The sequence below is a fragment of the Streptomyces sp. NPDC048057 genome (assembly GCF_040653095.1).
Taxonomy (GTDB): Bacteria; Actinomycetota; Actinomycetes; order Streptomycetales; family Streptomycetaceae; genus Streptomyces.
In genome coordinates, this window is the sequence record NZ_JBEZNF010000027.1 from 57,672 (window position 1) to 115,342 (window position 57,671).

General features: G+C 73.1%; 34 protein-coding genes (2 of these 34 cut by a window edge). 28 read left to right on the forward strand and 6 right to left on the reverse strand.

Features of this window, described 5'->3' with window-relative positions; genetic code table 11:
• The 14 genes from AB0E05_RS28075 to AB0E05_RS28140 all read left to right on the forward strand — a co-directional run.
• Positions 1–2,018 carry the 3' portion of an amino acid adenylation domain-containing protein gene (locus tag AB0E05_RS28075; protein ID WP_361968416.1) on the forward strand. Its footprint begins 3,988 nt before the window's first position, so 2,018 of the gene's 6,006 nt are visible here — the last part of the coding sequence; its start codon lies off the left edge, out of view; the stop codon is at positions 2,016–2,018.
• A complete protein-coding gene (locus tag AB0E05_RS28080; RefSeq protein ID WP_361968418.1) occupies positions 2,005–2,814 on the forward strand; it encodes an SDR family NAD(P)-dependent oxidoreductase in 810 nt (269 codons plus the stop codon). Before AB0E05_RS28075 ends, AB0E05_RS28080 begins: the two co-directional genes overlap by 14 nt.
• A gap of 79 nt (positions 2,815–2,893) precedes the next feature.
• On the forward strand, positions 2,894–3,883 hold the full coding sequence (locus tag AB0E05_RS28085; protein ID WP_361968420.1) for an ABC transporter substrate-binding protein: 990 nt from the start codon (positions 2,894–2,896) through the stop codon (positions 3,881–3,883).
• 103 nt (positions 3,884–3,986) lie between these two features.
• On the forward strand, positions 3,987–5,222 hold the full coding sequence (locus AB0E05_RS28090) for an MFS transporter (protein WP_361968422.1): 1,236 nt from the start codon (positions 3,987–3,989) through the stop codon (positions 5,220–5,222).
• On the forward strand, positions 5,219–7,030 hold the full coding sequence (locus AB0E05_RS28095) for an ABC transporter ATP-binding protein (RefSeq protein WP_361968424.1): 1,812 nt from the start codon (positions 5,219–5,221) through the stop codon (positions 7,028–7,030). Before AB0E05_RS28090 ends, AB0E05_RS28095 begins: the two co-directional genes overlap by 4 nt.
• Positions 7,027–8,748: an ABC transporter ATP-binding protein gene (locus AB0E05_RS28100; RefSeq protein ID WP_361968426.1), complete on the forward strand. Its 1,722-nt coding sequence runs from the start codon at positions 7,027–7,029 to the stop codon at positions 8,746–8,748. The genes AB0E05_RS28095 and AB0E05_RS28100 overlap by 4 nt, the downstream gene beginning before the upstream one ends.
• An 85-nt stretch (positions 8,749–8,833) precedes the next feature.
• Positions 8,834–9,067 (forward strand): MbtH family protein, encoded by a 234-nt coding sequence (locus AB0E05_RS28105; protein ID WP_361968428.1) that lies wholly within the window; start codon positions 8,834–8,836, stop codon positions 9,065–9,067.
• 85 nt (positions 9,068–9,152) lie between these two features.
• On the forward strand, positions 9,153–13,829 hold the full coding sequence (locus AB0E05_RS28110; RefSeq protein WP_361968430.1) for an amino acid adenylation domain-containing protein: 4,677 nt from the start codon (positions 9,153–9,155) through the stop codon (positions 13,827–13,829).
• On the forward strand, positions 13,826–14,695 hold the full coding sequence (locus AB0E05_RS28115; protein ID WP_361968432.1) for an alpha/beta hydrolase: 870 nt from the start codon (positions 13,826–13,828) through the stop codon (positions 14,693–14,695). Before AB0E05_RS28110 ends, AB0E05_RS28115 begins: the two co-directional genes overlap by 4 nt.
• A gap of 213 nt (positions 14,696–14,908) precedes the next feature.
• Positions 14,909–15,889, forward strand: a complete 981-nt coding sequence (locus AB0E05_RS28120; protein ID WP_361968434.1) for an endonuclease/exonuclease/phosphatase family protein — start codon at positions 14,909–14,911, stop codon at positions 15,887–15,889.
• Between the two features lie 55 nt (positions 15,890–15,944).
• Positions 15,945–16,706 (forward strand): two-component system response regulator CseB, encoded by a 762-nt coding sequence (gene cseB, locus AB0E05_RS28125; protein ID WP_361968436.1) that lies wholly within the window; start codon positions 15,945–15,947, stop codon positions 16,704–16,706.
• Positions 16,707–16,711: 5 nt separating this feature from the next.
• Positions 16,712–17,956 carry a HAMP domain-containing sensor histidine kinase gene (locus tag AB0E05_RS28130; protein WP_361968438.1) on the forward strand — a complete coding sequence of 415 codons (1,245 nt, stop codon included), beginning with the start codon at positions 16,712–16,714 and terminating at the stop codon, positions 17,954–17,956.
• 294 nt (positions 17,957–18,250) lie between these two features.
• Positions 18,251–19,162, forward strand: coding sequence for a D-alanyl-D-alanine carboxypeptidase (locus tag AB0E05_RS28135; protein ID WP_361968495.1), 912 nt, complete (start codon positions 18,251–18,253; stop codon positions 19,160–19,162).
• Between the two features lie 471 nt (positions 19,163–19,633).
• Positions 19,634–20,491, forward strand: coding sequence for an RICIN domain-containing protein (locus AB0E05_RS28140; protein ID WP_361968440.1), 858 nt, complete (start codon positions 19,634–19,636; stop codon positions 20,489–20,491).
• Between the two features lie 66 nt (positions 20,492–20,557).
• Here the strand turns inward: AB0E05_RS28140 and AB0E05_RS28145 are convergent, their stop codons facing one another.
• Both AB0E05_RS28145 and AB0E05_RS28150 read right to left on the reverse strand, forming a co-directional pair.
• Positions 20,558–23,305, reverse strand: coding sequence for a right-handed parallel beta-helix repeat-containing protein (locus AB0E05_RS28145; protein ID WP_361968442.1), 2,748 nt, complete (start codon positions 23,303–23,305; stop codon positions 20,558–20,560).
• An 85-nt stretch (positions 23,306–23,390) separates the two neighbouring features.
• Positions 23,391–32,378, reverse strand: a complete 8,988-nt coding sequence (locus AB0E05_RS28150; protein WP_361968444.1) for a putative T7SS-secreted protein — start codon at positions 32,376–32,378, stop codon at positions 23,391–23,393.
• Between the two features lie 199 nt (positions 32,379–32,577).
• Between AB0E05_RS28150 and AB0E05_RS28155 the strand changes: the two genes are divergently transcribed.
• Together AB0E05_RS28155 and AB0E05_RS28160 are read left to right on the forward strand one after the other, a co-directional pair.
• Positions 32,578–33,573, forward strand: a complete 996-nt coding sequence (locus AB0E05_RS28155; RefSeq protein WP_361968497.1) for a hypothetical protein — start codon at positions 32,578–32,580, stop codon at positions 33,571–33,573.
• Between the two features lie 98 nt (positions 33,574–33,671).
• Complete coding sequence (locus AB0E05_RS28160) at positions 33,672–33,974, forward strand: hypothetical protein (RefSeq protein ID WP_361968446.1); 303 nt, start codon at positions 33,672–33,674, stop codon at positions 33,972–33,974.
• Between the two features lie 76 nt (positions 33,975–34,050).
• Here AB0E05_RS28160 and AB0E05_RS28165 read toward each other — a convergent pair whose 3' ends face one another.
• Positions 34,051–38,733 carry an FtsK/SpoIIIE domain-containing protein gene (locus AB0E05_RS28165; RefSeq protein WP_361968449.1) on the reverse strand — a complete coding sequence of 1,561 codons (4,683 nt, stop codon included), beginning with the start codon at positions 38,731–38,733 and terminating at the stop codon, positions 34,051–34,053.
• Positions 38,730–40,271: a hypothetical protein gene (locus tag AB0E05_RS28170; RefSeq protein WP_361968451.1), complete on the reverse strand. Its 1,542-nt coding sequence runs from the start codon at positions 40,269–40,271 to the stop codon at positions 38,730–38,732. Before AB0E05_RS28170 ends, AB0E05_RS28165 begins: the two co-directional genes overlap by 4 nt.
• Positions 40,272–40,677: 406 nt before the next feature.
• On the opposite strand from AB0E05_RS28170, the gene AB0E05_RS28175 reads away from it, so the two are divergent.
• The 12 genes from AB0E05_RS28175 (at position 40,678) to AB0E05_RS28230 (ending at position 56,134) form a co-directional block, all read left to right on the forward strand.
• The gene (locus AB0E05_RS28175; RefSeq protein WP_361968453.1) at positions 40,678–41,940 is read left to right on the forward strand and encodes a DegT/DnrJ/EryC1/StrS family aminotransferase; all 1,263 of its coding nucleotides are present in this window, start codon (positions 40,678–40,680) and stop codon (positions 41,938–41,940) included.
• 130 nt (positions 41,941–42,070) lie between these two features.
• Positions 42,071–43,060 (forward strand): ParB/RepB/Spo0J family partition protein, encoded by a 990-nt coding sequence (locus AB0E05_RS28180; RefSeq protein ID WP_361968455.1) that lies wholly within the window; start codon positions 42,071–42,073, stop codon positions 43,058–43,060.
• Positions 43,061–43,142: 82 nt separating this feature from the next.
• A complete protein-coding gene (locus AB0E05_RS28185; protein ID WP_361968457.1) occupies positions 43,143–43,403 on the forward strand; it encodes a phosphopantetheine-binding protein in 261 nt (86 codons plus the stop codon).
• 176 nt (positions 43,404–43,579) lie between these two features.
• Positions 43,580–45,085, forward strand: a complete 1,506-nt coding sequence (locus tag AB0E05_RS28190; RefSeq protein WP_361968499.1) for an AMP-binding protein — start codon at positions 43,580–43,582, stop codon at positions 45,083–45,085.
• A 45-nt stretch (positions 45,086–45,130) separates the two neighbouring features.
• The gene (locus AB0E05_RS28195; RefSeq protein ID WP_361968459.1) at positions 45,131–45,889 is read left to right on the forward strand and encodes an alpha/beta fold hydrolase; all 759 of its coding nucleotides are present in this window, start codon (positions 45,131–45,133) and stop codon (positions 45,887–45,889) included.
• A gap of 98 nt (positions 45,890–45,987) precedes the next feature.
• On the forward strand, positions 45,988–47,187 hold the full coding sequence (locus AB0E05_RS28200) for an FAD-dependent oxidoreductase (protein WP_361968461.1): 1,200 nt from the start codon (positions 45,988–45,990) through the stop codon (positions 47,185–47,187).
• Between the two features lie 2 nt (positions 47,188–47,189).
• Positions 47,190–50,198 carry a beta-ketoacyl synthase N-terminal-like domain-containing protein gene (locus AB0E05_RS28205; RefSeq protein ID WP_361968463.1) on the forward strand — a complete coding sequence of 1,003 codons (3,009 nt, stop codon included), beginning with the start codon at positions 47,190–47,192 and terminating at the stop codon, positions 50,196–50,198.
• A gap of 134 nt (positions 50,199–50,332) precedes the next feature.
• A complete protein-coding gene (locus tag AB0E05_RS28210; RefSeq protein ID WP_361968465.1) occupies positions 50,333–51,358 on the forward strand; it encodes a pyridoxal-phosphate dependent enzyme in 1,026 nt (341 codons plus the stop codon).
• Between the two features lie 90 nt (positions 51,359–51,448).
• Entirely contained in the window at positions 51,449–52,000 is a 552-nt protein-coding gene (epsC, locus tag AB0E05_RS28215) for a serine O-acetyltransferase EpsC (RefSeq protein WP_361968501.1), read from the forward strand.
• A 51-nt stretch (positions 52,001–52,051) separates the two neighbouring features.
• Positions 52,052–53,332 carry an MFS transporter gene (locus tag AB0E05_RS28220; RefSeq protein ID WP_361968467.1) on the forward strand — a complete coding sequence of 427 codons (1,281 nt, stop codon included), beginning with the start codon at positions 52,052–52,054 and terminating at the stop codon, positions 53,330–53,332.
• Positions 53,333–53,519: 187 nt separating this feature from the next.
• Positions 53,520–54,866 (forward strand): hypothetical protein, encoded by a 1,347-nt coding sequence (locus AB0E05_RS28225; protein WP_361968469.1) that lies wholly within the window; start codon positions 53,520–53,522, stop codon positions 54,864–54,866.
• A 233-nt stretch (positions 54,867–55,099) separates the two neighbouring features.
• Positions 55,100–56,134, forward strand: a complete 1,035-nt coding sequence (locus tag AB0E05_RS28230; protein ID WP_361968471.1) for a UDP-N-acetylmuramate dehydrogenase — start codon at positions 55,100–55,102, stop codon at positions 56,132–56,134.
• Here the strand turns inward: AB0E05_RS28230 and AB0E05_RS28235 are convergent.
• Positions 56,121–57,008 carry an ABC transporter ATP-binding protein gene (locus tag AB0E05_RS28235; RefSeq protein WP_361968473.1) on the reverse strand — a complete coding sequence of 296 codons (888 nt, stop codon included), beginning with the start codon at positions 57,006–57,008 and terminating at the stop codon, positions 56,121–56,123. The two genes, AB0E05_RS28230 and AB0E05_RS28235, sit on opposite strands and share 14 nt — an antisense overlap.
• 43 nt (positions 57,009–57,051) lie before the next feature.
• On the reverse strand, positions 57,052–57,671 hold the 3' portion of the coding sequence (locus AB0E05_RS28240; protein WP_361968475.1) for an iron chelate uptake ABC transporter family permease subunit. 478 nt of this gene lie beyond the right edge of the window; 620 of the gene's 1,098 nt are visible here — the last part of the coding sequence; the start codon falls outside the window, past its right edge; the stop codon is at positions 57,052–57,054.

The window sequence follows — 57,671 nt, forward strand, 5'->3', positions numbered from 1 at the left end:
GCGCCGCCTGGTCGGCCCGTCCGCTCGCCGCCCTCACCGCGGAGCAGGTCGAGGAGCGCGACCGGGGACCGCACCGCGAGCCCGTCGGCATCTGGCCGCACACCGCGATCGCTGAGCTGGCCGCCGCCGACCCCGGCGCACCCGCCCTCGTCGACGGCGAGCTCACCGTCACCCGGGGCGGACTCGCCGCCGCCGGCCGGGCAGTGGCCGAGGCCGTCAGCGCGGCGCGCGGCGGTCCCGCCTCCCCGGCCCAGCCGGTCGCGGTGCTGCTGGAGCGCGGCTGGCGCCAGTACGCCGCCTGCCTCGGCGTACTGGAGGCCGGCCACCCCTATCTGCCCCTCGGCGACGACCTGCCGCCCGACCGTATCGCCGCCGTCCTGCGCCGTGCCGGCGTCCGCCTGGTCGTCACCGACGCCTCGACCGCCCGGACCGCCGGGCTCGCCGCCCCGGAAGGCGTGGGGACCGTGGACGTCTCCGCGGTGCGGCCGGACGCCGCGCCGCCGAAGAGCCCCCCTCCGGCCGACGAGCGCGGGCCGGAGGACCTGGCCTACGTGCTCTTCACCTCGGGATCCACCGGCGAGCCCAAGGGAGTTCCGATCACCCTCGGCGGGCTGGCCAACTGCGTGGAGCACACCGTCGATTCCTTCGGGCTGACCGCCACCGACACCTCGCTGGCTCTCGCCTCGCTCCACCACGACCTGTCGCTGTTCGACCTGTTCGCGATCCTGGGCGCCGGCGGCACGGCCGTACTGGCCGGGCGAGGTTGCGCCACCGACCCGCAGGAGTGGGCCCGGGCGGTCGCCCACCACCGGGTGACGGCGCTGTGCGCGGCACCCGCCGTGGTGGAAATGCTGCTCGACGGTGCGGGAACCGGCGACGCCCTGGAGTCCCTGCGACTGGTCCTCACCGGCGGCGACTGGGTGCCCCGGCCGGTGCTGCGCCGGCTGCGTCAGGCCGCCCCCGAGGTGCTGCCGGTGAGCATAGGCGGCCCCACCGAAACCACCGGCTGGAACATCTGGCACCCCGTGCCCGATCCGGACGCCGACACCGGCGAGTGGGCCACCGTCCCGTACGGCCGCCCCATCTCCCGCACCCGCTACCGGGTCGTCGACGACGATCTGACGGACCGCCCGGACTGGGCGACGGGCGAACTGCTGGTCTCCGGAATCGGAGTGACGCCCGGATACCTGGCCGACCCCCAGGACGCCCGCCGTCGTCACTACACGGACCCCGCCACCGGCGAGACCTACTTCCGCACCGGCGACCTGGGCCGGTGGCGCGACGGCGTCATCGAGTTCATCGGCCGCAGGGACGACCAGGTCCAGATCCGCGGTCACCGGGTCGAGCCCGGGGAGCTCGCCGCCTTCCTCAACGGCTGCCCCGGGGTGCGGCGGTCCGCCGTGCTGACCCTGCCCCCGGGCGAGCGGCACGCCGTCCGGGGACTGGCGGCCTTCGTGGTGGTCGACGGCGACGCCGACCGCCACGAAGCAGCCGAAGCCGTCCGGGCCGAGACCCGGCGGGGACTGCCCGCGCACCTGCGCCCGCAGCGGGTCGTCGTCGTGGACACGCTGCCCACCACCCGCAACGGGAAGGTGGACCGCGAGGCGCTGGCACGCCGGTACGAGGAGGAGCAGGGCAGGGCCGGTTCCGCCGTCCCGGAGGGAACCCCGGCGGAACCGGAGGACGCCCTGCGGTGGCTGGTCCGTGAGATCTGGTCGCGCCATCTGGACGGCGTACCGGTCGGTCCCGAGGACAACTTCTTCGCGCTGGGCGGCGACTCCCTGAGCGTCTCCCGCGTGGTGGTGGAACTCCGGGAGGTGCTGGCCGGTGCGCGGATCCGCCCCGGCGGCATCTTCGCCACCCGCAGTGCCGACGAGTTCGCCGCCCATCTGCGCCGGACGGAGGAAGCCCCCGGCAGGCTGGCGGAGATCGCCGAGCTGTACCGCGAGGTCTCCACGATGACCGACGACGACCTGGACGCCTATCTGGAGGAGGAGGGCTCCCATGCCGGCGACTGACTCGGCACCCCCGGCACAAAGGATTCGGCCACGCGCCCTGATCACCGGGGCCAGCTCGGGTCTCGGGGCGGCCTTCGCCGATCGGCTGGCACGGGACGGATACGACCTGGTCCTGGTCGCCCGCGACGCCGGGCGGCTGGCGGAGGTCGCCCGGCGGGCCGAGGAGCGCCACGGGGCGAACTGCGCAGTGCTCCTCGCCGACCTCACGGCCGCTGCCGACCGGCGGAAGGTCGCCGAGCGCATCGAGGAAGGGGTCGACTTCGTCGTCAACGGCGCGGGCTTCGGCGTTTCCGGGAGCTTTTGGCAGCTGGACCGGAAGGTCCTGGAGGACCAGCTCGCCGTCAATGTGACGGCACCTCAGGAATTCACCCACGCCGCCGTACGGACCATGCTCAACGGCAGCGGCGGCACCGTGGTCAACCTGTCCTCCATCACCGGCCTGATTCCGGGCAGGGGATCCACCTACGCCGCCTCCAAGGCGTGGACCCGGTACTTCTCCCAGGGGCTGAGCGCGGCCCTGCGGGGGACCGGGACACAGGTGATGGTGCTGTGCCCGGGCTTCGTCCGCACCGAGTTCCACGCCCGTGCCGGAATCGACGTCCGTCAGGTCTCCGAAGGCTGGTGGATGGATCCGGGCGACGTCGTCGACCGGTGTCTCACGGACGCGGCGCGCGGTCGAACGTTCTCGCTGCCGGGACTGCGCAACAAGATCTTCATCGCGGTGGTGTCCCGGCTGCCCAGACCACTCGCCCAACGTGTCAACCGGATGCTCGGCAACGCCAGCGCCCGGGCCTGACCGCACGACCGCACGACCGACGAAAACCTCTTGCCGCGCTCTGCGGCAACGCACCACTACGAAAGCGAAGAACCCCAGAATGAGAACTCGCCGAGCCCTCGCCGCAGTTGCGCTGGCCCTTCCGATCCTGCTGACCGCCTGCGGCGGCGACCCCGCGCCCGCCAAGGCCGCGAAGGACCAGACAGCCCCGGCCCTTCGCGAGATCTCCCACGACCTCGGCACCGTGAAGGTGCCCACCAAGCCGGAGGCCGTCATCGCCCTCGACGAGGTCGCCGGACTGACCCTGCTCTCCTTCGGCATCAAGCCCGACGCGGTCTACCTGGCCAGCGCGCAACCGCGCGCCCAGGAGATCCTCACCGCCAACGGCGTGGAACTGCGCAAGATCGAGGTCGGCAAGACACCCGAGCTGGAACAGCTCACGGAGGACTCGCCCGACCTGCTGGTCGGTACCGGCGCGGCCGGGGCCACCGGGCAGAACTACAAGAGCCTCAGCCGACTGGCCCCCACCGTCGTTCTGCCCATCGAGGGAGAGTGGCGCGAGATCGTGCGACGGACCGCCGGCTTCTTCGGGAAGGAGGAGCTCGGCAAGCGCCAGATCACCGCGGCCGAGACCGTGCTGGGCACCGCCGCAAAGGCGGTGAAGGGCAAGCCCACCCTCTCCCTGCTGGGTAACTCCTTCGGTGCCAACAACTTCACCATGCCGCCGCACGTGCCCATCTCCACCTTGATCGCGGAGGCCGGCTTCACCCGCCCCGCCTTCCAGCAGAAGAAGGCGAAGGGTTACTCGGTTCCGCTGTCGGAGGAGTACTTGCCGGAGCAGGACGCCGAGCTCATCGTCGTCCCGCGCGGCGACTTCTACACCCCGGACGCACTGACCAAGAACCCGGCCTTCACCGCCACCGGAAAGGTCGTCACCCCGGACGCCGACGTGTGGTTCGGCATGTCCGGCTTCGCCTTCTACGCGTCCGCCCACGACCTGCACGCGCTTGCCTCCGGCAAGGGCAAGCTCAGCTCGGCCGAGAACATCCAGGACATCTGGGCCGCGTACCTGAAGGCCACCAAGGTCTGAATCCGAGAGCCGCTGCGCCGCAGCGGACACGCGGTGCCCCCGTGGCCGCGGGGGCACCGCGCCACCAGCCGAGACGACAGGCCGAGGAGACGATCAGCCGGCGATGGCTATCGACACGACGAAGAGGAGGAGCGCGGCGATACCGCTGTGGCTCCCCGTGCTCTTCCTGACCATATTCACCTTCTACACGGACGACCATGTGATCGCGGGCATCCTGCCCGAGGTCGCCGCCGGCCTCTCCGTCTCCGAGGCGATGGCCGGCCAACTGGTGACGATCTTCTCCCTCACCATCGCGGTCGTCACTCCTGTGGCCGGTCTGCTGCTGGCAGCCACCGCCCGCAGGACCGTGGTGCTCGCGGCCCTCGCCGTGTTCACCCTCGCCAACCTCGCCGCGACGGCCGTCGACCACTACGCCGCGATGGCCGCGCTGCGGGTCGCCGCCGCCCTGGCAGCAGCAGCCGCCACTCCGTTGATCTTCGCCGTCACCGTCGAACTCGCCCCTGAGGCCCGGCGCGGGCGCTACCTGTCCGCGCTCGCCGTCGGGGTCACCGGCTCCATCGCCTTCGGCGTCCCGCTCGGAAGCTGGATCGGCACCTCCTGGGGCTGGCAGGCCACCTTCGGGGCGATGGCGGCCTGCGGCGCGGTGTGCCTGGTGCTGGTGGCCGTATCGCTGCCCGCCACCGCGCCCAAGCCGCCCCTGCCCATCCGCCGGCAGTTGCGGACACTCGCTGCCCGCCCCATCCTCCTGGCCCTGACCGGCGGCGGGCTGGCCATCATGGGCTCCGTCATGCTGCTCACCTACCTGGTTCCCTTCCTGGAAGGAGTACTGACCGAGCCGGACGGCGTACGCGCCTTTGCCTTCACCGTGCTGGGGGTGGCGGGCACCGTCGGTGTCTTCGCGGGTGGCTACGCCACCGACCGGCTCGGCCCCGACCGCACCATCCGCTGGGGCCTGGGCGTCTTCACCGTGCTGATGCTCGCTCTCGGGACGCTCTGGCTGCTGCGCCCCGTGCCACCGGCCGTGGTGCTCGCGCTGATCGCCCTGTGGGGCGTCACCGCCTACCTCAGCGCGCCCGCCGTGCAGACCCGGTTGCACGAGGTGGCAGGGGACCTCACCGCGCAGGCCCTCGCCCTGAACACCAGCTTCGGTTACCTCGGCATAGCCGCCGGCGGTGCCCTGGGCGGCTTGATCGTCGCCCACGTCGACGCCGGCTGGCTGCCCGCCGCCACCGCGGTCACCTCGGCGCTGGCCTTGGTCCTGATCATCATGGCCTTCCGCCAGCCGCACGACACCGGCGCCCGTCCGGGCCCGGTCCAGCGAGACGGAGCCACCGCATGAGCGTGCCGCCCCCCGACCCGACGCCCGCACCCACCACGCTGGGTGCCCTGCTGCGCCCCGTCCTGGGCCGGCTCGTCCTCACCGCGCTGTGCTCGGCGGTGGCCGCCGTGGCCTCTGTGGTACCGCTGGTCTGCCTGGTGGAACTCGCCCGGATCCTGCTGCCCGGCCTCACCGGGGACCCCATCGACGAGGGCGAGGCATGGACCGCCGTCGCCGTCGCCGCAGCCGCGCTGGCCCTGCGGCTGGTGCTGCTGCTGTGCGCCTCCACCGTCTCCCACCTGGCCGACGTGCGGCTGGGGTCCCTGCTCCGCCGCAGGGTCGTCGGCCACCTGGGCCGCGTTCCGCTGGGCTGGTTCACCCAGCGCAACTCCGGCCTGGTGAAGAAGGCCGTCCAGGACGACGTCGGTGCCCTGCACCACCTGGTGGCGCACTCGGTCACCGAGCTGACCACCGCGCTGGTGGTGCCGGCCGTGATCGTCGGCTACCTGCTGTTGTCCGACCCGCTGATGACCGTCATCACCCTGGTCCCGGTGGCGGCCGGCATGCTCGGCCTCAAGATCGCCACCCGGGGCACCACGCAGAAGCTCATCGAGTACGCGGGCTCGCAGGCACGCCTGGGATCCGTCGCGGTGCAGTTCGCCGACGGCATCACCGAGGTCAAGACGTTCGGCACCCTCGGCCGGGCCCACGACGCCTACCGGGAGGCAGCCGAGGACTTCGACGACCGCCACCGGGACTGGATGCGCTCCAGTTCCGCCGGGGCGACCTTCATGGAACTGGCCCTCTCGCCGATGACCCTGCTGCTGACCACGGTGGTCGCCGGGGGAGCCCTGGTGCACTCCGGATACCTCGACGGTCCGTTGGAGCTGCTGCCCTTCGTCGTCCTGGGGCTGGCGATACCCGCGCCGGTGCTCGCCGTCGGCTTCAACTACCACGCCCTGCTCGCTGCCCGGGGCGCCGCCGACCGGGTCCGGGAGATCCTCGCCGAGTCCGTGCTCCCCACACCGGCCGAGCCCGCGTCCGCACCGGACGCCGACGCCGCCCTGCGCCTGGAGTCCGTGGACTTCGACTACGGCGACCACGCCGCCCTGCGCGGCATCGACCTGACGCTCCGCCCCGGGACCATGACCGCCCTCGTCGGCTCCTCCGGATCGGGCAAGTCGACCCTCGCCAAGCTGGCCGCCCGCTTCCACGACCCGTCCGCGGGACGGATCACCCTGGGCGGCACCGACCTGCGCTCGCTCTCCTTCGAAGACCTCTACGCCCACATCGGCTTCGTCTTCCAGGACACCACGCCGCTGCGCGTCTCCGTCCGGGACAACATCCGGCTGGCCCGCCCCGGCGCCGACGACACCGAGGTCCTGCGCGCAGCCTCCGCGGCACGGCTCACCGAGGTGATCGAACGCCTCCCCCGAGGTCTGGACTCCGTCATCGGCGACGACGCCGTCCTCTCCGGCGGCGAGTGCCAGCGCATCGCCATCGCCCGTGCCATCCTCGCCGACCGGCCACTGCTCGTCCTCGACGAGGCCACCTCGGCGGTGGACCCCGACAGCGAGGCGGCCATCCAGCAGGCGCTCAGCGCGCTCAGCGCGGGCCGGACCCTCCTGGTGATCGCCCACCGACTGCACACGGTGCGCGGTGCCGACACCATCGCGGTGCTCGACGGCGGCCGCATCGTCGAACAGGGCACCCACGAGGAGCTGCTGGCGAGCGGCGCCCGCTACTCGGCCCTGTGGGCCGCCCACCAGGGCGACGAAGAGCCGCAGCAGCCCGACGCCACCACCGAAAGCGAGCTGTCGAACCGATGATCCGCTCCCTGTTCGCCCTGCTCGATCCGGCGGGCCGCCGCCGGCTGCGGGCCCTGCTGATCCGCGTCAGCACGGCGGCCGTCCTCCAGGGGCTCGCCGGCTGCACCCTCATTCCGCTGCTCGGCGCGCTGTTCACCGATGACTGGGACGCGGTGTGGACATGGGCCGCGGTCCTGGCCTGCCTGGTGCTGGTCCACCACGCGGTGATGCTGCGCAACCACCGCCACGCCGGTGAGCTCTCCAGCGCCCTGCTGCGGCTGCTCCACGCCCGGCTGGGCGAAGCACTCACCCGCATCCCGCTGGGATGGTTCGCCGAAGGACGCGCGGCGACCGTCAACCGGCTGGTCACCAAGACCGCCGTCGACGTGGCGACCGCCCCCGCCCACCTGGTGGCCCCGGTGGTGGCGGCGGTGGCCACCCCGGCGACCATCATCGCCGTCACCCTGGCCGTGCAATGGCAGATCGGGCTCGCCCTGCTGCTCGGCGCCCCGCTGCCGCTGCTCGCCTACCGTCTCTACCTCCGGGTCATCGAGCGCGTCGAAGACACCTGGGAGGCCGGCACCAACCGCGCCTCCGAGCAGGTCCTGGAATACGCGCGACAGCAGCCGGTGCTACGGGCCTACGGTGGCGGCGCTTCCCTGGACCGGGCCCTCACCGACCAGGACGCGGGTGCCCGGAGCATGGTCCTGGGCAACTCGGCGGCCACCGCGCCGCTCTTCCTGGCTCTGCAGACGGTACTCACCGCGGTGCTGGCCCTCACCGTCCTGCTCGCCCTCGACGGCGGAGGCGACATCGCGGTGCTGATCGCCGTGATGGTGCTGGCCGTGCGTTTCGTGGAGCCGCTGACGGCGGTGGCCGAGGTCGCCGGCGGCCTGCGCATCGCCGCCGTGGGGCTGCGTCGCTTCCGCGAGGTGCTGGACACCCCGCCGCTGCCGGAGCCCCACCGGCCCGCGGCCTCCGGGCCGCCGTCCGTGGAGTTCCGTGAGGTGGACTTCGGCTACACCCGGGACCGCCAGGTCCTGCACACGCTGTCCTTCCGCGCCGAGCCCGGCACGCTGACCGTGCTGGTCGGACCCTCCGGCGCCGGCAAGTCCACCGTGCTCTCCCTGATCGCCCGCTTCCACGACCCGGACAGCGGCGCCGTGCTCGTCGGCGACCGGGACGTACGCGAGCTGGGCACGGAGCAGTTGCTGAGCCGGATCGCCCTGGTCTCCCAGCATCCGTACCTCTTCGAGGAGTCCATCGCCGAGAACATCCTGCGTGCCCGGCCCGGTGCCGGCCCCGACGAGCTGGACCGGGTGGTCCGACTGGCCCGCGTCGACGAGATCGCCGCCCGGTTGCCGGACGGCCTCGGCACCCGCGTCGGAGAGGGTGGGGCCACACTCTCCGGAGGCGAGCGGCAGCGGGTCTCGATCGCCCGCGCCCTGCTCAAGGACGCCCCGATCGTGCTGCTGGACGAGGTGACCTCCTCACTCGACGCCGTGAACGAGCGGCTGGTCCAGCAGGCCGTCACCCGGCTCGCCGCCGACCGCACGGTGCTGGTGGTCGCCCACCGGCTGGAGACCGTCGAGGGCGCCGACCGGATTCTGGTGCTGGACGGGGGCCGCGTCACCGAGTCCGGCTCCCACGAGGAACTTCTGCGGCTCGGCGGCGTCTACGGCCGCTTCGTCGACCGCCGCCGTCAGGCCGCCGCCTGGCGTCTCACCGGCGCCGGATGAGCCCGCCCCCTCTCCGGCCGGCCCGGACCGCCGGCCCCGGAACCCCGACCCCACCCCCAACTCCAACCGAGAACGGAGTCACCCCATGAGCACCACCCCCCCCAACCCATTCGACGACGACAACGGCCGCTTCCACGCGGTGGTCAACGACGAGGACCAGTACGCCCTGTGGCCCGCCTTCCGCGAGATCCCCCCGGGCTGGCGGTCCGTCCACGGGGAGGCCACCCGCCAGGAGGTCCTGGAGTTCATCGAAAACACCTGGACCGACATGCGCCCCCGCAGCCTGCGGGAGGCGATGGCCGCCGACAACACGGGATGACACGCCGGGAGGGGGCGGAACGCGCTGCCCCCTCCCGCCCGAAGACGACGACCCACCGCCCCAGCGAAACGACGAGGAACCCGCGGTGTCCTTCACCGGCAGGCACGACATAGCCGAGATCCTTGCGCTCGGCCCGCTCCAGCACGGGCTGTACTCACTCAACCGCCTCCACCACGACCAACCCCAGGCCGCCGGGCCGGAAACAGAGCCCGAGGCCGACGGCTACGCCATCGCCGTCCTGACCGACTTCCACGGCCCGCTGGACACCGAGCGGCTGCACCGCGCGCTGCGCAGCGTGCTCACCCGTCACCCCCAACTGATGGCCAGCTTCTGGGACAAGGATCTGCCCCACCCGGTCCAGCTCGTGCCCGCGGCCGTCGAAGTGCCCTGGCGCGTTGCCCGGATGACGCCCGAAGAGTTCGACGCCCACGTCGAGGACGAACGGGAGGCCCCGTTCGACCTCACCGCCGGACCGCCGCTGCGCGTCACCCTCGCCCGGCTCGGGACCGAACACCACCGGCTGCTCTGCGTGTTCCACCACATCGTGATCGACGGGTGGTCGGTACCCGTCTTCTGGAACGAACTCGCCACGGCCTACTCCGAGGACAGCCTCGAACCGGTCACGCCCCATCCCGCCTACCGGGAGTACATCGGCTGGCTACGCCGTCAGGACGGCGCGGCGTCGCTCGCCGAGTGGGCGCGGACCCTGAGCGGAGTCGGCGAACCGACCGTCGTGGCCGCACGCACCCGGGTGGACGGCGAACCCCACCGGGCGGCCCTGACCATGCGGTCCCTCCAAGGGCCGCCCCTGGAGGCGCTGCTGTCCCGGGTGCGCGCGGCCAACCTCACCGTCAACACCGTCGCCCAGGCCGCCTGGGCCGTCCTGCTCCACCGGCTGACGGGGCGTGAGGACGTCGTGTTCGGCGTCACCGTCTCCGGCCGGCCCGAGGAGGTACCGCAGATCGAGTCCGCCATCGGGCTGTTCATCAACACCATCCCCGCCCGTGTCACCCTCGACCGGGACGAACCGCTGATCGAGCTGTGCCGACGGATCCAGCGCGACGCCGCCCGGCAACGGTCCCACGGCTACACCGGGCTCAGCGAGATCCAGCGCGCGAACGGCTGCGGCGACCTCTTCGACACCCTGATGATCTTCCACAACACGCCCAAGGGAGCTGCCCGGGACACCCTGCGGCTCGGCAGCGGGGTGAGCATGTCGCCGGTTTCGATGGACAGTTACACGCACTACCCGCTGACCGTCGTGCCGTTCCTGCTGGACGACCGGCTCTACGTCAACGTCGACCACATCGACGCCCTCCTCGGGGGGCTCGACCCGGGCCGGCTGGCCGAACGCTTCCTCCAGATCGTGCAGGACATCGCTGCCGACCCCTCCCGCACCCACCGGGATCTCGACATCCTCCTCCCGGGGGAACGCGCCGAACTGGCCCGCCTGGCCGACGGCCCCCGCGTCCCCGAGCTCCTCGGACGACCCGAAGGGGGCACGGATCCCGGGGCTCTCGGGGAGGCGGACCACGGGGTGCACCGGGAGTTCGAGCGGGCCGCCGCCCGACACCCCGATCGGGTCGCCGTCCGCGACCGCCGGTCCGAGGTCCGGTACCGCGAGCTCGACCGCTGGTCCAATGCCCTGGCCCGGCGGCTGCGCTCCCTCGGCGTCGGTCCGGAAACCCGGGTCGCGGTCGCCCTGCCGCGCACCCGGGACTACCTGGCCGCACTCCTCGCCGTACTCAAGGCCGGCGGCACGCTGGTACCGCTCGACCTGGCCGCCCCCACCGACCGCAACACCACCATCGCGCGACTCGCCCGCGCCCGGCTGCTGATCGCCCTGCCCGGGCAGCAGGACTGGTGGACCGGCCCGCGCTGCGCCCCCGGCACCCCCGGTGACGCCGACGCTCCCGGCGCCGCCGCACCACTGCCCGGCGCCACCCACCCGGAGCAGGCCGTCCACACCGTCTTCACCTCGGGATCCACCGGCGAACCCAAGGGCGTGGTGGCCACCCACCGGGGGCTGGCCACTCTGCTGCACGCCCACCGGGCCGAGATCTACGGCCCGGTGACCGCAAAGACCTCACAGCCGCTGCGGGTCGGGCACTCCTGGTCCTTCGCCTTCGACGCCGCCTGGCAACCGCAGCTGGCCCTGCTCAGCGGACACACCCTGGAGCTCTTCGACGAGGAGGACCAGCAGGACCCGGCACGGCTGGTCCGCGGCATCCGCGAGCGTGGAGTGGACATGCTGGACACCTCGCCGTCGATGCTCGCCCGGCTGTCCGAGGCCGGGCTGATCGAGGACAACCACTGCCCGCTGCGCATCCTGGCGCTCGGCGGGGAGGAGATCTCCCGCGCCACCTGGGACACGCTCGCCGACCTGCGGGGCACCCGCGTCCACAACTTCTACGGCCCCACCGAGATCACCGTTGAGGCCGTCAACGCCCGAGTGCGGGCGGGGGAGGAACCCGCGATCGGCAGGCCCGCCCCGGGCTCCCGCGCCCTGGTCCTCGGGCCCGACCTGCAGCCCGTGCCTCTTGGCACCCGGGGCGAGCTGTACCTGGGCGGATCCCAGGTGGCGCGCTGCTACGAGTCCCGCCCCGCGCTGACCGCCGAGCGCTTCGTCCCCGATCCGGAGACCGGGGAGCGCCTGTACCGCACCGGGGACGTGGTGCGGCGCGACGCGGCCGGCCGGCTGATCTTCCTGGGGCGCGCGGACGAGCAGGTGAAGATCCGCGGCTACCGGGTGGAACTCGCCGAGGTGGTGGCCGCGCTGGAGGCGAGCGACGCCGTGGCCAAGGCCGTCGTCGTCCCGTTCGCGAGCGGACAGGGAAAGGCCCTGGCCGCGTACGTCGTCGCCTCCCGCACGCTCGGGGAGACAGGCCGCCCCCTGGACCCGGTGGCTCTCCGCGACGAGCTGGCCGGGCGGGTGCCGGCCTACCTGATCCCCGCGCGCGTCACCGTGCTGGACCGCATCCCGCTGACCGTCAACGGCAAGACCGATCTGCGGGCGCTGCCCAGACCCACCGGTGACCAGGCGGTCGACGGCACCGCCCGGCCGCCCCGCACCGCCACCGAGCACGCCGTCCACCGGGCGGCGCGGGCCCTGCTGGAGGCTTCGGACCTCGGCTGCGACGAGGACCTCTTCCACCACGGCCTGGACAGCATCGCCACCATCTCCCTCGTCGGCGAGCTGCGCAAGGCAGGGCTGCCCTGCACTCCGCGCCAAGTGATGGTGCACCGCACCGTCACCCAGCTCGCCCGGGTGATCGACGCCACCCCTGCCCCGGCCCAGCCCTCTGAGGCGGCCTCCGGGAACGAGGCCGCCCAGGAGGTGGCCACCCCGGTCCTGGACTGGCTGCACCGGCTGGGCGACCACCGCCGCTTCGCGCTCTCGCAACTGATCACCCTGCCGCCGGGACTCGGCCTGGACCGGGCAGAGTCGCTGCTCGACGCGGTACGTCGCGCGCATCCCCAGCTATCGGCCCGCACGGTCACCGGGGCGGACGGGCGCCTGCGGTTGGTGAACCGCGCGCCCGGAGCCGCGCCGGGCGGCGAGCCACCGGCGATGCTCACCGAAGAGGCCCACGAGGAACTGACGCCCCCCGTCGTGCTCGCGGCGGCCCGCCGCGCCTGGGACCGGCTGGACCCGGCCTGCGGCGCCATGCTGGCAGGCGTGCTGCTGCGGGAGAACCACACGGGGCGGGACCTGCTGTTCCTCGCTGCCCACCACGCCGCGGCGGACCTCGTCTCCTGGCAGATCATCCTCGCGGACCTGGCCGCCGCCGGCGACGACGACGGCAGCGGTGAGCCCGTCACGATCGACGTTCCACCCGAGCACACCTCCATGGCGGCCTGGTCCCGAGGGCTGGCCCGCCGTGCCCAAGGCCCGGAGCCGGCCCGGCAGGAGCAGTACTGGCAGGGTGTCCGGAAGGCGGTGGCCGGGGCGCTCCGACTCGCACCGGCCGCTCCCTGGCCCCCCACCGGCACGCGGGGTGCACTGCGCTCCCACCGGGTCCGCGCGGACGCGGACTCGACAGCGATCCTGCTGCGCCACCTGGCAGCCGCTCCCGAGGCGGCGCTGCTCGCCGCCACGGCACTGGCGGAAGCGACCTGGCGAGCCGCCCACTCCACCGGCACCGGCACCGGTCTGGCGCTGGTCCGGGAGGGCCACGGCCGCCGCGACGAGCTGGTCGAGCCCTACCTTGCGGCGCAGGACGGCGGGCCGGTGGACACCTCCCGCACCGTCGGCTGGTTCAACGTGCTCCATCCACTGGTGATCGACCGCGCCGCGCAGCGCACCACCCTGGAGCACGCCGAGCGCGACGCGTCGAAGGCGCTGCGACTGCTGTCCTCCGTACGCGAGGAGCTGGACGCCGTTCCGCACGGCGGCTTCGACCACCCGCCGGTCCTGACGGCCGGCGAGGCCGGGCCGGACATCCTCTTCAGCTACCTGGGCCGTATCGACCGCCTGCCGACCGCGGACGGCGCGGGCAAGCGCCCGTGGACCGCGGTCGCCGATGAGGCGCTGGTCCGGGAGTTCCCCGAGGACAGCGAACCCGAGCTCCGGCAAACCTTCGCCCTGGAGCTCATCTCAGCAGTGCATCCGGGCCCGGACGGACCGGAGTTCGAGGCGGCCTGGCGCCACGACCCCGAGGTCGTGGCGAGGGCCGACGTCGAGGAGCTGGCCCGGTACTGGGTGCGGGCCCTGGTCGTGCTGGCCCGGGCCACCCAGCAAGAGGAAGGGAACGAGGAATGAGCGGAACCATCGATGCGGGCGGGATCACCCTTGCCTACGAGGAGACCGGCAGTGGTGAGCCGGTCGTCCTGGTCATGGGCGCGGGCTCCCCGGGGAGGGTGTGGCGCCCGTACCAGGTACCGGCGTTGGCGGCGGCCGGGTTCCGCGTGATCACCTTCGACAACCGGGGAGTGGGCGGCAGCTCGGAGTGCCCCGAGGGGTTCACCCTCGCCGATCTCACCGACGACCTCGCCGCCGTCATCGAGCAGGTCGCGGGCGGTGCCGCACACGTGGTCGGCACCTCCCTCGGCGCCCGGATGGCCCAACGGCTGGCGATGACCCGGCCGGAGCTGGTCGACCGGCTCGCCCTGCTGGCCACCAGAGGACGGGCCGATGCCGCGCTGACCACCTTCGCGCACGCCCAGATCGCGGTCCAGCAGCAGGGACTGGCCCTGCCCCCGGAGGTGTCGGTGGCCATGGGCGTGCTCGCCAACCTCTCCCCTGCGAGCCTGCGCGACGAGGTCGCCGCCGAGGACTGGCTCGCCATGCTGAGCATGGCGCCCCCGACACCGTCGGCAGGAGTGCGGCGCCAGTTCGAGGCCGCACTGACCCACTTCCCCGACGGCGTCTCCGAACTGGGCTGGATCACCGCCCCCACCCTGGTACTCGCCTTCGCCGACGACCGCCTCTCCCCGCCGCACCTCGGCATCGAAGTCGCCGAGGCCATCCCGCGGGCCCACTACGAAGTGCTCCCGGAAACCGGGCACTTCGGCTATCTGGAGCGCCCCGAGGAGGTGAACGACCTGCTGGTGCGCTTCCTCACCGACCACTCCCCCGACCGGCCCCGGCGAGGACGCCGCGAGGCAGCAGGAGCCACCAGGCCGTGAGACGCACGGGAGCACCGAGAACGAGCCGGAGGACCCGGCGGAGCTCTCCCCGTACCTGACCGAGCAGCCCCATCAGGTTCGTGGATGCCGATACCCGGTTGATACAGAGCCGCGCGACCGCTGAAGCACTCCGTTGACCAGGCAGAAGTCCCTCTCCCCGAGGCTGGCGGCGTACCCGGTCCCGGGTGGACACCAGATGGGGAGACACCGCACGTGCCGACCGCTCCGACAGTCCTCGAACCCGCCACCGACCCGACGCCGGAGCAGCCGGGCGCCACCGCTCGACCCCGGGGGCGGGTGCTCGCCGCCGCCGGGGTGCTCTGGGCGGGGCTGATGGCGCTGCACGGCCAGGTCCCCAACGGGTTCGGCAACCTCGGCAGCCTCTTCCAGACGTGGCTGCCCTGGACGGGGATCGCCGTGCCCGTACTGCTCGGGCTGGCCGCCGTGCGCCGCTCCCGCTTCGCGGCCGTCGCGGCCCTCGTGCCCGCCGTGGTCTGGGCCGTGCTCTTCGGCGGCACCCTCGCCGACAAGGGCGCGGGCGGCGGCGATCTGACCGTGGTGAGTCACAACGTGGACGAGGACAACCCTGACCCGGCGGGCACCGCGCGCGCCCTGGCGGCCGTGGACGCGCACGTACTGGCGCTGGAGGAGCTGCCGACGGACTCCGTGGAGGTGTACGAACGTGCGCTCGCCGGTGCCTACCCGCACCATGCGGTGCGCGGCGGGGTCGGTCTGTGGAGCCGCTATCCCCTCAAGGACGTGGCGGCGGTGCCGATCATGCCGTGGACCCGCGCGATGCGGGCCACGGCCGACACCCCGCGGGGACCCGTCGCGCTCTACGTCGCCCATCTCGCGTCGGTACGGGTCCACCCCGCCGCCGGTTTCACCGTCGAGCGCCGCAACGAGGCCGCCCGGGCCCTGGCCACGGCGCTCCGCGCGGAGCCCCTGCCCCGGCTGGTGCTGATGGGGGACTTCAACGGCACCTCCCGGGACACGGCGCTCGCACCCGTCTTCGCCGCGCTCCGCTCGGTCCAGCAGGAGGCCGGCGACGGTTTCGGTTTCACCTGGCCCGCCGCCTTCCCCGTGGTCCGCATCGACGACATCCACGTGAAGGGGATCGCCCCGCGCTCGTCCCGGACCCTGCCCGCCACCGGCAGCGACCATCTGCCCGTCGCCGCGTCCCTGAAGCTGTGACGCCCCCTTCCCCGTGCCGGGGAGGTAAGGCGACTGATTACGATGCGAGGGTCGGATGAACGAAGGTGGCCAGGTGAGTGGTGTGTCGGAACCCCGGGTCCCGGACCCCCTCAAGGTCCTTCTCGTCGAGGACGACGACGCCATCCGGCGCTCCGTCCAGCTCGCCCTGGAGCGTTACGGCTACCGGGTCACGGTGGCCGCCGACGGGCTCGGCGGCCTCGACGCGTTCCGGGACGGCGATCACGATCTGCTGATCCTCGACGTCATGCTGCCCGAACTCGACGGGATCGGCTTGTGCTGCCGGATCCGCGAGCAGAGCCAGGTGCCGGTGCTGATGATGTCGGCACTGGGCGACGCCCTCAACGTGGTCGCCGGTCTGGAGGCGGGCGCCGACGACTACGTGGTGAAACCCGTCGACACCGCGGTCATGGTCGCCCGCATCCGCGCCCTGCTGCGCCGCGCCACCTTCCGCCCGCCCGGGTCACCCGCCGCCCGCGCGCCCGCCCGGCCCTCGGGGCACGGCGGCGGCGCACCCCTGGTCTTCGGCGACCTCAGCGTCGACACCCGGGGGATGGTGGTGCACCGGGCCGGCGAGCTCGTCCCCCTGACCCCCACCGAACTGCGCCTGCTGCTGGAGTTCGCCGCCTCCCCCGGTGTGGTCCTCGACCGCCGCAAGCTGCTGCGCGACGTCTGGGACTACGGCTGGGAGGGCGACACCCGCGTCGTGGACCTCTGCGTCCTGCGACTACGGAAGAAGATCGGGAGCGGCCGGATCGAGACCGTCCGCGGCTTCGGCTACAAACTCGTCCGCGGCTGATCGCCGTGGGCCTCTTCAATCCCCGCGCCCTACGCTGGAAGATCGCCGCGCTGACCGCCCTCGCCTGCTGTGCCGTCGCCGTCGTGATCGCCCTCCTGGTCCGGGACTCCAACCGGGACCGCATGCTCAGGGTGGGACGCGAGCGCGCCGCCACTCAGCTGGAGATGGTGACGCAGCAGTACGAACGGGGGAAACGGCTGCCGGGCGTCGATGTCCGCACCTCGGACGAGACGCCCGCGCCGCTGCTGCGCGACCTGGCCGAACAGCGCCGCCAGGGCGGGGACATCGGCCTCTGGTACGAGGTCGACAAGCCCGATGTGCACTGGATGTGGGCGGCGACCGGCGTCGACGACGGCAGGATCCTGATCGCCAGGGTCGACATGTCCTTCGAGGAGCGCAGCCTCCAACTCCAGGACCGCACCATCGTCACCTCCGTCCTCGCCGCCCTCGTCGTCGTCGTTCCGCTCGCCGCGCTGGCCACGGAGCCGGTCATCCGGCGCCTGGGCCACGGTGCCCGTACCGCTCGGGCGATCGCCGACGGCGACCTCGATGCCCGGATCGGCAGCCCCGGACGCGCCCGCGACGAGGTCACGGAGATGTCGGCCGCCGTCGACGAGATGGCCGCGGCCCTCCAGCGCAGGCTGGAGTACGAGCGGCGGTTCACCGCCGACGTCGCGCACGAACTGCGCACCCCGCTGATGGGCCTGGTCACCACTGCCGGGCTGCTGCCCGACGACGAGGTGGCCCTCTTGCTCCGGGACCGGGTGCGGGCGCTCAACGCGCTGGTCGAGGACCTGTTGGAGATCTCCCGCCTCGACGCGGGCATCGAACGGGCCGATGTCGACGCCGTGCCGCTCGGCGAGTTCGTCACCGATGTCGTACGGCGTCTGGAAGCGGGTCCGGGGGTCACGGTCACGGTCCCGGCCGGCGACGACGTCCGGGTGGAGACCGATCCGCGCCGAGTGGAACGGATCGTGGTCAACCTCGTCGTCAACGCCCGGCAGCACGGCGCCGAGCCCGTCCGGATCACCGTCACCGGGAACCGGATCACGGTCCGCGACCACGGTCCCGGTTTCCCCGCCGCGCTGCTCGACGAGGGTCCGCAGCGGTTCCGTACCGGCGCGAGCGACCGGGGGCGCGGGCACGGGCTCGGGCTGACCGTCGCCCAGGGGCAGGCCGGGGTCCTCGGCGCCCGTCTGGCCTTCGCCAACGCCCCCGACGGCGGCGCCGTCGCCACCCTCGACCTGTAGCCCGCACCCGAGCCCGTCCCGCGTGCCCCGCACGCCGCAGGGCCGTCGGTACGGGCCCGTCGGCGCAGGGCCGTCGGTGCGCAGTGAAACGTAACGGCAACGCAGCTACGCGGTGGTGGAAACGGCACCGCGCCGGTACCGAAGAACGACTCCCCGAAGGTGATTCCGGGTGCCTGCCCGCACCCGGTACCACCGGAGGTGTCCCCCGTGTCTTTCGTGTCCGCCCTGTCCGCCCTGTCTGTCGCTCGCTCCCACGCCCGACCGGGCCCCGGAGCCCGGCGCGCCGGCCGTCGTCTGCTCCCCGTCCTCCTGGTCGTCGGCGCGCTGCTCGCCGGAGCGTGCGCCGGGCCCGCCGACGAAGGGCCCGCCGACTCCGACGTCGCCACGCCCATCGACCTGCCCTGGCCGGACGAGGGCCAGGCCAGCGTGACCGTCGAGGGCATCGGCAGCCTCGGCACCAAGGGCAGGCAGATCCCCGTCCCGATCGCCAGCGTCACCAAGGTCATGACCGCCTACGTGGTCCTCAAGGACCACCCGATGAAGGCCGGCGGGGCCGGCGCGAGCATCGTCGCCGACCAGCAGGCGGCCGACGAGGCGTTCTCCTCCGTCGAATCGGCCGCACCCGTCCTGGCCGGACGCTCCTACACCCAGCGTGAACTCCTGGAAATCATGATGGTGTCCTCGGCCAACAACGTGGCCCGGCTGTTGGCGCGCTGGGACGCGGGCAGCCAGGAGGCGTTCGTCGCCAAGATGAACCGGACCGCCGCCGCGCTCGGGATGGACCGCACCACCTACACCGGGGTGAGCGGCATCGAGTCCGACACCCGTAGCACCGCCGAGGACCAGATGAAGCTGGCCCGCGCCGCCATGAAGGACCCGGCCTTCCGCGCGATCGTGGCCACGCCCGCCGTGACGCCGCCCGGTGGTGTGCGGATCCCCAACACCAACAAGCTGCTGGGCCGGGACGGTGTCGTCGGGCTGAAGACCGGCTCTTCCACCCCGGCGGGCGGCAATCTCGTCTGGGCCGCCACCCAGGAGGTCGCCGGCACGCCCCGGCTCGTCCTCGGCGTGGTGCTGGGCCAGCGCGTGGGCAGCACTCCCGCAGAGGGCAGCGCGGCCGCGCGCGAGGCCAGCCGGGCCCTGATCACCTCGGTCCGCGCGGACCTCCCGGCCGCGGTCACCCGGGCCGCCGCTCAGGGTGGCTGAGCGGCCAGCCACCCGGGCGCGGTCGGGAATGCGGCGATCTCGCTTCCGGTGGATCACGAGCGTGTCACGGATCGTGCGCCCGGGGGGCGAAAGGGATCCTCGCGGTGCGAAATCGCATCCTAGGGACCGGATGTGAGCTGGTGTCATCGACCGGTCCGCCCGCCCGGTGGGAGCTGCCCGGCGCGACGGAGCGCGGACGGGTCGGGAGCGCCGCTCCACCGCCGTGCCTCGTTCCGATCGCCGTCCCACCCCACGGGAGATGATGTGCCGCCCGCGCCCAAGAACCGTCCGTCCGAACCCTCCGAGCCGGGAGCGCCGGCCGAAGACACGGGGCTCCGGAACGGGTTCTCGTCGACGTTCGCGAAGAATCCGTCCGGTCCGCGGCGTGGGCTGCTGCCCGGCAGGCGGGTGTGGACCGCGCTCGGTGCCGCCGCAGCCGTGACGGGACTGGTTCTGGTGACCGTTCCGCTGGTGAACCAGCTCGAATTCGACTCCGAATCAACGAAGAAGACGAGCGCCGCCAAGGAGAACGGCACGCCGGGGGACGGGGCTTCGGGGGCTCCCGTCCAACAGCGCGGTGGGGAGAGGGAAACCGGGGGCACGGCGTCGGCGGGGAGTGCGACCGGTGGCGCGGGCAGTTCCACGGTTGGTGGGCAGGGCGTGCCGGCGCAGCCGTTCCGCTTTCCCGGCGGCTCGGGCTCCGGCTCGGGCTCGGGGACCGGGAGCGGGGCCGCGGCCGGTGCCGGGGGCGAATCCGCGGCGGGCGCTTCCGGGCGGACCGACGGCGCATCGGGCGTTCGTGAGCGGCCTGCCACGGAGTCCGGCTCCGGCAGTCGGGAGGCGGAGGGCAAGCCGGTGGGGCAGAGCACGTCGAAGCCTTCGACGGCCAACGCCGCGCCGGAGGTGCCTCGTCCGCCGAAGTTGGACGACGGGAAGATCAAGGGGCCGGTTCTGGGCTTCGCCGCGAAGCGTTGCCTCGACATCGTCGGTGGCAAGGTGACCGACGGGGCGCAGCTCCGGCTGGATTCCTGTTCCGGGCAGCAGCGCCAGCGGTTCGAGTTCCGCCCGGACGGTCAGGTGTGGACGCTGTACCAGCAGAAGATGTGCATGGACGTGGCAGGGGGGTCGAAGAAGAACGGGACGGCCGTCCAGATCGCGAACTGCTCGAAGAACGGCGCTCAGAAGTTCCAGATCATGACGGACGGGTCGCTGGTGAACCCCCAGTCGGGCAAGTGCGTCGAGGCCGTGAACCTGGGCGGCTCCACCGGGTACCGGCTCCAGCTCCAGACCTGTGACGGGGCCAAGGACCAGAAGTGGCAGATCGGCTGAGGCGACGGCCGCCGTTGGGGCCGCCGTCATGGGAACGGCGGCCCGGACGGCGTCCCCGGTCGGAGGTCAGGGTGCCGGCGTCGACGGTTGCGGTACGTCCAGGTCGGTGAGCGTGACGAGATCCGCCTCCGACGGCGCGTCGATCTCGGCGACCCGGTACGCCTGGCGCTCCGTCATGACCTGGAAGGTCTGCCGGGCGGTGCGGCCGTTGCCGAACCTGCTGTCCCGGGGCACACCGGCGAAGTGGACGTCGAGCGCCGCCCGCGCGTCCCCGGTGAGTTCGTACTCGTGGGAGGCGGCGTGCCGTTCCACGATCTGCACCAGTTCCGCGTCGTCGTAGTCCTCGAAGAGCAGGGTGCGGTTGAAGCGGGAGGCGAGGCCCGGGTTGGAGTCGATGAAGTGCTCCATCTCCCCCGGGTAGCCCGCGACGATCACCACGACGGCGTCGCGGTGGTCCTCCATCAGCTTCACCAGCGTGGCGACGGCTTCCTGGGCGAAGTCGTTGCCGCCGCCCGCCGCCGGGGCGAGGGAGTACGCCTCGTCGATGAAGAGGACCCCGCCCATGGCTTCCTGGAAGACGCGCTGGGTCTTCGGGCCGGTGTGCCCGACGTACTCGCCGACCAGCGACGAGCGGTCGGCCTCGATGAGGTGGCCGCGTTCCAGCAGTCCGACGGCCGCGAGGATGCGGCCGTAGAGGCGGGCGACGGTGGTCTTGCCGGTGCCGGGGTTCCCGGCGAAGACCAGGTGCCGGCTGAGCGGCGGGGCGGCGAGGCCGGCCGCCTCGCGGCGCTGCACCATGCGCATCAGTTTCACCAGGGAGGCGACGTCGGCCTTGACCCTGGCGAGTCCGATGAGTTGGTGGAGTTCGCCGAGGAGGTCGTCCAGGCTCTCCTCGGGCACGTCGTCGGGGTCCGCGCCGCCGTCCTCCGCGGCCGTGGCGTCCACCGGCGCCGGGCCGCCGGGGGCGCGTTGGGGCTTGCGCCGTGCGGGCGCGCCGGTGGGGGCGGGCCACTGCGGCGACTCGACCCGGAGGGAGACGCAGTCCTCCACCACCGGTTCGGCGTCCGGGTCGGCGCTCAGGTCCTCGGTGGCGTCCTGGACCCGGATGCGGCGCAGTACGGGAGCGGCGGTCTCGGCGAGGTGGACGGCCGGGAAGCCGGGTGCGGAGATCTCGCACTCCTCGTACGTTCCGCCTCCGCCGGCGTCCACGATCAGGCCGTTCTTCGCGGGGCGCACCACCCGTACCCCGGTCAGCACCGGTTCGGCGCCGCCGGCGACCACCACTCCGGATCCGGCGGCGTCGCGAATCTCCAGGTCGGTGACCCGGGGCGTCGCGCCGGAGCCGACGACGAGTCCGGCGGTGCCCGCCCGCACCAGTCTGCCGCCGCGCACCTCCGCCTCGCCGGGGCCGAGGACGACGGCGGCTCGCTCGCTGTCGACGATCTCGCAGTCGGACAGCCGTGTTGCGCCCCGGGTGGCGGCGGTGACGCCGTTGTGGGCCCGGTGCACCGAGACGCCGCGGAGTTCGGCCCTGGCGGTGTCGGCGAGGTCGACGCCGGACATGCCGCAGTCGCTGATCCAGGTGTCGTGGACGACGGCCTGTGCGCCGGCGACGAGGTGGGCGCCGTGTTCGGGGGTGCGGGCGATCCGCAGGCCGCGCAGGCGGACGTCGGCGCTGTCGCCGGCGTGCACGGGGCTGAAGGCGCACTCGTCGACGGCGCTGTCGTCCAGCCGGACGACGGAGTTGCCGGTGGCGAGCAGTCCGTTGGAGGCCGAGGCGCGGATCACCGTCTCCCGGGCGGTGAGTTCGGCGCTGCCCTGCACGGCGACGGCCGCGGCGGCGGTGCGGGTGATCCGAGTGCCGGTGATCCTGACCCGGGTCTCGTCGCCGGCGCTGACGCCCGATCCACCGCTGTCGCGCAGGGCGCAGGAGGTGAGCGCCACCTGTCCCCGGCCGCTGACCCGGACGGCGTCGGCGCCGCTGCCGGAGAGTTCGCAACCGTGCAGCCGCACGCCGCCGTCGGCCGCGCGGGGCTCCGCCGCCTCCTCGTCCGGGGCGGGCGACGGGGAACTGCCCAGCACCCGTACCGCGTCGCCGGCGCACTCCCGGATGCGGCAGTCGGCGAGCAGCGCCGACCCCTGGTCCTCGACCAGGAGTCCGCTGCGGCCCGCGCCGTCGATGAGGGAGTCGCGGAGGGTGACGCGGGCGTTCTCGCGGACCCGGACCGCCGATCCGGTGCTGTCCCGGACGTCGGTGCGCAGGAGTTCGACGCGGCTGGCGCCGCCGGCGACCAGCCCGGTGCCGTCGGTGCCGCGCAGCCGGCAGTCGGTCATGGTGACCGGTCCGCTGGTGCGCAGCAGCACTCCGGCGAGGGCGGCGCCGCTGAGCACCGCCCCGGACATGGCGAGTTCGGCGTCGCCGTGCGCCTCCAGCCGGCCGGTGCCGATGCCGCCGCCGAGCCAGTGGGTGCGCCCGCCGCTGAGCACCACGGCGGGCCGGTCGGCCGCGGCGCCCTCGACGACCAGTCCGTCGACGACGACCCGGGCGCCCGCGGTGACCTCCAGCGCGGGCCGTCCTCCGGCGGGGGCGGCGAGCACGGCGCTGCCAGGCTGTTCCCGGCCGTCCGCGCCGAGCGCGCGCAGGGTGACGCTGCGGTCGATGCGGACCGATTCCCGGTGGACGCCGGGGGCGATCCGTATCTCGTCCCCGTCGGCCGCGACGCGCAGGGCGGCGGCGAGGGTGGGGTGGGCGCCGGGGGCGCCGGGGGCGCCGGTGCCGACCCGGTGGACGGCGGGCTGAGCGGGAGGTGTCACAGGGGTTCTCCGTCGGGGCTGGTCAGGGCGCCGGCTTAGGGCGGTGGGTACGGGTGGTTACGGGTCGGGCGCGTCGTTCAGGGCGCTACTGCCGGCGCCGGTGGCGGAGGGCGTCGGCTATCTGCCGGTCCACCAGATCCGGGTTGACGCCCAACTGCACCAGCCTCTGCCGGGCCTCCTGGAAGGTGGCCAGGGCCGCGTCCGCTTCGGCGCGTGCCGCTCGTCCGGCGTCCGCCGATGTCGAGGGCCGGCCGGCGAGCCCGCCGCCGACGCTGACCTCGGCGTACTGGAGATAGGCGAGTTGGTAGTGGTCGAGGACCCTTTGCACGAGTTGGGGGTGGGAAGGCGCGACGGGGTGGCCCTGGCCTGCGCTGCCTCCTGCGGGAGGCCCGTACGTACTGCCGCTGGATCCCGGGTGACCGGGTGCGCCTGCGCTGTCCGTGGCCCTCGCCTTCCCCGTGCCGACGCCCGGATCGGCGGGGCGCACGTGGTCCACCGGCGCGGTGTTCCAACCGCCGCCGTCCCTGCCCCGCCAGTACAGGTTCACCGTGTTCGACGCCCCCACGTCGATGGGGTAGGAGGCCCCGTCGGCGGCGATGACCTGGAAGTTGTGGCCGAGCGCGTGGGCGTAGAGCCGAAGGACGTACTCGCCTCCCCGGTCCATGGCCCCGTCGAGGCCCCTGCCGGACGCCCCGGGGGCCTCCACCCGTCCGGTGGCCAGCCGGACGAAGAGGTCCCTCGGGGTCAGACCCGCCTCGATCGCCTGGGCGTTGGGCCGGTCCAACCGGTCGAGGTCCGTGAGCCCGTCCTGCCCCGCTCTCACCGGGTCGAAGCGGTTGACCACCCGTTCCAGCATCTGGTCGGCGAGGCTCGGCCGTGCGCCGGGCGTGGCCGACAGGCCGTTCAGCGTGGCGAAGAGGGACCCTTGGGGCGCGGCTATCCCCTGGCCGGGGAGGTGGACGTCCCTCAGGTACCGCAGATGGCGCAGGAGGTTCGGCGTGTCCGCGGAGAGCGCGAGGTTCTCCACGTGGATGCGGGTGTTCGCCGGATCGATGCCCGCCCGCAGTCCGCCGAAGGAGCCGCCGCCCGGCACCGGCTGGGACGCGTGCCGGGCGATTCGGTCCACCGCGCCGTCGCCGAGCCGCGGGTCGAGTTGCGCGGCGAGCTGGGCGATCGACGGCTGCGGTGCGCGGTCGAGCCGGTTGTACCGGGGGTGGAGGACGTCCGGCGCGATGGTGTTCCCCGTCATGTAGTCCTTGCGGTACGGCGCGGTGCGCACCCCGGACATGGCGGACCGGGCGTTCGTGTTCTGGTCGTTCTGGCCGAGCAGCCGCGACGTCAGTGGCTTGGGCGGGACGTGGTCCTGCTTCAGGTTCTGGGCCGTGCCCGTGTTGAAGTCCCGTACCAGGCGGTCGAGGTCGGTGGGGATCGCCGCGCTCTCGAACTCGGTGTGGAAGGCCGCCCCGCGCTCCGGCAGCGCGTGGTTGGCGGCGTCGATCTCCCGCCGGGTCAGCCGCTCCTCGTACGCGTCCCTGATGGTCAGGACGGACCTGCGATGCACGTCGTCCGGTGCCAGCGCGGGCACGGGGGGCCCGCCCTGCGGATCGGGTACGGCGCCGTTGCCCGCCGCACGGGCACGGTGGGCGGCCAGTGCGTCGCCGGCCGGTCCGGCGAGCGCGCCCAGTCGCTGGTCGGCCAGGTGGCGGAGGAAATCGGTCAGTTGGGCCACCTGCTGGGGGCTCGCGGTGGGCAGTGCGTTCGCGACCTTCGTCAGCGCGGTGCTGATCTCGTTCACCAGCGGCTCGACCGGGGTCTGGGAGCCGACCGCGCCGGTGGGGGTGGCGTACCCGGGCGGCGGGGCGTCCAGTTCGTCCGCCAGCCTGAGCAGGGCGTCGGGTGCCTGCGCCGTCAGGGTCTCGATGGCGCGGGGGGCGTCGCCGACCATGCCCAGCAGGGATTGGGCGGCGCCGGGCGGCAGCGGGGCCCGGCCGAGCGGGTTGTGTCCGGCCGAGAGGTGCTGCCCGAGCTGGTGGAGCAGGTTCTGGGCGGGTGCGCCCCGGCCTCCGCCGCGGGCGATCCGGTCGGCGAACTCCCGGAGGAACGCCCCCGGCAGCGGGAGTCCGGAGCCCTGGTACCACAGGCCGCTCTCGACCACCTCGGCGGCGCGGGCGTGCAGCAGGCCCTGTGCCTGGGCCACTCCTTGCGGTCCCTGCAACGGCATGTCCGTGCGCATCCAGTTCGCGATCCGGTGCAGACCGCGCTGCGCCTCGGTGATCCTGGCCGCCCTGCGGTCCAGCGCCATGTCGTACGCGGTGCCGTCGGTGAGGCGCAGGAACTCCTCGGCGCGCCGCGCCTGGTCGCCCGTCGGCCCGAGTCGGGACCACACGATGGCGTGGTCGACGCCGGTCAGCAGGTCCGACGCGGCGCCGGCCGGGAACCCCGGCGGCATCGGCGGCAGCGGCAGCCGCTGGTCGAGTTCCCACGTGTTGAGGACGTTCAGCCGCTGGCTCAGGACGTTGAACTCGGCCGAGCCGTCGCCGAACCGCACCAGCCCGGACTGGGACGTGGCCCGGGGGGACGCCGAGTTCCGGGGGATCAGGTTCCGCAGGTCCAGGAGCGTCGCGGCACCGTCGACGAAGAGATTCGGTTCGGGGCCGTAGGGCACCATCGGATGGGTCGTGGAGGCCGTGCCCCGTACGCGCATGTCGTGCGTGAGCCGCTGCGTGAAGTCGGTGGAGTACCCGGCCGCCCGCTCCCGCAGCAGCGCTTGGGCTCCCGGGTCCCGCAGATCGTGGACGTCGCCCTCGCCGACCGTCCGGTAGCCGCCCGTCATCATCAGGGGGCGCGTGCCGTCGAGCGACTGCTCGAAGTGGCGGAAGACGTGGCGGCCCGAGGGCACCGTGTGCGGGTACGCGTCGAAGTCCACGACCGCGACGTACGGGTGGTGGTTGCGTTCCATCATCGAGCGGATCGCGTACTGCGTGGCGGGGCTCGTGAGCGTGAGGTTGCGAGCCGTCCCCTGGAGCGCGAACGGGCCCTCCCGCGCCGGCAGGGGGGTGCCGACCACGGCCAGCGGGTGGGGGAAGGTGAGCTGTTGGGGGACGGTGCGGACGGCGTCGGCGAATCCGGTGCCGTTCACCCCCACGACGACGGCGAAGCGTCCGCGGAAGCCGTCGTCCAGCCGGTGGGTGAGGGCGTTCAGGAAGCGCTGGAAGCCGACGACGTCGTTGACGGACCCGGCGCTCGCGATGACGTTGACGACGTAGGCGATCCGGTTGCCGCCGTCGGCGCTGCGGCGTACGAAGTCCAGGTACTCGCCCGGCTCCATGGGGCCCGCCGGGGTGGTGCTGCCCAGCGCCCGGAAGTCCGCGTTGGTCCAGGTGACCTGGCCGGCACCGGGGCCCTGCGGGGCCGATGGCCCCGGGGCGCCGCCGGTGCCCGTCCCCGGGGCCGTCGCATGCTGTGCCGGGGGCGGGTTCGGGCTGAAGAACTGGTCCAGTTGGGCGAAGAAGCCCTCCAGTTCCTGATCGCTCATCGGCGGGCCGGAGCCGACGAACGGATCGCCCGCCCAGAAGTCGTCGTCGAACACATCGAGTTGGTTCGGCGTGCCGCCCGGTACGGTGACCTGGGCGGTCAGCCGGGGATCGCCCGCCGTCACGGGCGAGGGCTGCAACCACACGCCGCCGCCCTGGCCCGCGCCCGACGGCTGCGGCGGATGAGCCGGCGCAGGGGGCTGGGCTCTCGTCCCAGGGAGCGTGGGCGGGAACTGGCTGTCCATCCACGCCAGCGTGTCGTCCAGGTTCAGATGGTTGAACTGCATGTTGAACTGGTCCAGTTGGAGGCCGGCCGCCGCTCCCGGAGCAGGGGCCGGGAGCGGCCCGAAGGACGCCAGGGCCTCGTCGAGCCACTCCAGCTCGTTGGCCGCGTCCGCCGCGTCCGCCGCGTCCACCGGGTTCGTCGCGGACGGGCCACCCGCCTGCGGCGCGTTGGTCTGCGGCGGGTGGCCCCGCCAGCCCTGGCCGGCGTCGAAACCACCGCCCGTACCGCGCCCGCCGCCCCCGATGAGCGCACCGCCGCCGGTGTGGACGTTCGCCCTTGCGGCGTCGATGCGTGCGCTCGTCGCCACCGGGTCGATCCCGTGGGCACGGACGTCGTCCGCAGCCTCGAACGCGGTGCGGTAGGCGGCGTCCAGGTCCCGTCGAAGCAGCCGTTGGCTGGCGCTGAGCCCGGTGGAGGAGCCGAGGTCGTTCGCCGGCAGTTCCCTCGCGGCGCGGCCTTGCAGCGCGGCGAGTTCGGTCCGGGCGACGTCGTACGCGTCGAACGCGTCGAGCCGGGCCCGCGCTTCGTCGCCGGTGGTCTCGCCCACGATGATGTCCCGCCGCACCCGGGCCCGCTCCTGCCAGACCCGGACCACCTCGTGGTCGTTCGAGAGCCCGCCGGTACTGCCGGACGCGGTGTCGTCGTCCTGGACGACGGCGCGCCCCTTGCCCTTGACGTCCCCGACGGCGGGCGGTGTCACATCGCCGGTGGACGGCGGCGTGACGTCGTCGGTCGCAGCGGGGGCGTCCGCGTTCGCCTTGACGCGCTTGTCCGCTTCGACGGCCCACTCGCGCAGCCAACGCGGGTCCTTGAAGTCGCCGACGAGTTGGTTGAGCTGCGCCTTCGCCTTGCTGTTCAGGGAGCTCTCCCCGACGGCCTTGAGCACCGATGTGGCCGCGGAGGAGCGCATGCCCTTGGCCACGTCGAGCTTCCCGACGAGTCCGGCGAAGTCCGTCGCGCCGGCGAGCCAGTCCCCCTCCGCGCGCACGGCGCGGGCGAGGGGGTCCGCGATGCGCGTCCGCAGCACCTTCTGCGTGGAAGCCCCGCCCCCGGATTCCTTCAGGAACTTCTCCAGGCCGGCGAGGACGGCGTGGTTGTCGTCGTCCCGGACGGCGTTGTAGATCTTCGAGGTGTACGCGTACTCGTTGCCGGGTGTCAGGCTCACCTCCAGGACGCGCGGCTGCCGGCGCAGTTGGAAGTTGTCCATCTTGCCGGTCGCCGTGATGTCGGCGAGGTACTCCTGGCTGAGGAACCGCCAGCTTCCGTCCGGCTGGCGCCAGAGGATGTTGGTGGCCCCCGGCCACTCCCGCCCGGTGTGCGTGGAGAGATAGGCCGCGTCACCGATCCAGTCCGTGGGCGAACGGTCCACTCGGAAGTTCGTGGCGTGCACGATCGCGCTCGGCCCGTTCGGGGACTGGTAGTGCCAGGCCCGGAAGACGTGCTCGTCGACGTCGGTGATGGTCAGGGCGCAGCCGTTCATCTCCGGGGTGAACACGAAGTCGGACCCGACGCGGCTCTCCGGGTTCCGGGAGATGACGGCCTTGCCGATGTCCTTGGCCTTCTTGGCGTTTCCGCTCTTGTACGGGATGAAGCCGGAGGCGAGGTAGTCGTCGTCGGCGATCGGCCGCAGCATCGCGGGGTGCCCGGCCAGCTTCTCGAAGAGTTCGCGGGTGGTCTTCGCGACGACGTCGGTCGCCCGGAACAGGTCACCGTCCAAGAACGCCTGGACGTACCGTTCCACGGCGGGGGTCAGGACGAGGGTGCCGCGGCTCGCCGCGGGATCGGCGCCCTCGCGCACCAGCACGAACCAGTTCCGGTCCGTCTCGCCCATCATCTTGACGAACTTGTTGGCGAGTTCGTCGCTGAGACCGGGCATCCGGGCCTTGATGCCCTGGGTGAAGTCGGTCGTGACCGGGCTCTCGCGGAGGAACCGCACCGGGTCGGAGACGAAGGCGCGGGTGCGCGAACCTTCCGGTCCTGCGTACGGGTTGTCGACCCGGCCCGCTTCGGGTCGGGCCGCCGGGTCGGGCGCTCGCCCGAGGTCGTCCGCGAGGCCGTCGGGGGCGGGTCCGCCGGGCGTGCGGCCGTCGGGGGCGAGTTCGTCGGGTACGGGCCCGTCCGCCTGACCGGCGCCCGGGGCGGGCGGCCCGTCTTCGCCCGCCGTGGCCCCGTTCCCGGCGCGGCCCGCAGCGGACGAGGCGTCGGCCGCCTCGTCTGCCTCGTCGGCGAGGACCCGGGAGAGGTCGGGCTTCCCGGCGCCGCCGGGGACCCCGCCGTTTTGGACGACCATGCGGACGTTGAGGGAACGCACCTCGTTCAGCGTTCCGTCGGGGTCGACGCCGACGTCCCGCAGTGCCTTGCGGGCGTCCTTGACCTCGGCGACGGCGACGTCCAGCGGGGTCTTCGCGCCGGGGGCGGGGCCGGCGCTGGAGGAGGAGCCGGCGCCCGGGGTGCTCGGGGCGCCCTCGTCCGCACGGCGCTGTGCCGTACGCAGGCGCACGAGGGACTCCTCGTACGCCACGTAGCGCTCCATCCGCAGATCGCCCAGCGCGCGATCGGGGGTCCCGCCGGTGATGACGTTCCCGATGGAGAGCCGCAGTTGGTTGCGGAAGGTGGCCGCGGCGTGGCCCTCGATCCGGGTGGGGACCGGTGCGGCGGGGCCGAACACCGACGCGTCGGCGATCCGGGTCGGGGTCGGGGCCACGACCTTGGCCGGACGGACGTCCCCGACTCCGACCGGGCTTTCGGGGCGCACGGGCGTGGGCGCGGCGGGAACGGGGGTCGCGGGCCGTGCGGACGGGGGCGTACCCGGCGTACCCGGGTCCTCGGCGCCGCGGCGGGGCCGGGCCACCAGGTCGAGCGCCCGGTCGGCGTCGGCCTTCTGGATCGGGGCGACGCCGGCCGCGTCGAGCGGGGCGCGGGAGGAGACGCCGCCCGAGGAGGCGGAGGCGCTCATCCCGGCCGGGGTGCGGGGGCGCGCGTCGTCGCCCCGCAGCAGGGAGAGGGCCTGCTGCCGGCTGTCGAGCGCGGTGGCGGGCGAAGGGACGGGCGCGTCCGCGCCCTTGGGGACGGGGGTGGCGGGCGGTGTGCCAGTGGCGGCGGAGGACGGGGAGGTCCGGCCGGGAGCGGGGGGCGGGGTGAGGGAGGTCTGACCGGTCGCCGCGCCAGGGGTCGCGGCCGGTGGCGTCGCCGCCTGGCCGGGGGCGGCCGTCAGCGGCGGGGTCGCCGCGCCGGTCAGCCCCGCGCCGGGCACCGCCCCGCCTGGAGTCGCGGCGTTCAGGCCCGTTCCGCCCGGCAAGGTGACGCCGGGGGTGCCCGTAGCGCCCGTCAGCGCACCGGTGTTCGGCAGCGCCGCGCCGGGCACCGAACCGGGCGGGGTGAGGGCGATCGCCGCCAGCGACTCCGCGTTGACCGTCACGTCGGTGTCGGCGCCGATCCGGAAGGAGATGCCGTCCGCGCCCACGCTGCGGACCGCGACGTCCCCGTTCTGGAGGGCGAGCAGCTCGGGGAGCTTCAGATCGGCCAGGTCCTCGGAGTGCCCCACCGCACTGCGGGCGAGGACGTTGCTGTCGTCCAGGGCCGTGTCGATGCGCGACAGCCCGTCGGACGCCTCCGCGCCCCGGCCCGCGCCGGGGGCGTCCAGGACGACGGAGAGCCCGGCGGGGTGGCGGGCGCCGTCGACGACGCCGATCGCGGTGTCGGCGGGGAGCAGCAGATTGCTGTCGAGGCGGACCGTGCCGGCGGAGGCATCGAGCCGGGTGAGCGGGTCGAGTGCCGGGGTGCCCACGGTGGACTTCGGCAGCAGCAACCCGCCGGGCGAGACGGTCAGGTTGCCGGGCAGGGGCGGGGTGATCAGGCCGGGCACGGCGCCCGTGCCGCCCGGCATCGTCGCCCCGGGCCGGTTGAGCAGGAGGTCACCGAGCTTGGCGAAGCCGAGGTCGGTGAAGTTGAGCACGGGCATCTTGCCGACGGAGAGGTGGAACAGGTCGGTGGTGACCGTTCCGAAGCCGGGTCCGCCGGGGGCGGCGCCGAGGGGACCGCCGAGCGGTGAGCCGACGCCGGGGAGCCCGGCGCCCCAGCCGGTCCTCCCCGGATTGCCGGCCTTCATGAGGTACTCGAGATCGCCCGCCTTCACCATCATCTGGCGGAGCGAGTGCTGGGGGATGCCGAGGACCCGGTCGGCGAAGGCGAGGGCCGCGGCGCCCCGGAAGCCGACGACGCCGATCTCGACGAAGTTGACCGGCAGCACCGCCGCCGCCATGAACCGTCCGAACCGGTCCAGGGTGACCAGTCCGTAGACCTTGAACTTGTCCATGTTTCCGGTGGCGAGGCCGGTGATCCTGGTCCAGTCGTCCTTCGGGAGGCGGCCGAGGTACTTCATCCCGCCCCAGAGCCCGGGCAGGATCCCCTTCGCCCCGGCCCAGGTCTTGGCCCCCAGCAGGAAGGGCACCACGAGGAAGCGGCTGGTGCCGGTCATCAGGGCGATCTTCCCGACCTCGTCCACGAAGCCTGCCCCGCCGGCCTTGATGCCCTTGCCGATGGCCTTGAGGGTGCCGCCGATGCCCTTGGTGGAGGGGAAGAGGACGCCGAGGAAGGCGAGTCCGAGTTCCAGGCCGCTCGCCTTGCCCTGGCTGTAGTCGACGGCGACCTTGATGAGGTTCACGGCGTTCATCGCCCAGGCGATGATGCCGAGGAGTCCGCCGGTGAAGATCGCGAGGATCGAGACGATGATCGTCAGGATCTCGAAGACCTCCCAGAAGATCTCGCAGTCGCTCGACGGCTGCTTCATCATGTCGCCGGCTTCGTCCAGTTGGGACCTGAACCGGTTGACGGCGTTGGACAGTTCCGTGCGCGCGGCGGTGACGCCTTCGGCGAGGGCCTGGCGCTGGGGGTCGTCCTCGGGCAACTTCTGCGCGGCGCTCAGCGCCGTGTCCGCCTCGCCCTGGGCGGTTTCGAGGGCGGTGGCGTACGTGCGCATCGCCGACTCGGCAAGGTAGAAGGAGCCTTCGACCGCGCCGGCGAAGCCGTGGAGGTGTTCGTCCACCTTCTCGCGCAGCATGTCGGCGGTCTTGCCGATGAACCGCTGCCCCTCGCCCGAGGTGTTCTGGATCTCGCGCAGTCCCGTGTTGACGGTGCCCGCGGCCTGGGCGAGGGTCTTCATCGCATCCGCGAGGAGGACGATCACCGCAGGGTCGCCGGGAGTCGGGTCCCCGCCCAGTCCCAACGAACTCCAGTCACCGGGACGCGCTGCCAACTCGGTCTCCTCGAAGTGCTCTTCACCGCGCCGTCCCTCGGGCGGCGCGCGGTCAACCTGTCCGATGGCTTCGAGAACCCTTCGGTTCACTCTGTGCGGCAGCTCACACCGCCGATCGCAAGAGGTGCCGTCCGCGAGTGAACGGAACGCGCTGGACGGCCGTCTGTCGGGGCGACGGATCTTCAGTGGCTTGCGAGGAATGCCTGTGCCCGACATCGCGGTGGACTACGAGCTTCTCAACGAGGTGGCGCAGAAGGCCGGTTCGCTGAAGACGCAGGTCACCGAGGCTCGCGACAAGGCGCCCGACCTCGCGGACCACGACATCGGCTCGCCCGTGGCGCGCATCGCGCTGCGCGGCTACTACCTGCGCTGGAGCAGTGCGTTCAAGCGGTCCGAGGAGAAGCTGGAGAAGCTCCAGGAGCTGTACGACGGGGTGGCCAAGCGCTGGGCGAGTTGGGACTTCCGGCTGGCCGCCGACGCCAACAAGCAGGCCGCCGCGATCGCCGCGGACCACTGGGCGGGCCAGAAGGCGATCTACGACAACTGGCAGCAGTTGGTCCGCGAGGGCAAGGTCGACCCGAACGACCCGGACGCCCCGAAGGACCCCGGCGAGCGGCCGAGCACCTGGACCAGCACCGACGGCGCCGGCAACTCCACCACCACGACGTACACCTACGGGCCGGACGGCAAGCCGCAGTCGATCACCACGACGGTGACCACCGCGAGCGGGCTGACCAGCACCGAGACCACGACCTACCGGCCGGACGGCTCGTACACCTCGAAGTCCACCGACGTGTACGGCAACGTCACGGAGTCCAACGGCACCACCACGACGACGCAGACCGGGCCGGACAGCAAGACCACGGTCAACGAGTTCAGCAGCACCACCACGGGCAAGGACGACGCGAAGACCACCACCTCAGGCTCCACCACGTCCGTGTACAACCCGCTGACCGGGGAGCGGAACTCCAAGACGACGTACACCACGACCGGTCCCGACGAGGACGGCACGGTGCGCACCGTCACGGGCACCATCGAGGCGACCGTGGACCGCGAGGGCCGGGAGACGACCACGACCGTCGAGGTCAAGGCGGACGGCAGCGGCACCAGGACCGTCGAAGGACCGGACGGCCGCAAGGAGAAGTGGGTCAGCGACGACGCGGCCGGCGACACCGGCTGGCGACTGGCGCCCTGATCCCGTCCGCACACCCGCCCCGGTGACCCAACCAACACCCGTCGAACCAACCGAACCAACCGAACCAACCGTTCAGTGAAGACAAGCGAGGAGCCACCGTGCCCGCAGGCAACATCAGCATCAACTACGCCGAGATCGAGCGCGTCTCGAAGGTGATGGACCAGGCCGTCAAGGACATCGTGCCGATGCTGACGAACACCAAGGCGTCCGTGGAGGGACTGCTGGACAACGGCCTGTTCATGCAGAAGAGCAGCCCGGCGATGAAGCTGTCGTACGACAAGCTGACGACGTCGCTCACCACCGCGATCACCGGCATCACCACGTTCGCCGGACAGTTCGAGAAGATCAAGGCCGCCGTGCAGGAGATGGACACCTCCATCGCCAAGGGCTCCGGCGGCTGATCCGCACGCCCCTGCACACACGAAGGTGCCCCCGGTCGATGACCGGGGGCACCTTCGTGTGTGCAGGGGCGTGCGGTCACTCGCCGCCGTGCAGTGTCGTCTCCGGCACCAGGATCGACACCAGCGCCCCGGTCACCGGGTCGACCGTCAGCCCCCGCCCCGGTACGGGACGCGAGCGCAGCAGGTCGTACGGCAGCCGCAGGCCCAGCAGATCGCCCTCGCTCGGGCTCTGCGGCGCCAGCAGCAGGCCCTTGCGGAGCCTGCGGGCCTGGCCCAGCCAGCCGATGCCGGCGGAGGTCATCGTCTCCGGGGTGGCGGCGGCGACCAGGCCGTGGCCGCGGTCCCGGCCGGTGGCGGCGATCTCGCGCAGCACCGGGTCGCAGGCGGGCAGTTGGGCGATGAGATCGGCGTCGTCGATGACGACCACGGTGGGTCCGGTGGCGGCGTCGAGCGCGGCCCGCACCTCCTCCTCCGACGGGTCGGGGTGCTCCACCAGGCTCACCTGGGGGTGCCTGCCGAGCGCACGGAGCGGGGATTCGCGCGGGGTGAGGACGACCACCCGGGTGCCCCCGGCGAGCAGGGAGACCGCGAGCGACGCCAGCGCGGTGGAGCGGCCGGTCCCGGGCGGGCCGCTGATCAGGAAGGACGGGGCGTCCGCGGCGAAGTCCACGCCCAGCGGGTCGAGGTCGTCGCCGCCGATGCCGAGCAGGCCCCACAGCGGTCGGCGCAGCGCGTCGGGCACCTTGTCGTACGCGGCGGTGAAGGAGATCTCCCGGGGCAGCGTGAGCACCTTGGCGGGGCGCCGGGCGGCCGGGACGTCGCGGTCGCGGTGGGCCGCGCGCTCGCCGATCGCCCGCAGGGCTTCGGCCTGTTCGCGGCCGGCGGCGTGTCCACCACCGCCGGGCCTGCCGAGCAGGGCGACCTGGAGTTCGACGCCGCCGCCGCGCCAGCCCCGGCCGGGCGGTACGACGTCGGGGACCTGCTTGGCCGGCACGCCCGCGAGGGCGTACTCGGAGCGGTCGCTCAGCCGCAGCAGCACCCGCTCGTCGTTGAGGGCCGCGGCCTTGCCGGTGAGCAGGGCGCGTTCCGAGGTGGCCACGACGTGGATGCCCATGGGCGCGCCCTCGCGGACGAGTGCGGTGAGTTCCTGCACGGGCCGTCCGCCGTCGTGGTCCCCGAGGAGGGCGACGAGCGAGTCCCAGCCGTCGATGAGGAGCAGGACGTGCGGCGGGCGTTCCGCGGGACGCAGCAGGGAGCGCAGTTCGGTGAGCCCGGCCGCGCCGTGCGCGGTGAGGAGTTCCTGGCGGCCGGCCATCTCGGCCATGAGCCGGGCGAGGAGGCGGTTGAGGCGTTCCAGGTCGGCGCGGGGCACCACGGCCCCGCAGTGCGGCAGCGGTTGGAGCGCCGCGAGGGCGCCGCCGGCCGCGTCGATGCCGTACAGGTGCACGTCGGCCGTGGAGTGCCGGCGGGCGAGGGCGCCGGCGATGGTGCGCAGCACCTGGGAGCGGCCGGAGCGGGGGGTGCCGAGGACGTAGAGGTGGCCGAAGGAGGCCAGGTCCACCTCGACGGGTTCCTGGCGCTGGGCGCTCGGGAGGTCGGCCAGGGCCCAGGGGACGGGGGCGAGCAGTCCGCCCGGCAGGTCGGGGCGTTCGGGCAGGTCCTCCAGGGTGATCCGGTGCGGCAGCGCGGGGAGCCAGGGGCTCGGCTGTCGCTCGATGCCGAGGGCGTCGGCCGCCTCGCGGACGGCGTCGACGAGTGCGGTGAGGTCCGTGGGCGCCAGCGGGTCGTCGAGGAGGTCGGCCTCGTCGTCGCCGGCGTGGTCCAGACCGGGTTCGGGGGCGGTGCGCCCGAGGGAGGACCAGCTGACCTCGGTGGTCCAGATCTCGGCGGAGCTGACCTCCCGCCCCTGCGTCGGACTCTCCTCGTCGGATTCCGGCTCCGCCGGGTCCTCGGGCGGCTCGGTCGCCCGCAGCGCGCCCGCGAACGCGGTCTGGAAGGGGAGCACGGAGCGGTGTCCGATCCGGGCGAGCGCCCGGCCGGGGGTGTCGGCGGAGATGGTGACGGCGTCGTTGACCTCCAGGACGTCCTGGCTGTCTCCGGCGTCGGTGACGCGCAGCGCGATCCGCAGGTTGGTGTTGGCCCGGATGTCCGCGGTGACCACGCCGGCGGGCCGCTGGGTGGCGAGGACCAGGTGGATGCCGAGGGAGCGCCCGCGCTGGGCGATGGAGACCAGTCCGGGGACGAACTCCTGCACGTCGCGGGCGAGGGTGGCGAACTCGTCGATGACCAGCAGCAGTCGGGGCAGCGGGGCGAGCGAGGGGTCGCGCCGCCGCATGGCCCGGTACTCGGGGTGGTCCTTGGCGCCGACCGCGGCGAGGACGTGTTCGCGTCGGGTCAGTTCGGCGCCCAGCGAGGTGAGGGCGCGCTCCACGAGGTGGCTGTCGAGGTCGGTGACCATGCCGAGGGTGTGCGGCAGGTGCACGCAGTCCTTGAAGGCGCTGCCGCCCTTGTAGTCGACGAGGACGAAGGTCATCTCGTCGGGGCGGTTGGCGGCGGCGAGGGTGGCCACCATGGTCTGGAGCAGTTCGGACTTGCCCGCGCCGGTGGTGCCGGCGATCAGGGCGTGCGGCCCGTCCTTGACCAGGTCGAAGCTGACGGGTCCGGTGTAGCCGGAGCCGAGCAGCATGCCGGTGGTCGCCGGGCGCTGCGCCCAGCGGCGGACGAGTTCGTCGCCCTGGGGCGGTTCGAGGCCGAGCAACCGGAGCAGACCGACCTTGTCCGGCAGGCCGTCGGAGCCGTCCGGGGTGACGTCGCGCACGGGTGCGAGCGCGCGGGCGATGCGCTCGCACCACTCGGTGTCGACCAGGTCGGGGCGGGCGGTGGTGACTTCGGCCCGGCCGGTGCGGCGCAGGGTGAGTTCCCGGGCGCCGACCGAGCAGACGGAGACGCACTCCTCGGGCAGCATCCGCTCCTCGCGGTCGACGCAGACCAGGAAGACCCGGACGGCGGGCCCCTCCTTGAGGACCTGGATCATTCCGGGGACGTCGCGCAGGCGCCGCGCTCCGTCGAGGACGACGAGCAGGTCGGGCTCGGCGAGCAGGGCGCCGCTCATCGCGGAGCCGCGGGCGCGGACCCGGGCGCGGACGGTGGAGACGAGTTCGGTGACCCGGTTGGCGACGGTCTCGGGGTCGTTGCCGAGGGTGACGGCCGGGCCGCCGGCGGGTGCGGCGCCGACGCCGCCGTGCCCCGGGCGGGCGTGCGGCAGCCAGCGGACCCACTCCCAACCGGGGGCGCCGGCCGCGTCGGTGAGGACGGTGATGCGCACGTCGCGCGGGCTGTGCAGGATCGCGGCCTGGGCGACGGTCCAGCGGGCGAGTGCGGCGGTCGCGTCGCGCTCCCCCGCGATGCCGAGGACGCCGTCGCCGACGAGGTCCACGCTCATGGGCATGTCGGGGATGTCCCAGTTGACGGAGCGGTGGTTCTCCTCGCGGGCGGCGTCCTCGACGGTGAGCAGGGAGGACTGCCGTACGGTGCCGACGCGCAGGTGCAGGTGGTCGGGGTGGGCGCGCTGGCGCTCCCAGAGCCGGGCCCCGGGGCCGACGGCCCAGAGCCCGGCGGTGGCGGGGTCGGGCCCGCCCTCGGTGCGCAGCAGTCGCTCCCGGTCGACCTTGGCCCGTACGTCGGCCTCCAGGGAGATCCGCCTGGCCCGGTAGCTGGCGACGGCCTCCAGGTAGTCCTGGTATCCGCTGCGCTTGCTGCTGAAGTGGTTGGCGACGGCGAGGATCGGGCTGAAGAGGGCGAAGACCAGGAAGAAGTACGACTGGAGGAAGAACACCATGCAGACGCCGAGGACGAGCGGCGCCAGCATCATCATCAGCGGGATCGGCCGGTGGGTCGGCGGGGTGGGCGGCGCGGGCAGCACGAAGCGGTCCGGCAGCAGCGGCGGGACGATCCGCGGCGGCCGGTTGAAGTCCAGGTGGGCGCCGTCGGCGGAGACGGCGAGCGCGGCGTCCGCCTCGGTCGGTTCGGCGACCCGGAGCAGGAACTCTCCGAAGGCGAGTTCGCCGCCGAGCGGCCACGCCTGCCAGCCGGGCGGCAGCGGTTCGGCGGTGTCGGCGTCCGGGGCGGGGAGTTCGCCCGGCGGCTCGGGCGGCAGCGGTACGGCGTCGGCGCGCGGCCGGTCGGGGGGCGGCTGCGGCAGGGAGAGCGCCGCGTGTGCCTCCTGTCCGCCGGTGTGCAGGAGGACGGTGCCGTCGGGCCGTACGGTGATCCGCACCCCGGCCGAGGGGACGTCGCGGCCTTCCAGGGGCACGGAGCTGCCGGGCTGCGGCCCGATGCCGTGGGTGCCCGGGGAGAGCGGCCAGACACGCCCGGCGCCGCGTCCGCCGACGAGTTGGAGCTCCACGCGCGGGGCGCGGGGCAGGCGTTCGCCGTCGGGGGTGCGGGAGGGCGGCGGGAGTTCGCCGCGCCCGGCTCCGTAGGCGGTGGGCCCGCTGTCGGCCGGGCCGTCGAGACCGAGGCGTACGCCGTCGCGGATGCCGGCGGCGGACAGGGGGCGGTCGGCGGGCAGCGGCCGGTCGCCGAGGTAGAGCGCGGGCCCGTCGCCGGTGCCGGGCTCCGGGGCGGCTCCGTCGACGCCGGCCAGCCGGGCGGCGAGGGTGGCCACGGTGGTGGCGCCGGGCGCGTCGAGGACGAGTTCGCGGGCCGGGTCCGCGGGGGCACCGGGTGTGTGGTGGTTGAGGCTGACGAAGAGTCTCACGGGTGTTCGGGTGTCCGTTCCAGATGCGTACGGGAGGCGGCGGATACGCCGGTGGCGGGCCGGGTGGCGGTAGGCGCCACGCTGTCCGGTTCCGGGTCCAGCCCTGGTTCCGGGTCCAGCCCCGGTTCCGGTTCCAGCCCTGGTTCCGGGTCCAGCCCTGGTTCCGGCAGCGGTTCTGGTTCTGGTTCGAGCCAGTTGTCCGGGGCGGTCCGTGCGGTGGGCTCGGGGTCCGGCGGGGCGGCCGGCCCGGGGATCGGCGTCTGGGTGGTGTTGGGCTCGGCGAAGTCCGCACCGTACGGGCTCGGCGCAGCCACCTCGCCAAGGGGCGGGGGCGGGTAGCCGTGAGCGTCATCGGTCTCCGGGTCCGCGTGCTCGGGTACGGAAGCCTGCTCAGGCTCGCGCGGGCTCCCGCCGCCACCACCGCTGACGTCGTCACCGTCGCCGTCGCCGGAAGGGCCGTTGCCGGGGTCGACCGGCTCCGCGCGGGGTGTCCACCAGCCGGTGGCACGCCGGCGGAACCGCTTGATCCCGGTGCTCACCGCCGTGCTCAGCGCGGCGGACTCCACGTCGATGCCGAGGCCCGGGCCGAGCAGCCGACCACCCGGTTCGGCGTGCAGACTCCAGCAGTTCCCGGCCAGCCGCCCGCCGACGAGGGCGAGGATCCGCCCGTCGGCGCAGAGGTCGGCCAGCCGCTCTCGCTGTTCGACCGTCGGCGCCCAGCAGACCACGGCCACCGACGGCCCGGCGTGCGCGCCGGAGTCGGATCCGTACGCAGCGGACGCCTCCCACTCGTCGAGCGCCGCATCGAGCTCCCGTCCCGCAAAGCGCGGGTGCACGCCCCGGGTGACCTCCACCGCCGGCCCGCCGGGGAGCAGGTCGAGCTGGGCCGCGAGCGCCTGGAGGACGGCGCGCACCACCCGGGTGTCGCCCTCCAGGCTCACCGCGGGCGGGCCGCACGTCCAGTCGGCCACCACGGTCCCGCCCGTCAGCCGGTCGACGCCGAGGACCAGCGGCAGTGTGCGGCGGGCGGGCGGCGGGGCGGCGTCGGGCGCGAGGTCCGCCGCGTCCGCCGTCCACCTCCACTCGCCCCCTTCGGCGCCGGCCCCGCGCCAGGGGAGCACGGCCGGTCGGGGGCTGCGGCCGGCCACCACGACCGCGATCCGCCGTCGGTCGGCGCTCAGGGCGACCGACGGGGCGTAACAGCCCTCCCCCGCCGCCTGTTCCGCGCCGACGAGGGCGCGGTCCACCAGGGCCGGCGCGGCCGGGTCGGCGAGGAAGGAACCGAGGGCGCGGACCCGGCGGCGGTGCACGCCGCGGTCCCGGAAGGGCTGGGCGAAGGCCCGACGGGTCATCGCCGCCTCCCAGGCCAGGCGGCGGCAGGCGGGTTTGAAGCCGCCCTGTCGGCGGATCGCCCGGACCAGCCACCAGATGAACACGACCACCGCGAGGGCCATGCCGATGAGGATGAAGGAGGACTTCTGGTCGGGCATCGGCACGGCCAGGACGAGCGGGCCGCCGCCGGGTGTCGGGGTGGTCATGAGCGCCCTCGGTCGGTGTCGGGAGCGGCGGGGGCCGGGGAGCCCTGCCGGTGCGGTCCGGGCGGGTGGGTGTGCACAGGAACCTCGGGGATGAGCGGAGCGGGCAAAGGGGTGCGCCTCGTTGCGCACGGTGCTGTCCATCGGCCCGGCGCACTGCGCTGGTGCCGTGACCAGTGAGTACGTACGCGTCGACATCGAGTTACACGGCGATTCCGCCCACCGGGTTGCCTGTCGGTTCGTCAAATCGCCGACCGGTTCGCCGACCGGGGACGCCAGGGCCGGGAAGGTCGACCCCGGGCGGCCGGTCATGTGCCCATGGCACGTCTGACCATTCTGACGGCGTCCTGACCAAGCTGACCGCCGTCGAGCCTCACGGCGTGGGGGCGATCCGGCTTTGATGGGACCCATGTTGGATAGGAGCTACGTAGTGCCCTGTGGGAAACGGGGCAGTGTGCTGGGTCAGGCCGAAGTCAGGGCGCTCACCGAACTCGTGCAAGGCGATGCTCCGCTGTCGATGGGGACGTGGCGCGACCGGTTCGAGCGGGCCTTCGCCGAGTTGGTGGGCAGCCGTCACGCGCTGACCGCCACCAGTGGGACCGTCTCGTTGGAGCTGGCGATCCAACTCCTCGACCTGCGGCCCGGTGACGAGGTCATCGCCACGCCCCAGACGTACCAGGCCACCGTCATGCCGCTGCTGGACCGTGAAGTGACGGTCCGGTTCTGCGACGTCGATCCGATGACGCTCAACATCTCCCCGGCCGCGGTCGAGGCGCTGATCACGCCGCGCACCAGGGCCCTGCTGTTGGTGCACTACGGCGGTTGTCCGGCCGAGATGGACGAGATCACGGCGCTCGCCCGCCGGCACGGCGTCCTCGTCGTCGAGGACTGTGCGCACGCGCTCGGTGCCGAGTACCGGGGGCGCCGGCCCGGATCGCTGGCCGACATCGCGTGCTTCAGCTTCCAGAACGCCAAGAACATCACCACTCTCGGCGAGGGCGGCATGGTCACGTTCGACCGTGACGACTGGGCCGTGCGGCTGGAGCGGCTGCGCGGCAACGACGTGGACGCGCGCATCGTGCCGCAGGAACGGATCGACCCCGACGAGCCTTTGGTGCTGCCGTGGATGAAGTACTCGGCCGCGGTCTACAGCGACCGGGTCACCCGGATCCGTCGGGCCGGCACCAACGCCACGATGTCCGAGGCCGCGGCGGCTGTCGGGCTGGCGCAGCTCGGCAACCTCGACGCCCTCCAGGGCGTCCGGCGCTCGATCGCCGGCCGGCTGGACGAGGTGCTGCGCCGGTACGCGTTCGTCCGTCCGCAACAGGCGCCGGCGCACAGCAGGCACGCGCACCACCTCTACACCTGCTTCGTCGAGGGCCGCGGGCTGCGGGACCAGTTGTTGCTCGCCCTCGACCGGCGCGGGGTGGAGATCCAACTGCGGTACTTCCCGCTGCACCTGACCCCGGAGTGGCGGTATCGCGGGCACAGCAGGGGTGAGTGCCCGGTCGCCGAGAGCATGTGGTTCGACCAGCACCTCAACCTCCCCTGTCACCCGGGGCTGCGGCCCTCGCAGGTGGACTACCTCGTCGAGGCGTTGGACGAGTCGCTGGCCGAGGTGCAGGCCACCGCGGAGGGCGCCGCACGGCCCGCGGCGCTCGCGGCCGGCTGACGCGGGAGGGACGACCGTGAACGCCATGGCCACGAGCGGGACGAGCGGGACGAGCGGGACGAGCGGGACGAGTGCGTCACGGGCGGCGAGGGGCGCGCCGGGCCCCGGTGCCGTGCGGCGGGGCCGGGCCGTGACCGCGCCCATCAGCGCGTTGGATCTGTCCCACCCGCTGCGCAGCGGGTGGGACCCGCAACACGTCAAGGCGCTGGCCGTGCTGGACGCCTCGCTGCTGCCGCCGATCCTGGTGCACCGCCCGACGATGCGGGTGCTCGACGGGCAGCACCGGGTGCGGGCCGAGCAGTTGCGGGGCGGTACGCACATTCGCGCGGAGTTCTTCGAGGGCACGGAGGACGAGAGCTTCGTCCTGGCGGTCCGCGCGAACGTCGCCCACGGGCTGCCGCTGTCGCTGGGCGACCGCAAGGCAGCGGCCTCGCGCATCCTGCGCGCCCATCCGCGGTGGTCGGACCGCTCGATCGGGTCGGTGGCGGGGTTGTCCCCGAAGACCGTGGGCGCGATCCGGCGCCGTTCAGCCGAGGAGGATCCTCGGTTGAACGGGGTGCACAGGGTCGGTCGGGACGGCCGTACGCACCCGGCCAGCGCGACCGCGGGGCGGCTGCACGCCAGCAGGCTGATCAGCGAACGTCCGCACGCCTCGCTGCGGGAGATCGCCAACTCCGCGGGGATCTCCCTGGGAACCGCCCAGGACGTGCGCAAACGGCTGGCGAACGGCCAGCATCCGGTGCCGTCGCCACGGAACGGGGTACGCCGGGTGGCCGCCGCGTCCCCGCATCCGCTGGTCGTCTCGGAGCACGTCGGGGACGGGTCGGACGACGACGGCGCGGGGACGTCCGCTCGCAGCGGTGCGCCGGAGCAGCGGCGGCCGTCGCTGCCGGAGCAGCTGCGGGTGCTGCGGCAGGACCCGTCGCTGCGCTCCACGGACATGGGGCGCGCTCTGCTGCGCATGCTCAGCTTCCACGAGGTCCCGCTCGCGCACTGGCAGGCGTTCGTGGACGGGGTCCCGCCGCACCGCGCTTCGGCGGTGGCCGACCTCGCGGACGCGTGCGCAGGCATGTGGCAGGAGTTCGCGCGCGAACTGGCCGGACGCGCCGCGCACGGCTGACCCCGAACGCCGACGGCAGCGGGCGAGAAGGGCCCGCGGACGCCCCCGTAACCCCCGGACGATGCGAATGGAGGCACTTGTCATGTCGACGCAGGACACAGCCGACGTGCTGAGCGCGGTGACCGAAACGTTGGTCGACATCGGTTTTGACGCGCAGGAGTTGGCGGACGCCGCTCCGGACTGGGCGCTCCGCACGGAGCTGGGGCTGAGCTCGGTGGAGACCACCGAACTGCAGCTCGCCCTCAAGCAACGGTTCGGCGTGACGGTCGATCTGTGGGACCAGGACGACTACACCCTGGGGCGGCTGGCCGAACTGATCCGGGCCCGGCGGAGCGCCTCGTGACGGCGCCGGTGCGCGGCCCCGTGGCGCTGGACCCGGAGGTGGTGGCCATCGCCGCCGACCGTGCCGCGGCCTACCGCGAAGCGGGGCTGTGGCGAGCGGAGTTGGTCGGCGACCTCGTACTCGACCGGTGCCGGTCCCAACCCGGGCGCACCGCCCTGGTCGACGGCGAGCGCCGGATGACGTACGCGGAACTGGAGCGGGCGGTGCGGGTGGCGGCCGTTCGGTTGCGCGCCCTGGGCATCGTTCCGGGGGACCGGGTCTGCGTCCAACTGCCGAACTGCCTCGAATACGTGGTGCTGGTCCTGGCGCTGCTGCACCTGGGCGCTCCCCCGGTGCTGATCCTGCCGGCGTTCCGGGAGCACGAGCTGCACCACATCCTGACGGTCACCCGGCCGGTGGCACTCGCCGTGGACAGCGGCACCCGGCGCTTCGACCGGCTGGCGCTGGCCCGCACCTTGCGGGGGCGCCACCCCGGGCTGCGCCATCTGCTCGTACGGGGCACGGGCCCGCTCGGCGAGGGCGAGACGGACCTGGTGGAGCTGTGCCGCCCCGGCACCGGCGGCACCGCACCGGACGGTGTGCAGGACGCGTCCGGTGCCGCGCCCCATGACGCCGCCGTCTTCCTCCTCTCCGGCGGCACCACGGGTCCGCCGAAGGCGATCCCGCGGACCCACGAGGGCTACGGCTACATGATCCGTACCGCCGTGGACATCGCGGGCGTCACCGCGGATTCGGTCACGCTGGCGGTCATGCCCGCGGAACACGGCTTCGTCATGAACTGTCCGGGGGTGCTCGGCACCCTGGTCGCGGGCGGCCGGGTGGTGCTCGCGAATCCCAACAGCCCGGCCGCCGCCTTCGCGTTGATCGAGCAGGAGCGGGTGACCCACTGCACGCTCGTGCCGACGCTGATGCTCCAGTGGCTGGCCGCCGCGCCCGGGTCCGCGGCCGACTTGAGCAGTCTGCGGGTGATCCAGGTCGGTGGTGCCCGGCCGGCCGCCGAGGCCGCCGCCCGGGTCCGCGCCGAGCTGGGCGCCACGCTCCAGCAGTGCTACGGCATGAGCGAGGGCCTGCTCTGCTTCACCCGCCTCGACGACCCCGACGAGGTCGTCCACACCACCCAGGGCCGTGCGGCGAGCCCGTCGGACGAGTTGCGGATCGTCGACGCCGAGGACCGGCCGGTGGCCCGCGGTGACACGGGCGAACTGCTGACCCGCGGCCCGTACACCGTCGCCGGCTACTACCGCAATCCCGAGGCGACCTCGGGGGCGTTCACGGCCGACGGCTTCTACCGCACCGGCGATCTCGTCCGCCTCGACGGCCTCGGCAACGTCGTCCTCGAAGGGCGGGTGCGGGACTCCATCAACCGGGGCGGGGAGAAGATCTCCGCCGAGGAGTTGGAGTCCGTCGCACAGCGCCACCCGCGGATCGCCCAGGCCGCCGGGGTCGCCATGCCGCACGAACTGTACGGCGAGGCGGTGTGCCTGTACGCGGTCCTCAACGGGTCGGGCGCACTCGGGCTGCGGGAGCTGCGCCGCTTCCTCGACCAGCAGGGGCTGGCGGCGTTCAAGCTCCCCGAGCGGCTGGAGATCGTGGCCGCGCTGCCGCTGACCGGCATCGGAAAGATCGACAAGAAGGCGCTGCGGGCGGACGTCGCCGAACGGCTCGCGGCCGAGCAGCCCTGACCTCACGCCCCTGGGGCGCGTCTCCTACTGCCACGAGGTGAACCCATGTACCTGGGGCGAACCACCCCCTGGATCAAGCACGTCCCCGGCCCCGTCCCACCCCGCCACCAGCTCGTCTGCTTCCCGTACGCGGGCGGCGGCGCCTCCTTCTACCGTCCCTGGCGCGCCGGGCTGTCCCCGGACACCGACCTGCTGGTGGTGCAGTACCCCGGTCGCGAGGACCGCATCGACGACCCCCTCGTCGACGACATGGGCGAGCTGGCCGAACTGCTCGGGGTGGAACTCGCCCCGCTGCTGGACCTGCCGTTCACGTTCTTCGGTCACAGCATGGGGGCCGCGGTCGGGTACGAGATCACCCGCGGCTGGGCGGAGTCGGGCCATCCGACGCCGGACCGGCTGATCGTCTCCAGCCAGTTCGCACCGCCGAGGATCGACGTCGACGACCTGCTGCACCGGGACGACGAGGGGGTCCTCGCCGAACTCGTACGGCTCGGCGGCATCCCCGCGGACGTGCGCCCCGGCACGGACCTGGCGCAGCTCGTCGTGGACCTCGTGCGCAACGACTACCGGGTGCTGGAGTCCGGCCGGTTCGGCGCCGACGCACCGCCGCTGGACGTGCCCGTCGCCGCGTTCTGCGGGGCGCACGACCCCTCGGTGACGCCGCGGGACGTCCGCGAATGGGCGGACTTCACCCGCCGCGACTTCACCGAGCACGTCTTCGACGGCGGGCACTTCTACCCCCGGGAGCGGCCCGCGGAGACCGTGGCCGCCGTGGCCGGGCTCATCGCCCGTCCCGCCCCCTGACGTCCTCCCCTCCCTTCCCCCCATGACCCCGTTCCCCCTGGCCTTCCCCCTTCTCCTTCCCCCGGCACGCCCCTCCTGTGCAGAAACGAGTGACACCCATGAGCGACAGCACCCGGCACTACGACCTCATCGTCATCGGCGGCGGGCCGATCGGCCTGTCCACGGCCTGGCAGGCCGCCCGGCGCGGCAACCGCAAGGTCCTCGTCCTGGAGCGGTACGGCTTCATGAACGAGCGGGGCGGCACCAGCGGCGCCGAGCGGCACTGGCGCCTCCAGTACACCCAGCGGGACATCTTCGCCCTGACCCTTGAGGCGCTGCCGATGTGGCGGGAGCTGGAGTCGCTGACCGGCCGCAAGCTCCTGCACGCGGTGGGCAGCTTGTGGTTCGGCGACACCGAAGTGAAGACCAACGAGGGCCAGATCTCCGGCACCGCACGCGCCATGGACGAGATGGGCGTTCCCTACGAATGGCTGACCCGCCCGGAGATCGAGCAGCGCTACGGCTTCGCCAACCTGCCCGGTCATTACGAGGGCTTCCTCCAGCGGGACGGCGGGACCATCGACGTGCGCGGCACCGTCAGCGCGCTCTTCCAGCTCTCCCAGCAGCAGGGGGCGGTGCTGCGTGCGGGCGTGCAGGTCACGGCCGTGCGCCCGGACTCCGACGGCGTGACCGTGGAGACGGCGGAGCGCACCTACCGCGCCGACAAGGTCGTGCTCGCGAACGGCGCGCACGCCAACGACATCCTGGGCGCGTGGGGCGTCGAGTTGGCCGTCGGCCTGTACGAACTGCCGTTGGTCACGGTCCACCAGCGCAAGGGCGAGCCGGAGCGGCCGTTCTGGTTCGCCTTCCAGCAGCCCACGGACGAGGACACCAACCTGTTCTACGGGTTCCCGCCCAACCCGTGGTCCACCAGCGACGACCTCCGCCTCGGCCCCGTCTTCGAGGTCGACGGGTTGGAACACGCCGACGCCTCCAAGGGCCTGCCGGCCCCGCGGCAGGTGGAACGGGTCGTCGACTGGGCGACCGCGCACATGCCGTGGGTCGACCCCCGGCCGGCGGAGCTGGCCACCGGTCTGGCGATGCTGCCGAAGGACCCCGGGCGCCAGTTCTTCCTGGGGAACGCCGGTGCGCTGGTGGACGGCGGGGAGAACGTCGTGGTGTCCGTGGCCGGCTGGGGCTTCAAGTTCATCCCGCTGTGGGGGCGGATCTGTGCGGACCTCGCCCTCGACGGCACCACGACGTACGACATCGGGCGGCACGCCCTCGTGCCCTCGGCGACACCCGGGATCGTGGAGTGACCGTGCCCGGCACCGCCGAGCCCCCCTCCCCCACGGACGTCGCCGTCGTGGGGATGGCGGGCCGCTTCCCCGGCGCCGACGACGTCGACGCCTACTGGCGCAACCTCCGGGACGGCGTCGAGTCCCTCACCCCGCTGACGGAGGACGAACTGCTCGCCGAAGGCGTCGAGCGGGCGGAGTTCGAACGGCCGGAGTACGTGCGGGCCGCACCGCTGCTGGACGGCTTCGACCTGTTCGACGCACGGTTCTTCGGCTTCAGCGCGCGGGAGGCGGCACTGCTGGACCCGCAGCAGCGGATCTTCCTCGAATGCGCCTGGCACGCGATGGAGCACGCCGGGATCGACCCGCGAGCGGTGCGTTCCGGCGGCGTCTTCGCGGGCGCCAACCTGCCCGCGTATCTGATGTCGAACCTGCTGGGCGGCCGTCGGATCGTCCTCGACTCGGCCGTCTTCGAGCTCCAGATCCACAACGACAAGGACTACCTGGCGACCCGCACCGCCCATCTGCTCGGCTTCACCGGGCCCGCGATGTCGGTGCAGACCGCCTGCTCCACCTCGCTGGTGGCCGTGCACGAGGCAGTGCAGTCGCTGCTCACCGGGGCCTGCGACCTCGCCCTCGCCGGGGGCGTGTGCGTACGGGTGCCGCACCGGGTGGGGTACCGCTACGAGCGCGGGCTGATCCACTCGCCCGACGGCCGTTGCCGCCCCTTCGACGCCGAGGCGCAGGGCACCGTCTTCGGCAGCGGCGTCGGTGCCGTGGTGCTGAAGCGCCTCGTGGACGCCCTGGCCGACGGGGACCGGGTGCTGGCCGTGCTCAAGGGCTCCGCGGTCAACAACGACGGGTCCCGCAAGGTCGGTTACACCTCGCCCAGCGTCGCCGGGCAGCAGCAGGTGGTCCTCGCGGCGCTGCGCGCGGGCAAAGTGGACGCCCGCAGCGTCACCGCCGTCGAGGCGCACGGGACCGCCACGCCCGTCGGCGACCCCGTCGAGGTGAAGGCGCTGACCGGCGCCCACCGGCACTTCTCCGAAGACACCGGCTACTGCGCCCTCGGCTCGGTGAAGGCCAACATCGGGCATCTGGAGTCGGCGGCCGGCATCGCGAGCCTGATCAAGGCCGTCCTCCAACTCCAGCACCGCGAACTCGCCCCCACCCTGCACTTCCGCAAGCCCAACCCGCGGATCGACTTCGACGCCACGCCGTTTCGAGTGAACGCCCGGCGCACGGCGTGGGAGCCGGACGGCCTGCCGCGCCGCATCGGGGTCAGCTCCTTCGGCATCGGCGGCACCAACGCCCATGTGATCCTCGAAGAGGCCCCGCGGCCGGACGCGGGCGCACGGGCCGCGGACCGGCCGCAGGTGCTGCTGCTGTCCGCACGGACACCGCAGGCGTTGGAGGCGGCGACGGGCCGGCTGGCCACCGTGTTCGACGGCGCCGGGGCCCCGGACGTCGCCGACGCGGCGCACACCCTCCAGACCGGCAGGCAGCCGATGCGGCACCGGCGGGCGGTCCTCGTGCCGCCCGATCCGAAGCGGGCGGCGGCGCTGCTGCGCGGCGCGGACGCCGGCCGCTCGCGCCAGGGCGACGCGGGCACCGGCCGACCGCGCACGGTGTTCCTCTTCCCGGGCCAGGGCAGCCAGTTCCCCACGATGGGCCGGGGCCTGTACCGGACGGACGAGGGCTTCGCCGCCGACATCGATGGCGCCGCCCGGCTGCTCCGCCCCGACCTCGGCTTCGACCTGCGCGAGGTGCTGTACGGAACGGCCGCCGATGCGCAGCGGCTGACGTCGACGGAGGTGGCCCAGCCCGCGCTCTTCGCCACCGAGTACGCGCTGGCGCGGCTGCTGCTGCGCCGGGGCGTCGAACCGGACACCATGGTGGGCCACAGCGTGGGCGAGTTGACGGCCGCGTGCGTGGCCGGGGTGCTGTCGATGGAGGACGCGCTGCGTCTGGTCGCCCTGCGCGGACGACTGATGCGCGCGCAGCCGCCGGGCGCGATGCTGTCGATCGAAGGCACGGAGGAGGGCATCGCGCCGCTGCTGCCCGCGGGCGTGTCGCTCGCCGCGGTCAACGCTCCCGCCCTGTGCGTGGCGGCGGGCCCCGAGGAGGGCGTGGCCGCACTGGAGGAGGCGTTGGCCGGCGCGGGGACGACGGCACGGCGGCTGCACACGTCCCACGCCTTCCACTCGCCGATGATGGTCCCGGTGGTGGGGCCGCTGACCGAGGCGGTGCGCGGCGTCGCGCTCTCCCCCGGCGAGCGGCCGTTCGTCTCCGCGGTGACCGGGGCGCCCATCACCCCCGAGCAGGCCACCGACCCGGCCTACTGGGGCGCGCACGCGCGCCGGCCGGTGCGCTTCGCGGACGCGGTGCGCACCGCGGCGTCCCGGGGCCGTACGGTCCTGGTCGAGGTCGGGCCCGGCACCGCGCTGTCCGCCCTGTCCCGGGCGACGCTCATGGGCCGGCGGGGGATCTCCGTGGTCCGCACGATGCGCCGGCCGGGCGAGGACGGCGACGACCTGGAGACGCTGCTGCTCGGGCTGGGCGACCTGTGGCTGGCGGGCGGCGCGGTGGACCGGGGGTCGTGGCACGACGGGGCGCGGCGCCGCGTCGCGCTGCCGGGCTATCCGTTCCAGCGGGACCGCCACTGGATCGAGCCGAGCGGCGGGCCGGGGGCCACGGGCGGATCGGAACGGGCCGGGCACCTCGACGAGCAGGGCGCCGCCCGGGAACGGTCGACGCGGCCGAGCGGTCTGCGCTCCGACTACACCGCCCCGCGCGACGACACCGAGAAGCGGATCGTGGCGCTGTGGGAGGAGTTCCTCGGCTTCGAAGGAATCGGCATGCACGACGACTTCTTCGAACTGGGCGGACAGTCCCTGATGGGCACGCGAATGCTCAACCGGATGCGGGAGACCCTGGGGGTGACGGTGCCCCTGCGGGAGTTGCTGTCCCATCCGACGCCCGCCCGACTCGGCGAAGTGGTGACTGCGGCCAAGGCCGCCGAATCTCCGTGAGACAGGCCCTGGCTCGTGAACGACCGTCCGCCCGTGCACGACGCACCACTGCACGGAATGGACCGCGCTGACCGATGCACCGATGCACCGATGCACTGACGAATCGACCGATCGACGAAGGGACCGTGAGCCCCATGGCAGCACGACCTCCGCACATCGAACTCTCCGTGACCGAGCCGCTGGATTCCCCCGTGGACGAGACCACGGCGCTCGCCCGCTATCCGTTACTCCGTGAATTCCGGGCCACGCTGGGCGGCACCCCGCTCGTCGAGGTGCCCGGCCCGCCCGGCGGGGCGAAGATCCTGGCCAAGTACGAGTTGCGGAATCCGACCGGCTCCGCCAAGGACCGTCCCGCGTACTCCATGCTCTGCCGCGCGGTCAACGAACACAGCGGCAAACAAGGCCCGTTGAAGCTCATCGACTGCTCGGGCGGCAACATGGCCCGCGCCCTGACCGGTCTGAGCAGGCTCACCGACATTCCCGTACGGGCCGTGATGCCGGACTCGGTGCCGCAGAGCCTGCTGACGCACCTGTCCGAAGCGGGATGCGCCATCGACCTGGTGCCCGCCTCCGAGTTCCCCCTCGCCATCATGCAGCGCGCCTCGGAGATCGCCGAGGAGGACCCGACCTGGACGCTGCTGGCCCAGCACCGGAACATGGCGAACGTCGCCGCGCACCAGTTCTTCACCGGCCGGGAGATCGTGGGGCAGCTCGACGGCGCCCGGGCCCGCGCGGTGGTGGCCGCGGTCGGCAGCGGCGGCATGCTCGCCGGTGTCGCCCGAGCGCTGCGCAGCGTCTCCCCCGACCTCGCCATCGTCGGCGTCACACCCGCCGAGCTTCCGTACGGCACGCCCGAACCCCCCAATTCCGAGCCCAAGTTCGCAGGGGCCGGCGGACTGACCTACGGCATGCTCCAACCGTTCGTGGAGAAACTCCTCCCGGAGTTCGAGAGCGCCCAGGTGTCGAACTCCGAAGCGATGCGCGCCATGTACGACTTCTGGCAGGCGACCGGCACCAGGATCGGTTCTTCGGCCGGTGCGAGTTGGCTGATCGCTCAGGAGCAGGCGAAGAAGCTCGGCCCCGACGACGTCGTCGTCACGGTCTTCGCGGACTCCGGCTCGAAGGAGAGCTGGGAGAAGGTAGAAAGCATGGGGAACTGAGGAATGCTCATCTCCGAGCCCGACCGGAAACCGAAGGCGAACGCCGTGCCGTTCGGCGCCCGGCGCGCCGGGAACGGCCCGCTGGCCCGCATGCGCGAGGACGTCGAGACCGTTTTGGCCCGCGATCCCTCGATCGCCTCCCGGGCGGAGGCCGTGCTCCATTCCACGCTGCCCGCACTGTGGATCCATCGCGTGGCGCACCGTCTGTACCGGCGGCGGCACCGGATCGCCGCCCGGGTGCTGACCAACGGGGCCCGCGTGCTGACCGGTGTGGAGATCCATCCGGGGGCCCGCATCGGCCGGCGGCTGTTCATCGACCACGGCACCGGCGTGGTGATCGGCGAGACCGCCGTGGTCGGTGACGACGTCACCATCTACCAACAGGTCACGCTGGGTGCCGTCGGTTGGTGGCGGGACATGCTGCGGCCCAGCGGCGAGCGGCGTCACCCCCAGGTCGGCGACCGCGTCACGCTGGGCACGTCCGCCACCGTGCTCGGGCCGCTGACCATCGGGGACGACGCGCTGATCGGCGCGCAGGCACTGGTGCTGGACGACGTGGCGGCAGGCCAACGCGTCCTGGGCGAACCGACCGTCGGCCGCCCCCGGAAGAGATCGGGAATCCACCGGGCCGACAGCGCCTGAGCGGCGCCCCGACCCGTGACCTCCACGACCGACGAAGGACTCCTTCCTCCCATGACTTCCCCCGGCCGCACCCGTTGGGCCATCGGCTCGCTCCTGGCCGGCGGAATCGTCGTCAACTTCTTCGACCGGGCGGTCCTGTCCGTGGCCAGTACCCCGCTGGCACAGGAATTCGGCTTGAGTCTGAGCGAACTCGGATGGGTGCTGGCCGCGTTCAGCTGGTCCTACTGCCTGGTCCAGCTCCCTTCCGGTCTGCTGGTCGACCGCATCGGGGTGAAGTGGCTGAACCGCGTCACCGTGCCGCTGTGGGCGGTGGCGAGCCTCGTTCCGGCCGTGGCGTCCGGCCTCGGACCCGTCATCTTGGCCCGCGTGCTGTTGGGCGTGGCCGAGGGGCCGTCGATGATCAGCGCCGCGAAGGCGACCGCGTTGTGGTTTCCCCAGGTGGAGCGGGGCAGGGCCACCGCGCTGTTCGACGGCGCGACGAAGGTGGCGAACATGCTCGCCTTCCCGGTGCTGGCGTGGGTGATCAGCACCTGGGGGTGGCGGGCGGGGTTCCTGTTCACCACCGCCTTGAGCGTGGTGTTCACCGTGGCGTGGTGGTGGGGGTACCGCGATCCGGCCGAGCGGCCCCCGTCACCCGGCGCGGATCCCGGCGGCGCCGGGGAAGGGCAGGCGGCGCACGCGTCGGCGGGCGCATGGCGGAAGGTGTTGCGGTCCCGCCGCATCTGGGCGATCTGCCTGGGCTTCGCCTGCTACGGCTACACCATCAACGTGGTGCTGACCTGGATGCCCGTGTTCTTCCAGCAGCAGTTCGACGTGACGCTGGGTCAGGCCGGGCTGTACGCCATGGTGCCGTGGCTGGTGGCGGCCGTCGCCGAATTCGTCTTCGGCGGTTGGCTGGTTGATCGGTTGGTGCGGAACGGCCGGGGTGTCATCGCGGCCCGGAGGCCGGTGCTGCTGGGCGGCCTCGCGTTGGGCGCCACCATCGGCTTCGCCGGGTGGGCCGGATCGCCGCTCGCCGCGGTGTTCTGGATGTCCCTCTCCCTCGGCGGTCTCGCCGTGGCCGCGCCGGTGGCGTGGAGCCTGCCGGGTCTCCTCGCACCGCCGCACGCGATCGGCGCGGTGGGCGGACTGATGAACTTCGCCAATACGGCGGCCACCACCGGAGGGGTGTTGCTGACCGGCTGGCTGGCCGAAATCACCGGATCATTCGGCGCCCCCTTTGTGTTCGCCATCACATTACTGGCCGCGGGGGGTGCGCTTTACTGGAGGGCACTACGACCGGAACGCCTACCCACCGCCCGCGCCGCCGAAGTCAACACCGCATTCAAGTGAATCCTGCGTCAAAATATCGGCCACCGTGCCCTAAAACCTCAATATCGACCCCCGTCGCGCCGCCCATCACTACGAGATCGTGACCATGTCATTCCCCGCTTGAAAAACGGGCACTCTCGGTAGGACGATGGACCGGATTGCGTGACCACCCCACACTCCGGGACCGAGACGGGGGAGACGTCAGTAGATGCACAATCCTTCTCTCTTAGCCGAGTGCCTGTATCGGCTGTCCTGGTCCCCGGACCGACTGGCCCGCGAGATCAACCGGGTGTGCGGTGCAGGCACCATCAGCGCCAAGGCGCCGTACAACTGGCTGAAAGGGGCGTGCCCGCGGCACGTTCTGCCCCGGGTGGTCTCGGACATCCTCACCGAGCGGTTGGGAGAACCCGTACCCCTGCACGCGTTGTGGCCCGACAAGTTCCCCGCGCCGCCGCCGGGACTCGACGAGTACCGGAAGTCGGATGCACTGGCCGGGCCGCCCCCGCCCGGGTCCGCACGCCAGCGGACCCCGCCGTCGTCGATCACCGCGGCGGACCACGACCCGGTCACCATGGCGTTGGACTGGCTGCTCAACCGCGACGCCCCGCCCACCGCCCAGCTCCGCGGCGAGGGCATCGACGCCGTCCTGCTCGACCTCATCAGCGAGCGCATCGCCCAGTTCCGGCGCCTCGACGACGACCGCGGCGGCCGGATGCTGCTCGACTGGGCGGCCCAGGACCTGCGGTGGACCGTCCGGCTCGTCGGCGCCTGCTCGTACGACCAGGACACCGGCGTCCGGCTGCACCGGCTCGTGGCGGAACTCGGCCAGATCGTCGGCTGGATGGCGGTCGACCTCGGTGACGAGACCCACGGCAGGCTCTATCTACTCCAGGCCCTCAAGTCCGCGCGGTCCGCGGGCGATCGCGCGCTCGCCGCGCACATCATCTCCTGCCTCAGCTACCAGGCCGCCTGGCACGGCCGCGGCGAGGAGGCACTCCGGCTGATCCAGATCGCCCGCCAGGGCACCGCCGACCAGTCGCCGAGCCCGGGGCAGGCGCTGCTGGCCAGCCGGCAGGCCAGGGCCCACGCCTGCCTCGGCGACCTGGCCGGGTGCGAACGCGCCCTGGACGAAACCGCCGCCATCCGCGAGGCCATGGGCGATGCGGACGGGCCGGCCGGGGAGCGGGAGCCCTGGGCCTACTGGGTCACGCCCGCCGTGCTGGTGGGCGACGCGGGACGGGCCCGACTGGAGGCCGGCCGGCCCGCGCAGGCCGTTCGTGATCTGACCCACGGCCTGGAGCTCTTCGACGAGAGCCAGCCCCGCAACCGACTCCTGCACCACGCTTCACTGGCCCAGGCACGGCTGTCCCTGGGACAATGCGACGGTGCGGCGCAGGCCGCCGAGGCGGCGCTCCATCTCGCCGTGCAGGTGCCTTCGGCACGGTGTCACGCGCGCCTGGCGGAGCTGCGCAGCCTGTTCCAGCGCCACGACGCCTCCCGCGCCCGGCGGTTCGTCCAACTCGCCGACGACGTCCTGGGCCGTTCGCCGGGGTGAGGAGCGCTCTCCCCCGCCGGACGCCCGGGCCCGGCGGGAAAGGACGCTGGACACCGCGACGTCGCGCGGTCGGGCCATCGTGTGAAACCTCCGGTGGAGTCGACTCCGTTGGCCGAAACCCCTCCGTCAGGGGCTTCGTCCGTGCGTCACACCACCTGGCCGGAATGTCAGCCGGACGGGACAAGGCTCACCTGCATTCGTCAATTTTCCGCGTTGGTTTCCGAGGAGTCCCTATGCACGTCAGTTACGGGGTACCGCTGGCCCCGTTGACGACTCTTGGCATCGGTGGTCCGGCCTCTTCTCTGGCCGAGCTGCACGACCCCGCCGAATTCCCCGAGTTCGTCCGTGAAATGCGCCATTCACCCACGCCTCCGGTGTGTCTGGGCAAGGGCAGCAATGTCCTCGTCGGCGACCGGGGGTGCGATCTCCCCGTCCTACGGATCGCCACCCGAGGCATACGCATCATGGGCGCCATGGACGACGGACGGGTTCTGGTCGAAGTGCAGGCCGGCCATTCCCTGTGGGAGTTGGTGACGGAGCTGATCGACGAAGGTCTGGTCGGAATGGAGATGCTGGCCGGGATTCCCGGCACCACCGGCGCCACCCCCGTACAGAATGTGGGCGCTTACGGGCAGGAGGTGTCCGACACCCTGCGCAGCCTGGAGGTGTGGGACTGGAAACTCGGGCGCCGTGCCGTCCTGGACGCGAATGCGTGCGCGCTCGGCCACCGCACCAGCGTGTTCAAGAAGTCCCGGCGGTGGACCGTGCTGTCCCTGCTCTTCGCGCTGTGCCGGGACGAGTTGAGCACCCCGGTGACCTATCGCAGCGTGGCCGACGAGTTGGACGTGCCGCTGGGCAGCCGGGTGCCGCCGGCCGAGGCAGCCGAGGCGGTGCTGACGGTGCGCCGCAGGAAGGGCATGGTGCTGGACTCCGGCGAGCCGGACCGCCGTTCGACCGGCAGCGTCTTCTTCAGCCCCGAGGTCGGTGACCCGATGGCGACCAAGCTGCGCCGGCTCGGTGCGCCGGTGTCCCGCTTCCCGGACGGCTCCACCCGGGTCAGTGCGAGTTGGCTCATCCGACAGGCCGGCTTCGGCCTGAACGCGCCCCTCACCCACGGCGTCCGCATCTCCTCCGTGCACTACACCCTCGTCGCCGACGACGGGGCCAGTGCGGCCGGATTCCGGGAGGCGGTCGGCATCGTGCTGCGGCAGGTGCTCCACCGCACCGGCGTCCTGCTGACTCCCGAGATCGACTTCATCGGCGAGTGACCGCATCGGCTTCGGGCGCGGCAGTCCCGGGTGCAGAACTCCCGGGTACGGCAGTCCCTGCCGCGGCGGTCTCCACCGCGCAGTGATGACGACCGATGGGAACGACGAGCGGCGTACCGGATGCCGGGTCCGCGACGACGTGGCAGTCCATGCCGAAGACCGTGCGCATCAGCTCCCCGGTGACGATCCGGGTCGGCGGGCCCTCGGCGACGATCGTGCCGCCCTTCATCACCACGATCCGGTCGGCGTAGCGGCAGGCGAGGTTGAGGTCGTGCAGCACCGCGACGACGGTGGTCCCCTCCCGCCGGTTGAGGTCGGTCAGCAGGTCCAGCACTTCCACCTGGTGCGGTACGTCGAGGAAGGTCGTCGGCTCGTCCAGCAGCAGCAGACCGGTGCGCTGGGCGAGCACCATCGCGATCCACACGCGCTGCCGCTGCCCGCCGGAGAGCTCGTCCACCGGGCGTTCGGCCAGGTCCACGGTGTCGGTGACGAGCAGGGCCTGCGCCACCGCTTCCTCGTCCTCGCTCCCCCACCGCCGTAGCCAGCTCTGGTGCGGATAGCGCCCCTGGCTGACCAGTTCGCTGACCTTGATGCCCGCTGGCGCGACCGGCGTCTGCGGCAGGATGGCGAGGGCCTCGGCGACCTGACGGGTCGACATCTTGCGCAGGTCCCTGCCGTTCAGGGACACCGCGCCCGACGTGGGGCGCAGCAGCCGCGCCAGGGCGCGCAGCAGGGTGGACTTGCCGCAGCCGTTGGGGCCCACCACCATCGTGACCTCGCCCGGCGGGACGTCGAACGACAGCCCTTTGAGCACCTGTCGCCCGCCGTACCCCAGCCTGACGTCCTCGGCCCGCAGCACGTGACGTTCACTCATCCGTTCCGGTCCTCCCCGGTCCTTCGTCTCTTGCCGTCGGCGGTCAGCCCACTTGCCCCGAGCGGTTGTTGGTGGCCAGCATGAGGAGCAGGTACGGGGCGCCCGCGACGCCCGTCATCACGCCCACCGGCAGCTCCGTGGAATCGAAGAGGTGCTGGCCGATGAAGTCGGACACCGGCATCAAGACCGCGCCCACCAGGGTCGCGGCCGTCAGGGCGGGGCCGCGACCGCGTTGCAGTACGCGGGCGATCGGCGCGCTGACCAGGGCCACGAACGGGACCGGGCCGACCGCCGCGGTCGCCACGGCGGCCAGGGCCACCGCGACGGTGAGCAGCGCGAGGCGGCGGGCCTCCACCCGTACACCGAGCCCGGCCGCCACCTCATCGCCGAAGCGCAGCGCGCCCAGTGAGCGGGAGAGCACCGCCGTCGCGACCAGCAGCGGGACCAGGCACAGCGCGACGGTGTTCGCGTGCGGCCAGGAGCGACTGCTGAGGCTGCCCGTCAGCCACTCCAGCGCCCGCTGGGCGGTGATGACGTGGGCGGTCGTCATCAGGTACGAAATCAGGCTGGACAGCACCGCCGCCACGCCGATGCCGACGAGGACGAGGCGGTAACTGCTCATCCCGTTGCGCCAGGCGAGCAGATAGATGAGGGCGGCGGTGA

Excerpts from the sequence above, each read along its gene's own strand:
- epsC (WP_361968501.1), top strand. The coding sequence starts at position 51,449 with ATGCGCGAGGACGTCGAGACCGTTTTGGCCCGCGATCCCTCGATCGCC.
- AB0E05_RS28220 (WP_361968467.1), top strand. The coding sequence starts at position 52,052 with ATGACTTCCCCCGGCCGCACCCGTTGGGCCATCGGCTCGCTCCTGGCC.
- AB0E05_RS28085 (WP_361968420.1), top strand. The coding sequence starts at position 2,894 with ATGAGAACTCGCCGAGCCCTCGCCGCAGTTGCGCTGGCCCTTCCGATC.
- AB0E05_RS28095 (WP_361968424.1), top strand. The coding sequence starts at position 5,219 with ATGAGCGTGCCGCCCCCCGACCCGACGCCCGCACCCACCACGCTGGGT.
- AB0E05_RS28100 (WP_361968426.1), top strand. The coding sequence starts at position 7,027 with ATGATCCGCTCCCTGTTCGCCCTGCTCGATCCGGCGGGCCGCCGCCGG.
- AB0E05_RS28225 (WP_361968469.1), top strand. The coding sequence starts at position 53,520 with ATGCACAATCCTTCTCTCTTAGCCGAGTGCCTGTATCGGCTGTCCTGG.
- AB0E05_RS28210 (WP_361968465.1), top strand. The coding sequence starts at position 50,333 with ATGGCAGCACGACCTCCGCACATCGAACTCTCCGTGACCGAGCCGCTG.
- AB0E05_RS28155 (WP_361968497.1), top strand. The coding sequence starts at position 32,578 with ATGCCTGTGCCCGACATCGCGGTGGACTACGAGCTTCTCAACGAGGTG.
- AB0E05_RS28195 (WP_361968459.1), top strand. The coding sequence starts at position 45,131 with ATGTACCTGGGGCGAACCACCCCCTGGATCAAGCACGTCCCCGGCCCC.
- AB0E05_RS28200 (WP_361968461.1), top strand. The coding sequence starts at position 45,988 with ATGAGCGACAGCACCCGGCACTACGACCTCATCGTCATCGGCGGCGGG.
- AB0E05_RS28175 (WP_361968453.1), top strand. The coding sequence starts at position 40,678 with ATGTTGGATAGGAGCTACGTAGTGCCCTGTGGGAAACGGGGCAGTGTG.
- AB0E05_RS28090 (WP_361968422.1), top strand. The coding sequence starts at position 3,987 with ATGGCTATCGACACGACGAAGAGGAGGAGCGCGGCGATACCGCTGTGG.
- AB0E05_RS28190 (WP_361968499.1), top strand. The coding sequence starts at position 43,580 with ATGACGTACGCGGAACTGGAGCGGGCGGTGCGGGTGGCGGCCGTTCGG.
- AB0E05_RS28235 (WP_361968473.1), bottom strand. The coding sequence starts at position 57,008 with ATGAGTGAACGTCACGTGCTGCGGGCCGAGGACGTCAGGCTGGGGTAC.
- AB0E05_RS28105 (WP_361968428.1), top strand. The coding sequence starts at position 8,834 with ATGAGCACCACCCCCCCCAACCCATTCGACGACGACAACGGCCGCTTC.
- AB0E05_RS28115 (WP_361968432.1), top strand. The coding sequence starts at position 13,826 with ATGAGCGGAACCATCGATGCGGGCGGGATCACCCTTGCCTACGAGGAG.
- AB0E05_RS28230 (WP_361968471.1), top strand. The coding sequence starts at position 55,100 with ATGCACGTCAGTTACGGGGTACCGCTGGCCCCGTTGACGACTCTTGGC.
- cseB (WP_361968436.1), top strand. The coding sequence starts at position 15,945 with ATGAACGAAGGTGGCCAGGTGAGTGGTGTGTCGGAACCCCGGGTCCCG.
- AB0E05_RS28185 (WP_361968457.1), top strand. The coding sequence starts at position 43,143 with ATGTCGACGCAGGACACAGCCGACGTGCTGAGCGCGGTGACCGAAACG.
- AB0E05_RS28170 (WP_361968451.1), bottom strand. The coding sequence starts at position 40,271 with ATGACCACCCCGACACCCGGCGGCGGCCCGCTCGTCCTGGCCGTGCCG.
- AB0E05_RS28080 (WP_361968418.1), top strand. The coding sequence starts at position 2,005 with ATGCCGGCGACTGACTCGGCACCCCCGGCACAAAGGATTCGGCCACGC.